Consider the following 46,842-nt stretch of genomic DNA (forward strand, 5'->3'; position numbering starts at 1 on the left):
AACTCATCCTCGACTGCGACATGTGGGCCAGCCCCGACGGTAGCGAGCAACGCCTCATGGTTTTGACCGCCGAACCGGGCACGAGCTCCCACCACGGCCTGCGCATCCTCGGCTCCTGGACGGCAGAACCAACCGCTGAGCCCACGACCACGACCACGACGACCTCATCGGCCGGCACAAGCAGCGAGAGCTGATCACATCTGGTCGCACGGACACGGGTGGAGAACCCTTGACCGCGGTCCCCGCCTCGTGGGGGGTCGGCTATCGGGTGACCCCGGCGAAGTGGCGCACAACATTGTGTACTACTGCTGCCTGTACCTGGTTCTGCCCTTCTACTTGTACGCCGACAATCGTGGCGGGGACAGTTCCGACTGCACCGCGATGACATTCGGGAGGCACGCACGCGCGGTGGCCGCGGCCGGTACGGAACCGGACGTCGAACTCGTCCATCGCCCGTACCAGCTGCTTTGCCGACCCCCGCCGAACTCGTCGTCGCTGTGCCCTCTCACCAGCGGCGGCGCAGGCGCTTGTCGGTGATGGGAGGGGGGAGGTCAATATAGAAGTCCCCTGGGTTGACGTCGACGCCAGGCGGCACGATGTCGTCGATCCGGTCGAGGAGGTCGTCACTGAGTTCCACATCGGCGCTGGCGAGGAGATCGTCGAGGTGCTCGGGGCGGCGGGGGCCGATCAGCACCGCGGTGACCGCGGGGTGGGCGCGGACGAAGGCGGTTGCCATGTGAGCGAGCGGCAGGCCGGCCTCGGCAGTCAGGGCGTTGAGTTTCCGCACGGCGTCGGCCTTGGCGCGTACGCCGGGCTGCGAGAGGTCGAACATCTTCGCGCCCAGCCCGGCGTTGCGGTGCCCCGCGGTGGGGTCGGCGAGGCCGGACAGCCAGCCGGAGTTGAGGGGGCCGAACGTCAACACGCCCATGCCGTACCGCTGGGCGGTGGGCAGCACGCGGTTCTCCACCCCGCGGGTGAGGAGCGAGTACGGCGGCTGCTCGGTGCGGAAGCGGTGGTGTACGCGGCGCTCGGCCGTCCACTGCGCCTCCACGATCTCCTCAGGCGAGAAGAAAGAGCCACCGATGGCGCGGATCATCCCGGCGCGGATCAGGTCGGACAGGGCGCCGAGGGTCTCGTCGACGTCGGTGCGCGGGTCCGGCCGGTGCATCTGGTACAGATCGATGTGGTCGGTGTCCAGGCGGCGGAGGCTGTCCTCGACCGCCCGGCGGATCCAGCGTGCCGAGCCTCCGCGGCGGTTGGGGTCCTCGCCCATCGGCAGCCCGAACTTGGTCGCCAGCACGACGTCGTCCCGGCGGCCCTTAAGGGCCTTGCCCACGATCACCTCCGACTCGCCGCCGGAGTACACGTCAGCGGTGTCGATGAGGTTGACACCGGCGTCCAGCGCCGTATGGATCATGCGAATCGACTCATCGTGGTCGGTGTTGCCCATCGCGCCGAACATCATCGCGCCGAGCCCGTATTCGCTCACCGACAGGCCGGTCCCGCCGAGAATTCTGTGCTTCATCCGTCGCTTCCTTGTGTTTGATGACTGTGAAAGGACCCAAGCACCGCTCGTGGCCAGGACGGGAGGCCCAGCGGGACCGGGGGTCCGGCAGGCCCCCTCTGGCAGGCCCGTGCCGCGGAGGTGCTGGTCTACCGTGGTGCCATGGGCAAGGAACCGAACACGGAGCTACGGGATTTCCTGCGCACCCGCCGCGCGAAGATCACCCCGGAGGAGGCGGGCCTGACGCCGCACCCCGGGGCCCGGCGCGTTCCTGGCCTGCGGCGCGAGGAGGTCGCCCAGCTCGCCGGCGTCAGCGTCGACTACTACGTCCGGCTGGAGCGCGGCCGCCACGCGAACGTCTCCGAATCGGTCCTGGACGCGATCGCGCGTGCCCTGCGGCTCAACGAGCTGGAGCGGGCGCACCTGTTCCGGCTTGCCCGGCCGACCCGCAGCCGGCCGCGCACGCTGCCGCCCCAACGCGTCCGCCCGGGCCTGCGACTGCTGCTGGACAGCCTGACCGAGGTCCCGGCCATCGTGCTGGGCCGGCGCATGGACGTACTGGCCAGCAACCGCCTGGGCCGGGCCCTCTACACGGACTTCGAGGCCCTGCCCGCCCGCGACCGCAACATCGCCCGCCTGATCTTCCTCGACGACTACTTCCGGTCGCTCTACGCCGACTGGGAGGACGCCGCCCGCGGCATCGTCTCCTCCCTGCGCCTGAACGCCGGACGCCACCCGCACGATCCCGCCCTGGCCGAACTGGTCGGCGAACTTTCCATCCGCGACGCCGACTTCCGCAGCTGGTGGGCCGACCACGACGTCTTCCAGCGCACGCACGGCACCAAGCGCTACCACCACCCCGTCGTCGGCGAACTCGTCCTGGGTTACGAGGCGTTCACCGCGGCCGACGACCCGGAGCAGACCCTGGGCGTCTCCACGGTCGAACCCGGCTCGCCCTCCGCAGAACGCCTGAAACTGCTGGCCAGCTGGGCCGGACCCACGGAGCAGGAGTCGCTACCCGGAACTGGCACCCTGCGGGCCTGAGCCCTCCGCTCGTCAAGGGCTCCGATACCGGCACGAGCTGCCCTACCCCCACGCTCGGAACGACTGCATCTTGTGCCGTGAGATGGACGCCGACTTCGAGATCGTGGAGGAGGCGCTGGAACCACCGTCGTGGGCGCCGGGCCGCCCACCTCGCCGGTTCGGGGGTCAGAGAGGTTTGGAACGGAAGACGTGCTGCTGCCCGGGATCAGCACGCTGACCCGGCTGGTCGCTCGCGAGCGGGAACGCGCCACGCGGGAACTGCACGACACCCTCGCCGTGCTGCTCAGCGCGCAGCAGCGGGCGGTGCTGGACCTGCTGCTGGAGGTGCCGCCGGGGAAGAAGGTCTCGGATCTGGAGCGCTGGCGGACCGGCCCGTCGAAGGCATCGGGGCCGCAGATCGCGCGGGCGGCTGGATCAGCTCGATGAGGTTGTCCTCCGGGTCCTTGACGTAGGCGAATCGAGCGCCCGGCTGCACGGCGTCGGCCGGCGGCCACACCTCGCGGCCGCCGGCCGCCACAATGGCCGCGAACGCGGTGTCCAGGTCGCGGACCGAGACCGCCCAGTGGCCGAACCCGAGCGTGCTCGCGGCGTCCAACGGGTCGGTGTGGGCGCGGCTACGAGTCGCGCCAGCCCGTTCGATCAGCTCCAGCCGCACGCCGGAACGCGATTGCAGCACCACGGTGCGCACGGCAGGCTCGTCGAGCCGGTACTCCTCGACGATCTCGTGCAGGCCGAGCGCGTGCTGGTACCAGGTGCTCTGCGCGTCGAGATCCGCCACGGACAGGCTGGTGTGATGCACGTCCAGCCCCAGATCGACATCGGACATGATGACCTCCATCTCGAAGGTTAATGACACTAACCAGGTAAGTGGCACTAACCTTAGCTCCATGTCAGCGGACGTCAAGCGGCCGAGCGGCCACCACCACGGCGATCTGCGCCACGCGCTGGAGAAGGCCGCCCTGGAACTCCTGAACACCAAGGGGATCGGCGGATTCACCATGGCCGAGGCCAGTCGCCGCGCCGGGGTCAGCGTGGCCGCGCCCTACAAGCACTACCCTGACCGCGACGCGCTGCTGGCCGCGCTGGCCGTGCGCGCATACAGCCAGCAGCGCGAGCGCTACCGCATCGCCATGGCCGAGCACACCGATCCCGGCGCCCAGCTGGCGGCGTTCGCCGCCGCCTACGTCGAGTTCGCCGCCGACCAACCAGCTCTGTTCGAACTCATGTTCGCCGCCGGATTGGACAAGGCCCGCTTCCCCGAACTCGCCGCGGCCGGCCGGGCGCTGTTCACCGAACTGTCTGCGCCCGCCCGAGCCCTGTGCGGCGATGAACACCGGGCGCGTCGACTGATTCTGGCCATCGCGGCCAGCGCCCACGGCCACGCGGTGTTCCTCGCCCAAGGCGTGCTGGACGACCTGCCGAACCCGCTCGATGCAGCCAGACGAGAGGCCGCCATCACCGCCTCGGCGCTGATCGCGCGGCATACCGACTGATCAAACGCTCAGGACACAGCCGACCCGATCGTCACGCTCCACAACGCCGCCTCGAGGACGGCCCGTTCGACTTCGAATCCGATCCGATCCTCTTCACAGGTCGGGCGGGCTGTGCGGGACAGGTCGTTGCGGAGCGGTCCCCGGGCTCGGCCCGGATGTTTCATAAGCGAGCAACTTGATGATCATCGGGATCGGTTCCGGTTCGGGCGAAACACCGTGTTCCGGTGGCTGGTCCGCTATAACACCCACCGCAGGCATTCGGCCAACGGCTATCTCAGCCCGATCGCCTGCGAACACCGATATCCGCGGCAATCCGACACGATCACGCTAGCCGCGTGACAACCCCCGATGCGTGTCCACTTCCGCGGGGGAAGGCCCAAGTGTCCATCCCCTGAAAGCGTGGAGACTCGGTTATGCGGCCTTTCCGTGCCCCTGGTCGGCCTCGGCGGCGCCGACACCGCCGTCCCTCTCGGTCTCGTCACGATCGGGTCCGCCGGCCTCGCGATAACCGCCTACGCCATCACCATCAAGCCCCGGCGTCGCGATCCGCAACCCAGCGGGATTCACTCATGAGCCCCACGCCGAACGCCGGGCTCTGAGCGGCGGTGCACTGCCGACGCGGCACGCTCCCGACCGGGGCTGCCGTCACATGAGTTTGTCGAGGGTGATGGGTAGTTCGCGGATGCGTTTGCCGGTGGCGTTGTAGATGGCGTTCGCGATGGCGGCGGCGGTGCCGGTCACGCTGAGCTCGCCGATGCCGCGGGCGCCCATGGGTGCGTGTGGATCGGGGATGCCGGTCCAGATGACGTCGATCTCCGGCACGTCCAGGTGTACGGGTATGTGGTACTCGGCGAGGCTGGGGTTCATGATGCGGCCGGTGCGCTCGTCGTAGTGGGTGTGCTCGGTCAGCGCCAATCCCATGGCCATGATCATGCCGCCGCGGAACTGGCTGGCCGCGGTCTTGGGGTTGATGACCCGCCCGCAGTCCATCGAGCCGAGCATGCGGCTGACCCGGGTCTCGCCGGTGACGGCGTTGACGCGGACCTCGCAGAACATCGCCCCGTAGGAGTGCATTGACCGCTCGTTCATTTCCGTTGGTTCGTCAGGGCTCGCCTCGACGGTGACCTTGTCGCGCTTGGCGCGGGTGAGGATGGCGGTGTAGGTCTCGTGCCGGGTGGGGTCGTCGAGTTTGGCGAGGCCGGCGTTGCGGGGACCGACCTGTTGTGCGGTGAGCCCCGCGAGCGGTGAGTCGGCACGGATCAGCGTGAGTAGTTCGGCGACCAGCATCTTCTTGGCCTCGACCACAGTCCCCGCGACGGTGGTGGTTTGACTGGACCCGCGGCCCGCGACCAGGCCGGGCATAGCGGAATCGGCGAGCCGGAACTCGACCTGGTCCGGGTGGAGTGCCAGGTTCTCGGCGATGATCTGGGTCTGTGCGGTCTCGGTGCCCATGCCCGCGTCATGTGTGGCGATGTCGACCGTGACGGTGCCGTCGCTGGTCAGCGTGAGCCGCGCCGCCCCACCGTTCTCCCGGTTGTAGATGTGCGAAGCGGTCCCGCAGCCCATGCCGACCAGCCATTCGCCCTTGCGGACCGCGCCGGGGATCGGGTTGCGTTTCGCCCAGCCGAACCGTTCCGCGCCGTCGCGCCAGGCCTTGACGACGTTGCGGGAGGAGAACTCGGCGCCGTTGAGTGGATCGGTCTTGGGCTCGTTGCGGATCCGCAGCTCGATCGGGTCCATGCCAAGGGCGACCGCCACCTCGTCCACTGCGCTCTCGAGGGCGAAGCTGCCGACTGCTTCTCCCGGGGCGCGCATGGCGGCGTTGGCGACCTGGTCCAGAAACGCCCACTGGAGATCGGTCTTCAAGCTGCCCGTTGCATAGGCGCTGAGGCTCACGAACGGGAACGCCTCGGGATGCGGGCTGTCCCTGGTGTGCGTGGCGGTCCCGGTGTGGATGATCGCGTCGAAGCGACCGTCCCGGCGGGCGCCGATGGCCATCCGCTGTTCGGTGAACGCGCGGCCACCGACCATCTGGTACACCCCCTCGCGGGAGAGCGTGAGCCGCACCGGGCGGCCGGCGAGCCTGGCCGCCGCCGCGGCCAGCACCTGATGGCTCCCCATGAATTTCCCGCCGAAGGCGCCACCAACGTAGGGCGAGGTGACGTGGACCTGTCGTTCCTCGATACCGAGGATGTGGGCGAGCGACCAGGCATTGTGCACAACCGACTGCGACGCGTCGTGCACCACCAGTTCGTCGCCATGCCATGCCACGGTGACCGCGTGCGGCTCGATGGCGTTGTGGTTCTGATACTGCGTGCGGTAGGTGGCATCCACCGACACCGCCGCAGCCGCCAACTCGGCCTCCGCATCACCGATCTCATGGTGGAAATACACGGCGCTTTCGGTGCCGTTCGCCTTCGCCTGCGCGAAAGACGTGGTCGCGGGCTCCGCTTCGTAGGTGACCCGGATCAGCGAGGCGGCGTGGTCGGCCTGCTCCTGGGTCTCGGCAAGCACGACCGCGATCGGCTGGCCGTTCCAGCGGACCCGGTCGTCCTGCATGATCGGAAGGTTGTCGTTGCCTGCCGCCTTCTCGTTCGGCCCGAACGGCACCATCGGCTGCATCCGGGGAGCGTTGCGGTGAGTCATCACGAGCACGAACCCGGGCGCCGCCTCCGCAGCGCCGGTGTCGAGCGTGGCGATCCGTCCCTTGGCGATCGTGCTGAAGACGAGCGCGGCATAGACCATGTCGTCGAGCGCGAACTCGGCCGCGAACCGCGCCATGCCCCGCACCTTGAGCGGACCGTCGATACGCGACAGCGCGGCACCGACCCACCCGCTGCCGCGCTGGACCGACACCTCGGGCGCGGCTTCGGACACCAAGCTCACCGGGCCCACTCCGGGCGGGCCGGTGAACGTCGACACCAACGCACCCGCACCGGCGGCACCGAAAATGCCGAGCACGCCCCGCCGGGTCAACGACGTATCTTGCTGTGCCGCGCCCTCGTGCTGGGTGGGCCGGCCGGAACCTTCCACGTTACTCATGCGTCACTTCCTCCCTGCCAGCTCGGCGAGTACGGCGGTGATCGTACGGTTCGCGAGCTCGATCTTGAACCCGTTGTCGTGCAGGGCAGTGGCCGCGTCGAGCTCGGCCTCCGCCGCCGCGCGGAAGGCCCGTGCTGTGGCGGGCCCACCCTTGAGCGCGTTCTCCGCCTCTCGGGCGCGCCAGGGCTTGTGCGCGACCCCGCCCAGTGCCAGCCGCACGTCCTTGACCCTGCCGTTCTTCACCTCCAGGACGGCGGCGACCGACACCAGCGCGAAGGCGTAACTGGCCCGGTCGCGTACCTTGCGATAGGCCGAGCGTGCTCCAGAGGCCGGCGGCGGCAGTTCGACCGCTGTGATCAGTTCGCCGGGTTCGAGCAGCGTCTCGACCTCAGGGTGATCGCCCGGCAGCCGGTGCAGCTCCGTCAGTGGCAGCGTGCGCGCGCCTGCGGCCCCTTCGAGGTGGACGACCGCGTCGAGTGCGGCGAGCGCCACGCACATGTCCGACGGATGGGTGGCCACGCACGCGGAGGACGCGCCGAGGATCGCGTGCGTGCGGTTGAACCCGCCGATCGCGTCGCAGCCTTGGCCGGGGGTGCGCTTGTTGCAGCGCGATCCGTCGATGTAGTAGAAGTAGGCGCACCGCGTCCGCTGCAGGATGTTGCCGCCGACGGTCGCCATGTTGCGGATCTGCGCCGACGCACCCGCCAGGATCGCGCGGGCCAGCACCGGGTAGCGGGTGCGGACATCGCGATCCTCGGCCAGCGCGGTGTTCCGGACTGCCGCGCCGATCAGCAGGCCGCCGTTCCGGCGCTTGGTGATGGTCGCGGGCAGGCCCGTCACATCGACCAGCGCGGCCGGTCGCTCGACCCCCTCGCGCAGCAGATCGACCAGGTTCGTGCCACCGCCGAGATACGTGGCGTCCCTCGCCCCGGCGAACCGGATGGCTTCGGCCGCGTCGCGGGCCCGGGCGTAGGTGAGGGGGGATCATTCCGCCGCCCCCGCATAGGTTTCGGCGATCGCGGCGATGATGCCGTTGTGCGCTCCGCATCGGCACAGGTTGCCGCTCATCCGTTCACGCAGTTCGTCACGGGTGAGTGCGATCCGCCTGGCCGACAGGTCGTCCGTCACGTGGCTCGGCAGCCCACGCCTCGCCTCCGCCGCCATGCCCACCGCCGAACAGATCTGACCGGGCGTGCAGTAACCGCACTGGAAGCCGTCGTGCTCGATGAACGCCTGCTGCAGCCGATGCGGCCCGTCCTGGCCCGCCAGCCCCTCGATCGTGACGATGTCGCGGCCCACGTACTGCACCGCGAGCGCGAGGCACGACACTATGCGCTCGCCGTCGACCAGCACCGTGCAGGCGCCGCACGCGCCCTGATTACAGCCCTTCTTCGTACCATGCAGATGCAGCGTCTCCCGCAGAAAATCCAACAGGGACACACGCGGGTCGGCCGGCGGCGCAACCGCGGCACCATTGATCCGAATTGCTACGTTTTTCATTTCTATCGTCGCTTCCTTGAAATCCTTTGTCCGGATAGGCGATGGGATACCGACGGTCAGGCGACGCGCCCGCCGTGCGGGAGCGGTGAGGGGATGCGGCCAGGCGGCGGCTCGCTCGCTGACGGGTCGACGGCGGAGGGCCCCGCGCTGGAGGGCCGGAGGAAGGTAGGCGGACTTGTCGGGCGTGCCGATATCGGTGCCGGGCGGGACGATCTCGTCGATCCGGTCGAGGATCTCGTCGGTGAGCGTGACGTCGACGCCGGCGAGCAGGTCGTCGAGGTGCTCCATCGTGCGCGGCCCGATGAGCGCGCTGGTCACACCAGGATGAGCGATCGCGAACGCCATCGCGAGGTGTGTCATCGGCAGGCCCGCCTCTTCGGCGAGCGGAATGAGCTGCTCGACGGCGTCGAGCCGGCGCTCATCACTGAAGCTCGTGAGGATGGCAGCGCGGCGGAGGTCGGTCTGCCGGCCCTTAGGGATGCGCCCGGTGAGCATCCCCTTCGCGAGCGGGCTCCACACCATCGTGCCCATCCCGTAGCGCTGGGCGACGGGCAGCACCTCGGCCTCGATGCCACGGCCGAGGATCGAGTACGTCGGTTGCTCGGTGTGGAACCGTTCCAGGCCGCGCCGCTCGGCCACGCACTGGGCTTCGACGATGTCGGAGGCGGGCATCGTAGACGACCCGATCGCACGGACCTTTCCGCTGCGGATCAGATCCGAGAGCGCGGACAGCGTCTCCTCGATGTCGGGTCGGGGTCCGGCCGATGGATCTGGTAGAGGTCGATGTGGTCGGTCTGCAGGCGACGCAGCGAGTTCTCGACCTCGGCCATGATCCAGCGCCGCGAGGCGCCCTGCTGATTGGGATCATCCCCCATCGGGAGATGCACCTTGGTCGCAATGACGACGTCGTCGCGACGCCCCTTGAGCGCCTTTCCCACGATCTCTTCGGACTCGCCGCGGGAATACGCGTCGGCGGTGTCGACGAAGTTGATCCCCGCATCCAGCGCTCTGTGGATGATGCGGACCGAGTCGTCGTGGTCGGGGTTGCCGATGGACGCGCCGAACATCATCGCGCCCAGCGCGTAGGGGCTGACCTTGATGCCGGTCCGGCCCAGTGTGCGGTACTGCATGGTTGTCCTCCTGCGTGCGCTGCTGGTCGCGCGTCCGCTAAACTAAAAGTGGAACATCGTTCAGTCCATAGAATATGGAACACTGTTCAGCAGCGCACGGGGTTACCCGCCATGATTGATCGCACCACCGAAGCACCGGCCGCCCGCCGCGTGCGGCCCGACGTTCAGCGCAACGTGGACGCCCTGCTGACCGCGGCCGCCGAGGTCTTCGCCTCCGACGGGGTGGACGCCCCCGTGCGACGGATCACAGCCAGGGCAGGCGTGGGGGCGGGCACCCTCTACCGTCACTTCCCGCAGCGCTCCGACCTCATCGCCGCCGTCTTCCGCCACGAGGTCGACGCGTGCGCTGAGGCCGCCCCCGCCCTGGCGGACCGGCACGAGCCGGTCGAGGCCCTCACCCGCTGGCTGCGGCACCTGGCACGGTTCGTCGCCGCCAAGCGCGGGTTCAAATCCGCCCTGCACTCCGGCGATCCCGCCTATCAAGGCCTGCTCCCGTACTACATGGAGCGCTTCGTCCCCGCCGTGAAGCAGTTGCTGGACGCCGCAGCCGCAGCCGGGGACATCCGATCCGACGTCATCCCCTACGACCTGCTGCGCGCCATCAGCGGCATCGTCGAACCGGACGACGACGCCTACACCCAGCGCATGGTCGCGCTCCTCGTCGACGGACTACGCTACGGCGCCGACCTTCAGCGGTCGTGATTACGTCCTCCTCGACACCAGCCATCAGGTGGCCGAGCGACGTCACAACTTGTGCGGCGTCAAATCTCACCGCGATGTCGCATACGACATCCGTACGACATCGCTCATGCGATTACGATGTCGACCGTGAGACCCTGAATCACCATGCGGGATCTACGGGCTACGGATGACCTTACCGTTTGAGATCCCTACCAGATGGTGTCAACACCTCTGGGCGCACCGTCTGCGCAGGTCGAAGGCGGCGGCGGGCCAGACGCTGCATGACGGTGCGGCGGGCGTCGAGCGCGTCGCTCTTACCGCTCCCACGCCGTCTGACGCGTTTGGGCCGATCGGACTCGATGACCTGATGGCCAGTGGCGCGCGGGATACGGGCCAGGCCGGCACCGTGGCTGCGGGTGCCCTCGATCACCCAGACGACCTTCGGCCCTGGGGTGTGCTCGGTGGCCCGGCGGACCAGATGCGCATACCCGTCGGCGTCGGCGGCGACGGTGATGGCGGCCAGCTCGCCGCCGAGCGGGTTGACCAGGCAGGCGCTGTGGCTATCGCGGTGGGTGTCGACCCCGATGACGGCATCGACCGATTCCGACAGCATCGCCATGTGCGCGACTCCCTTCGATGTTGGGGGCCTGGGCGAAGTCGTCGCACATGACATCACCCCGGAGATCATGCATCTCCCTTACGAACCTGACGATCTGTGGCACGGCTGCTTGGCCGATGCTGTCATGTCTCGGGAGATCACGCTCGACCAACTCCTGGAGTACCTCGTAGGGCTGGTACGGGCCGGACGGATTCCCCCGGCGGCCCCACCCGCGCAGACCGCTCCCGAGCCCGCCGGCAACGGCCACCCGATCATGACGAAGCGACGGTCATCTCGATCGAAGGCCGAATCCACCGCCGCACGGTGCTCGACGGGCTGATCAACGAGTATTACAGAGCCGCATAGCCGCGCAGGAGAGAACCCCAGCTCAAGCCCCGAATGACGGGTTTTGAAGCGGTACAGGGCGGGCCGGAGGTCACGGTCACCAGCATCCGGTCCGACGGTGGCACGATTGTGTGGCGGTCTGAGGTCAATAGGGGTAGTGGACCGGCTGGTCGGTCGTGGTCAGCCAGCGCCGGTAGGTGAACTCCTCCAGGTTGGAGTCACCTCCCGACCGGCCGCCCAGCCCGGACTGCCCGATGCCCCCGAACGGGGCGAGCGCCTCGTCCTGCGGGGTCGCGTCGTTGACGTGCACCATGCCGCCGCGCAGCCGCCGCGCGACGGCCAGCCCGCGGCGCAGGTCGGCGGTGACCACCGAATTGACCAGCCCGTATTCGGTGTCGTTGACCACCCGCACGGCCTCCTCGTCGCTCTCGACGATGAGCACCGGAGCGATCGGTGCGAAGATCTCCTCCCGCCACAGCCGCGTGTCCTCGGTGACGGACGTGACGACGGTCGGCCGGAAGAACGGCGCTTCGGCCGGGCCGCCGGTCACGATCGCCGCTCCCCCGGCCACGGCCTCGGCCAGCATCGCGTCCGCGCGGGACCACTGGCGGTCGTTGATCATCGGGCCCAGCCCGACCGGTTCGGTGTGCGGGTCGCCGACCTGGATCGCGGCGGCCCGGCGGCCGAGTTCGGCGATGTATGCCTTAGCGATGCCGGCATGCACGACGTGCCGTCCGGCGGTGATGCAGGTCTGGCCTTGGTAGTGGAAGCTCGACCAGGCCCCGATCATCGCGGCCTGCTCCAGGTCGGCGTCCTCCAGGACGACGAGCGCGTTGTTGCCGCCCAGCTCCAGGGAGACCTTCTTGAGCAGGCCGCCCGCCGTGGCGGCGATCGCGCGGCCGACGGTGGTCGAGCCGGTGAAGTGCACCATCGCGGTCGACGGGTGGGCGACCAGGCGCTCACCGACCTCGGCGCCGCCCTGCACCACCTGGAACACCCCGTCGGGCAGGCCCGCGTCCGCGAACAGGGAGGCCAGCTCGGCGCCGCCGCACAGCGGCGTCTCCGGGGACGGCTTCAGCACGACCGTGTTGCCGAGCGCGAGCGCGGGCGCGATGACGCGCATGGCCAGGATCAGCGGGAAGTTCCACGGGGTGATGGCCGCCACGACGCCCAGGGGCAGGCGCTCGGCGAGGCTGAACCGGCCGGCGTGGTTGGAGGGCAGCAGCTCGCCGATGGGGCGGGCGGCGAGCGCGGCGGCCTCGAACAGCTCACCGGTGGCGGCCCCGATCTCGTAGTCGGCCTTGCCGGGGATGCACCCGGTCTCCCGTACGATCAGCTCCCGCAGCGTCGCGGCCCGAGCGGTGAGCCGCTCGGCCGCGCGGCGCAGGACCGCCGCCCGTTCGGTGTAGGGCAGCGCGGCCCAGCCGGGCTGGACCGCTGCGGCGCGATCCACCGCGTGGTCGACGTCGGAGGTCGTCGATCCGGGCACCGTGCCCAGGTGCTCGCCAGTCGCCTTGTCCCTCGCCACCAACGTGGCGGTGTCGTAGTTCACGGACATGTCCGCTCCTCAGCTCAGGGTTGGGGAAACTCCATGGAGACGCCGGGCGAGCGCGACCGCGCCCGCCACCGGCGCTTCGCTCAGCAGGCGCACGGTCAGCCCGGGACGGTCGCGGGTGACGGCGTCGCAAAAGGCATCGAACAGGTCGGGCTGGCTCGTCATGACCCCGCCGGCCGCAACGACGTCGGACGTCCCCGCCCCTCGCGCGACCAAAACGCCGACCAGGTACGCGAGGCTCTCGGCACCGGCGGTGATGGTGGCGCGCGCGGCCGCCGACCCGCGCGCGGCCGCCGCGAACACGGTGGGTGCTCGCGGCGCCCAGTGCTCGGCCGTGGGGATGTCGTTGACGGTACGGGCGAGGCCCACGGCGTTCTCCACTCCGAACGCCTCGATCAGCAGGGGCAGCAGCACGTCGGAGGTGTCCCCGGCGTCGTTCCGGGTGAGCGCGGCCCGGACCGCCTCCCGGACCAGCGCCGGGGCGCTGCCTTCGTCGCCGATGACCCAGCCCCAGCCGCCGGTGAAGGCGAGCCCGCCGCCGGGGCGTACCGCCACGGCGATCGAGCCGGTGCCGGAGATCACCCCGATGCCCGACTCCAGCCCGGCGGCCGGGACGAGCAGCGCGGCGTCGTTGGTGACCACGGCCGGGACCCCGGCGGCGGCTGTCAGCGCGTGGCCGAGTTCGGCGCAGTGTTCCTCGTCGTCACACCCCTGCGCGCCCGCGGCGACCGCCGCGACGGTGGCACCCTCGGGGCGGTGGCGCTCGACGACGGCCGCGATCCACCGGGCCGCGTCGTCCGCGGGCGTGGCGGACCAGGTCTCGCTGGGCTCCACCACGTCGGCCAACAGACGGCCGTCGAGGGTCTCCACCCGCACGTGGGTCTTCGTCCCCCCGATGTCCAGGCCGACCAGGACGATCACAACGCCGCCTCGACCTTGGTGTCGGCGTTGTCGAACACGAACTCCTCGATGTCGATGCCGGCGCGCTCGGCCGTACGGGCGACCAGTGACTGGAGGACCACGGCCTCCAGCAGGGCACGCTGGCTGGGCGGCACGGCGGGCAGGCCCACCACTTGGAGGGCGGGTCCGGGCGTGACGTCCTCCGAGGTCACCAGGATCACCGGATGGTCGGCGGCGGCCAGGGTGCGGGCCAGCGTGATCTCCCGCTCGTCGCCGAAGAGCACGTGCATGGTGTTCCCGGCGGACTCCATCGCGCCGTGCAGATACTGCCGGGTGCTCATCGCGGCGGCCGGCAGCCGTACCGCCTCCCGGAAGAGCAGCGCCCCGGCCTCCGCCGAACCGGCCGACGGGCCGCCACCCACGAAGTCACCGGCGCGGGCATTGGCGAACGGGGCGGCCAGCGCGTCCGCGTGCGCGCCGAGGGTCTCCCCCAGGTCGTGCAGATGGTCCGGCAGCCGCGTCCACGACGGGTCCACCGTGCCGCCGCCCCACGCCTCCGCGATCATCCCCAGGGCGACGATGGTCGCGGTGTAGCCGATCGTCGAGGCGTAGCTGTCGGGGATGCCGCCCAGCGACAGCGCGCGCTCGGCCACGGTGGCGATCGGCGACGGTGCGGCGTTGGTCACCGCGTACCGCAGGTGCGGGTCCACCGACTCCAGCACGGCCAGCGTCTCGGAGCTGCGGCCGCTCTGCGAGACCGCGATCAGCGGGTGGCTGCTCGCCGGGAACGGCAGTGGATGGTCACCGGCGCTCAGCCGCCAGGCGTGGACTCCGCGTCGCCGCAGGATCCACGTCGGCGCGCAGGCTGCGGCATGGCTCGCCCCGATGGCGACGAAGATCGGCCCGCTGCCGCGGAACCATCCATCGGCTTGCCGGGCCGTGACCTCATGGCCCAGCCGCTCGATCGCCTCCCGCAGCGCGGCGAGTTGCCCCGCCCGGGCGGAGACGAAGGAGATGTGACCTTCTTTCGGCGTTGACATTCTTTCCCCAGAATCAGTTAGTCACGAGTTGCAGCAGTGCTGTGCGGTGGACGCGGGAATGTCCAGCGTCGGGTTGCGGCCGAAGAAGCCCGCGGGCTTGAGTTTGAAGCCGGTGGTGTCCACCGGCATGACCGGCCAGTCCTCCAGACGCGGGAAGTGCGTCAGCCCGAACGTGTGCCACACCACGATGTCGGTGCCGTCGATGTCGCGGTCGGCGGCGACCCAGGCCGGCATCCCCGCGCCGCCCGGATGCTGGTTCACGAAGTCCCCGGCGGGATACAGCTCCTCGTGGTCATACGCGGTGACCCACAGGTGGCCGCTGGCGAATCTGGCCCGGCCGTACAGGTCGGACTCGGTGTCGGCCAGGAGCACCGGCTGGCCCTCCGGATGCAGCACGTAGGCGACGTCGTGGCCGAGCCGGTTGCGCACCTCCGGGTTGCCGATGCGCCACACCCGCCCGCGTCCGCCATCGGCCAGGCGTGGCGTGTCGCTCTCCTTGCGCAACCGGGTCACCCGCTGGGTGATGCCGGTGCCGGTCGGGTTCTCCGGGCCGCGCGGCACGGCCACCGCGTCGATCTCCTCGGCGTAGTTGGCGGGCCCGTCGACGGCCATCTCCAGGCGGGCGGCGAACAGGTGCTGGTGGTGCGGCGCGCCGAGCCCGGGAGCGACCTCGGTCGCGTACGGGTAGTCGCCGCCGGGGTTGGGGTGGCCGGAGGTGAAGACCACGCCGGTGGCCTTGACCTCCAGCTCGATCGTGCCGTCGAGGTAGAGGTACCAGTAGAAGCCGTAGTCGTAGTTGCCGACCGTGACGAAGAAGGAGATCACCAGCCGGCGGTTGCGGCGCACGTCGCTCGATCCAGTGAAGTGGCTGGTGTGCTTCCACAGGACGCCGTAGTCCTCTTCGTGGATGCAGATCGCCTGCGGGATCACCCGTGGCTGGCCGGCGTTGTCAGCGACCACCGCGTCCAGGTAGGTGATCTCGCCGAGGCAGTCGCAGCCCAGTTCCAGGGAGTTGGCGAAGTTGCCGAGCAGGTACTCGCCGCCGTCGAAGAAGGTCTGGAACCAGCGTTGCGGGCTCGGATCGGCGTACGGGACGACCATCTCGGCGATCGACGCGCGGTCGACCACCGGACGCTGCCACCCGCCGTCGTTGACGGAGACGTCGCGCAGCACCACGCCCTCGCGCGAGTCGAAGCACACCTGGACCCGCCAGCCGAGCCACTCCAGCACATTGTCGGCGTCGATGGTGAAGCTCGGGCCCTCCGGCTGGGTGATCTCGATCGGCTTGAGGCCCTGGCGGACCGGACCGTTGAACGCGGGGAGGTGGAAGTTGCCGTCCTCCTGCGGCACGGCCAGTAGCGCCGTGTCGAGCACCTCGACGACCTTCTTCTCGATCACGTCGACGTAGGCGACCACGCCGTCGACCGGGTGGGCCCACGGCAGGTCGCTCGCGTCCTTCTGGAGGAAGGTGAGGGTGCGCTGAAGGCGACGGCCTCGTTCGTTCTCCGTCATCGCGGGGCCGGCCGACAGCGGCTGCACCCGCAGGACCGACAGGTCGGTCAGGCCGCGGCGGCGCATCGCCTCGAGCCAGCGTTCGTCCGCGTGCACGATCGCCTCGACCATCGCGAACTCGAGCATGATGACCGGGACCTGGCCGTCGCGGGCCAGGTCCAGCTCGGTGACCGACAACAGCCGGTCCTCCTCGGGGCAGACCAGTACGTCGTGGGACCTGCCGTCGCCCATGTCGACGAGCATCGCGCGCAACTGGCGCGGCGCCGGCCCGGCCTCCCGCGTCCGCCGCTTGTCCGGCTCCTTCAGGCCCACGTACGCGACGTGGGTCGTGGGGGTCAGCAGGTCGTGGCGGGCGAGGATCTCCCGCGCCGCCGAGATCTCGTCGGCGCGGAGCGTGCTGAGCGCCCGGCTGGCGGGCTGTACTTCGGTCACGATGACTCCTCTCAGGACCAGATTAATACCAAAATGCGTACCACACAATACCAATATTGCGATGGCGGTACGGGATGACGCAACCTGGACTGCCATTCGGCGTCAACAAGCTGCCTGTTTATGCCCGTAAGTGGGAAACTGTCGCGAAATCGCCCACACGGAAGACCGGACTCATCTGGTCTTCTGTGGTTTGCATATGCGACAGGGCTTCCGCGATAATGCGATCGTGAACGCCTCGACGCCCGCGTCGATCCACGCCGATCATCCTGAGCCGTTGTGGATCCAGGCGGTGAATCTCATCAAGGACCAGCTCGGCACCGGAGTGCTGAAGCCGGGCGGCCGCCTGCCCCCCGAGCGCGAGTTGTGCGAGCGCCTGGGCATCAGCCGGGTCACCTTGCGCAAGGCGCTGCGCACCCTCGTCGACGAGGGAATGCTCAGCGCCTCGCACGGCCGCGGGTGGTATGTCGCGTCGAGCGCGGGCGCGACTACCCGGGAGTGGCCCAACAGCCTGGAGTCCTTCACCGAGACCGCCCGCCAGATGGGCCTGACCCCGAGCTCGACGGTGCTGCGCCACGAGGTGGTCCCGGCCAACCTCGACGAGGCCGAGCAGCTCGCGATCGCCCCGGGCACCCCGCTGTTCGTGCTCGAACGGGTCCGGCTGCTCAACGACGTGCCGACCGCGCTGGACCTCACCCAGGTCCCGGCCGAGTTCGTGCCCGGTTTCGCGGACCTCGACTTCAGCACCGGCTCCCTCTACGAGCACATCGCCGCCGTCGGCCTCGACCCGGTCAAAGCCAACGCCACGATCGAGGCCCGGGAGGCCGACGACTACCTCGCCGGCCACCTGCAACTCGAGGTGGGCAAGCCAGTGCTGATGATGCGCCAGCTCGTCCTCAGCGGCGCCGACACGCCGCTGTTCTCCTCGATGGTCTGCTACCGAGGCGACCGTTACCGGCTGCGCACGTTCTTCCTGCGGATGGGCGGAGCGGTCCCGCCGCCCCGTGTCCAGCGCTGATCCGTTCACTTGCCGATGCCCGCGCTCAGACCCTGGACGAACTGCCGGGAGAAGACGACGAACAGCACGATGAGGGGCACCGCGCCGAGCGTCAGGGCGCCGAGCAGCGCCGGATAGTCGTTGAGGAACTGCCCCACGAACTGCTGCACGCCGAGCGTCACCGTCTGGTTCTCCCGGCTGGGCGCCAGGATGAGCGGGAACCACAGGTCGTTCCAGATCGGCAACATGGTGACCGAGGCCACGGCCGCCAGGCCGGGGCGCACCATCGGCAACACGATGCTCAGCGTGCGCAGCTCACCGGCGCCGTCGATGCGGGCGGCCTCCTTCACCCCCACCGGCACCGCCCGAAAGTAGGTCATCAGCAGCGCGATCGCGAGCGGCAGGCTCATCGCGGTGTAGACCAGGACCAGCGCGACCAGGGTGTCCATGAGCTGCCAGGAGATCATCGTCTTGATGATCGGCACGGTGCCGAGCCGGATCGGCAACATGATGCCCAGCACGAAGAAGCCGCCGACGAGCGGCGCGAAGCGCACCTTGTACTCGGTGAGGGCGAAGGCCGCCAGCGTCGCGAGCACCAGGGTCAGCACTGTGCTGGCCACGGTGACGATCAGGCTGTTGCCGTAGTTGGTGACGAACTGCCCGCGGCCGAACACACGCTCGTACCCGGCGAGGCTGAAGGTGTCGGAGCCCGGGAGCGCGAACGGCTGCTCGAAGATCGCCGGGGTGGTCTTGAACGAGTTCACCACGATCACGAGGATCGGCGCGATCGCCAGCAGCGCGAACACGATAAGCAGGCCGTGCACCACCAGCGTTCCGGCGCGGTCGGAAACCCGCGTCTTGGTCATAGCAGTCATGCCACCACTCACAGTTCATAGGACTTCAGCCGGCGGTGCAGCAACCCGAAATACGCGCCGGTGACGACGAGAATGATCAGGAAGATCACGCTGGCCACGGTCGCGCCGAGATCGAGGTCCGACAACTGGCCGCTGGACCCGAAGAAGGTCCGGTAGAACAGGGTGCCGAGGATGTCAGTGCTGTAGTTGGGCCCCGGCGCCGACCCGTTGAGGGCGAAGACCAGGTCGAAACCGTTGAAGGTCCAGATGTAGGTCAGGATCGCGATCAGCCCGAACTGCGGCGCGATCAGCGGGAACTTGATCCGCCAGAACGCCGACCAGGAACCCGCGCCCTCCACCCGGGCCGCCTCCAGGACGTCCACGGGAACGGCGAGCAGTGCGGCGTATAGGAAGATCATCGGGATGCCGACGTACTGCCACACCGACATCAGCGAGATCGTCGGCAGCGCCGTGCGCTCGTCGCCGAGCAGCGGGAACTCGACCAGGCCCCACAACGGGTTGATGATCAGCCGCCAGACGAACCCAACGATCACCACCGACAACGTGGTGGGGATGAACAACAACGTCCGGTACAGCCCCGTCGACCTGCGCAGTCGCCCTGAGGTCAGCAGCGCGGCCAGCAGCAGCCCGAGCGGTACCTCCACGACCAGGTGGATCAGGAAGAACTCGACATTGTTGGTGAGCGCGTTCCAGAACCGTTCGCTCGTCGTCGGGTTGGTGAACAGGTAGACGTAATTGTCCAGCCCGACGAACCTGGCGACGCCCGAGTCGGTGTCGTACAGGCTGTACCAGATGGAGTTCACCAGCGGGAGCGCCGCGAACACCACGTAGACCGCCAGCGCGGGCAGGGTGAACACGAGGAAGTAGCGGTAGTGGGCCCGGTTCAACGTATGCCTTTCGATCGCGGGGGGATGTGCCGGGCACGGGTGCCCGGCACATCCCCGTCCCGCGGTGTCGCTGTCGGTGTCACTGCTGCGGCGTGTACCAGCTGGCCAGGCCCTTCTGCAGTTCCTCAGTGGCCTTCTGCGGGCTGAGGTCCTCGTTGAGCATCAGTTGCAGGACCCGCCACACCTCGTCGTCGAACGGCGGCGTGCCGGCGCTCAGCCGGTCCAGGCCGAGGCGCGGGGTGAGCTTCGCGCCCTGCTTGAGGTTTGCGAAGTCCTGCGCGAGCGTGTTGGTGTACGTGACCGGCTGCCTGCCCATCGAGAAGAAGCCGGGCAGCTTGTTGACGTACGACTCCTGGAACTCAGGGCTCGCGGTCCAGGTGAGGAACGTCTCGGCCGCCTCCTTGTTCTTACTGGCGGCGTTGATGCCGATCGCCATGTCTGGCATCTCCTGGAGGTACCGCTCACCGCCGGTGACGTCGCTCGGCGGGCCGAAGACGCCGACGTTGAGGCCGTCCACGGCGACCTGGTTGATGTTCCAGGACCCGTCGGGCAGGATCGCGGCCTTGCCGAGGGTGAACAACTGCGTCATGTCGGGGTACTTGAGGCTCTGAAAGCCCTTCGGCAGGTACGGCTTCCACGCCTCGAACGCGCTGAAGGCGGCTACAAACTCCGGGTCGGTCACCTTCGTGGTGCCCTTGATGAGCCCCTGCCGGCCCTCCTCGCCCTTCCAGTACACCGGGCCGATGCTGTAGAGCCCGTTGTACGCGAGCTGCCACGACTCGGACGAGCCGACGGCCAGCGGGGTGTACTTGCCGTTGTCCTTGATCGCCTTGAGCACGCCCACGAACTCGGCCTGCGTGGTCGGGACCTGAAGGTTCAGCTCGGCGAAGATGTCCTTGTTGTAGTAGAAGCCCGCCAGCACCGCGGCGGTGGGCAGGCAGTAGCGGCTGCCGGCGTCGTCGGACCACGGGTCGAGGGCGAGGGCGTCGAACGTGTCGAGCATGGGCTTGCCGTCGAGCTTCTCGAAGTAGCCCTTCTTGATCCAGGAGCGGTTCACGTCGTACGGCCGGCAGGTGATCAGGTCGGGGCCGGTGCCACCGTCGACCTGGGACTGGATCGCCGCGTTGTACTCGTTGGTGTTGGTCGGGCTGAACTTGACGTCAATATTCGGATGCGAATTCTCGAACGCAGGCAGGATCTCGTCCTCCCACATCGCGAGGTCCTCGGTGCGCCAGCTTCCCAGGGTCAGCACGACCTTGGTGGCGCCTCCGCTCGCGGTGCCCGGGGAGTCGCTTGTGGTGGCGGTCGGAGTCGCGGACGGCGCGCACGCCGAGGTCAGGACGGCAGCCGCTGCCGCGACCAACGCAACGGATGCACGTATTGCATGCATGGGGTTGCCTCTCGTCATCGTTGTCATCGCGTGGCTCCCCCGATGGCCATCGCCTGATGGGGCAGCGTACACACGTGGCGATGGTGGTAACAAGAGGTATTGCTTTGGTTTACTGTGATGCTACCTTTCAAGCCACGGCGTGCCCGCGTCTCCACGTACCGCCCCAGGAGGATCAGATGATCGGTGTCGGCCTGCTCGGAGCGGGTTTTATCAGCGAGTGCTATGCCGAGGCACTCGACGATGTCCGGGACGCGCGACTGGTCGCGCACTACTCCCGCTCGCCCGAACGGGCAGCCGCGTTCGCCGCGAAACCGGGACGCAACACGAGACCACACGAGACCATGGCGGCGCTCTGCAAGGACCCGGAAGTGGACCTCGTCGTCATCGCCCTCCCCAATGAAGTCCATCTGGAGGCCGTGAAGCTGGCCGCCGCCGCCGGCAAGGGCGTCATCTGCACCAAGCCCCTGGCCCGTACCGGACCGGAGGCCGCCGAGATCGTGCGCGTGGCCACCGAGGCCGGCATCTGGCACGGCTACGCCGAGAGCTCGGTGTTCTCGCCCAACATCGCCAAGGCCCACGAGATCGTCCAGGCCGGTGGCATCGGCGACGTGCTCTGGATGCGGGCCCGCGAGGGACACTCCGGCCCGCACGCCCCGCACTTCTGGGACGCCGAGACGGCCGGCGGCGGCGCGCTGCTCGACATGGGCTGCCACACCGTCGAGTCGGCCCGCCACTTCTTCGGCAAGGACAACCCGATCGTCGAGGTGTTCGCCTGGGGCGCGACCCTCGCCCACGCCGACAAGACCACCGGTGAGGACACCGCGATCGCCCTGCTCAAGTTCGCCGGTGGCCAGGTCGCCTCGATCGAGTCGTCCTGGGTCGAGAAGGGCGGCATGCAACTGCGCCACGAGTTCGTCGGCAGTGGCGGCCGACTGGTCACCGACACCGCCTCGACCCCGGTGTGGGGCTTCATCACCCAGCCGGTCGGCTACCTCGTGGAGAAGGCCGACGCCGACACCGGGTGGGTCTACCCGGTGCCCGAGGAGACCAGGGCCTACGGCTTCTCCCAGCAGATGCGGCACTTCGTGGACTGCTTCACGGCCGGTGAGACGCCGCTGGAGACCTTCCACGACGGCCTGGTCGTCAACCAGATCATCGACGCCTGCTACCGGTCGATGAAGTCCAGGACGTGGGAGCCGGTATGACCTTCATCATCTTGGTTCTTGGCGGACGCCAGCGGTGTCCCCGGAGTCGGTGGGCCGTTAGCGAGCGGCGAGCCGGGTGCCAAGTAGCCCGGGAGTAGCTCAGTGCGAGGATTCGCTCCGCGTCAGGAGGTTCTTGCGTTGATGTCGGTGTAGCGGATGTGCGAAGAGCATTCCCGGCCGTTTCTGTAATGTTTCGGGCGTCGCTGCCCGCCCTCGCGGTGATGATGTCCGCTGCGAGGGCGGGCAGCGGGACTTGCCCGCCGTTGACAGCCTGGGCCAGCAGCCGCTCAGGCGAGGGTCAACCTCACGCAATCAGTGCCAGAGCCAGTCTTCAGGCGGAAACGTAAATATTCAGGCTTGGCACGCAGTGTGATGACGGTGCCCTCCCGTCCTGTTTGATGTGACGGTCTGTGAAGTTGATCAGTGCGGGCGGATCTGGTGGGATCATCGAGTGTCCGCCCTGGAGGAGATGTCCCGCGATGAGCTGATCGTGCTCGCGCGCGCTCAGCAGGGGCAGATCACGCGGCTGGCCGAGCAGGTGTCGCGGGTCGCGGAACTGGAAGAACAGAGCGCCGAGCTGGCGGCCGTGAACACCGAGCTGGCCGAGCGCCTGGCGCGGTTGGAGCGGCTGATCTCGCGTAACAGCGGGAACTCGGGGATGCCGCCCTCCAGCGATGATCAGCCGGGTAAGCCGCAGCCGAAGGACAAACGGGCAGGCCAGCGGACGGGCGGTAAGCGCAAGCCCGGGAAGCAGCCCGGTGCCGAGGGCCGGCAGCTGGCCTGGCGCGCCGATCCCGGCGAGGTCGTGCCGCACTTCCCGTACGGGACGTGCGTATGTGGCGATGACCTGGCAGAGGGCCGGGACCTGGGCGTTCAGGCCTGGCACCAGGTGCACGACATCCCGCCGGTGAGCGCGGGTGTGGTTCAGCACGACCTGCACGCGGTCCAGTGCCGGTGCGGCAAAGTGCACCTGGCCGAGCGCCCGGAGGGCGTGGCGTCCGCGCGGGTGAGCTTCGGTGTGCATCTTCAGGCGTTGTGCGTGTATCTGATGGTGATGCACGCGATCCCGGTGCATCGCTGCTGTGCGCTGGTGGAGGCATTGACCGGGGCGGCGCCGTCGCCGGGGTTCGTGCACGGCATGATCGCCCGCGCCGCCGCCGCGGTCGCGGCGGCGAACGCCCGGATCCGGATGCTGCTCACGCTGGCCTACGTGGTGAACTGTGATGAGACGCCGCTGCGGGTCGGCGCGGCGAAGGTCACGAAGGTCAAGAAGTACCTGCTGGTCGCCTGCACGAAACTGCTGACCTGGTACATGCTCGGCGACCGGAGCCTGGAGACGTTCAAGGCGTCGGTGCTGGCGGAGCTTTCCGGGGTGATGGTGCACGATCGGTATCAGAACTACGACTCGGCCGAACTCGGTGAGCACCGCCATCAGCTGTGTGCGAGTCATCTACTCCGAGATCTTGAAGACTGCGTCGAGGAGTACCCCGGCGCGGTCTGGCCCGTTCAGATCCAGCGGACTCTGCGCGGGCTGATCCACGCCGCCGGCACCGCCCGCGAGCAGGGCGAGGACGCCATCGAGGCGGGCGTCAAAGATGAGCTGATCCGGCTGTTCGAGCACGGGGTCCGCGTCGGCCTGTCCGAGGTTCCCCGCATCCCCGGACCGGCCAAGACCGTCACCCAGCCCGTCGGCCGGGTGCTGCTGGAAGTGCTGCGCGACCGTGAGGACGACGTCCTGCGGTTCGCCCATGACCTGCGGGTTCCTCCGACGAACAATCAGGCCGAACGCGATGTCCGACCAGCCAAAACCCAGCAGAAGATCTCTGGGCGGCTTCGATCGGAGACGGCGACCGGCGACCGGTATGCCATCCGCGGCTACCTGTCCACCGCCGCCAAACACGGCGCCGACGTCATCTCCGCGATCCGCGACGCCCTGCTCGGCAGACCCTGGATGCCGCCCGACCCAGCCACCGCCTAACCCACGGGCACGTTCGGTAACCACTCACGCCCGACGACCATCACCCACCGTGATCACATCACGCTGGAATGCGTCGGGCCTGAATGAATACGCGGAACCGACATCGAGTTTGGCGGGCGCGTTTTGACGCAACCAGCTCGCCGCGTTCGCACCCCTAAGGCACGCGGCACTCGCACCTGCATCAGAATCATGCGCAGTCAAATCGCAGTGAACTGAGATGTCGCCGCCTTGTCGGGTCCGAAAATCCGATTCGGGGCTGTGGCCTGCGATGTTGTCACACGATCAGGATGGATCGTCTGGCAGGATCGCGACTCATGTTCGCGTCGCTGCTCTATCTCTCACTGGTTCGGCTCGGCCAGTTCCTGCTGCTGCGGCTACGCACCGACACCAGTAAGAACGTCGACATCATCGTCCTGCGCCATCAGCTTGCCGTCCTGCGCCGCCAGACCGGTCCGACGCGCCCCTCACCGGCGGTCCGGGCGCTGCTGGCAGTACTGTCCCGGCCGCTGCCCCGGATTCGGTGGCCGGCCTTCATCGTGACCCCGGCCACGCCGTTGCGCTGGCACCGGAACATGGTCCGTCAAACCGGATCAAGCCCACAGACCGCTTATACAGCGGCGGCGACTCGAGTCAGCGATCTCAGCTGAGCCAGTACGGCGGCGCTGGGCAACGAGCCATCAGTAACGTCATGGGAGGGCTCATCGAGGAAAGGCCGTCCCCCTTTGCAGGAGAGGAATGATCGGCCTCAACGACTCCCGCGCCTGGGCGACTTCCCTGATCACCCCAGCGGCAACCGCCGATCGCGGACTCATGACCACGATGAGGGCGGCGCATCTGCTGACTACCGGGCCCACCGTCTCCCACCAGCCGGGGCTGTGACATGTTCCGCCGAAGATCTGGACGGGAATACCAGCGTGTAGGGCTCAAGAATAGGATGTGATGTCTGACCTGCCGGTTCTCGTGGTGTCAGCTGGCCGGACCAGCCGCTCGGCACCCCTCAACCCTTCCGTCCCACCAGACGAAGGGCACTGCGCTGGAAGTGTGATCGAGTTCTTGAGCCCCACAGGTTCTGATGCCGTTTCACTCTCTCGACGCTTCAGCGGTGGTTCACTCGCGTTCGCCTTCCCGGTCCCCGCCTGACGGCTCACCCGCCGCCTTTTCCGCATCGCTCACCACGACAGTCTTCAGCTAACGCAGCATGCGGTGGCTTGACGCCTCCCCCCGCAGGGCGGCGCCGAGGGGCCACGAAACCCTCATCTCATGCGCAGCATGCACATCAAGCAAGTCGTCTCCTACACGACGACTCCTCTCCGCGTCTCGTGACGCAAAATGCCGTTAAGTTTGGGTATTCGGGCAGGCCAGTAGGGGCGTGGCCGGACCTGGGTGGCGGATGATCTGATCGGCGGTGCGTTTGACACGGTAGGAGCCGCGGTCGTCCCAACGCGGCAGCCACACCCGCGTTGCTACTGCCCGGCACCGCGCACGCCAAGACCAGGCGGGCCCGCCACGCCGAAGCAGAGGTCCATTTCGCCCATAACGCGAGCGTCTCCCGCTCATCATCGGACAAAACAATCTCAACCGCCGCAGGACCCGAACGCGCCACCACAAACATCATGTCAACTAATGACTCGAATTAAGGCGCGGGACACTAAGTAGGCACTCATGGGCTGCTAGGCCATCGTACGGAGGCGCTAGACCGCGCTGCTGCTCGATACTTCTTCTGTGATCAAACCGATGTCACAAATCGTTGCGGCGACAGTGTTAGCCGCCGGCCTCTCGGCGTGCGCACCGGATCTCGAGGCGTCACGTACGCGTGGCCCGATCCCGGACACCTGGGACCAGGCCGCCCGCGAGGTCACCATCCCGGGCGTCGACTTCGCTCTGGACAAAAGGGTGATACTCATCGATGCGAACCATGCGTGGGCGTACGTCGACGCGTGCCCGAAGACCTATCCGCTGAAGGAGTCTTGCCAGTCCGCTCTGGGTGTCACGGCGGACGGAGGCAAGACCTGGGAGCGGGTGGCCATGCCCGGGCGAACAGGCGAAATGGAGTACAGCACCGGGCTCGACGATGCCCCTCGATGGTTACCGCTCAACGCCTCCACCGTCTCCCTCGTCACCCGCGATGAGATCTACCTGACCCGCGATCAGGGAGACACCTGGTTCACGTACCCCTTGAGCGACCCTCCACTGGAGACCCAGCTCGCAGCGAATCTGGGTGACAACTTCGGAACCCGGCTGGGCAACTATGCCTATGCGTGTCCGGGCACCGGCATGCTCAAGCGTCCGGAGGAGAACTGCGAGTTCACGCTGATTCAGCTGGGCACCGGCCCGGTTTCGCCGCGAGCACCGTTTCCCGGGCGGCCTGCCGTCGTCCAGCAGGGTGGCGATGAACGGATCTGGCTATCCCGCGTCACCGGCGAAAACGAGATGCGCACATCGGTGAGCTCAGACGGGGGTAAGTCCTGGAAGGATCTGCCACCGACGACCATCGGCGGTCTCCAGTTGTCGCCTGACGGTTCGAGGGCCATCATCAGCCATCACATAACGCAGTGGCGGCTCGACGGTGAGCGATGGGTGAAGTTTCCCGGGATGTATGGTAATCGTCAGATGGGTTCTGCGGTCGTGCGCGACGATGGGCAGATCGTCGGCGTGCTTGAGAACAAGGCGGTCTATTTGTCCGCCGACAACCACATCACCGAGATTGCCGGCATGCCCGCAGTGGACATCGTCACGCAGCTGGCCGATGGCGCAGTTGTCTTCCATACCTGGGTGGATTCCAACATCATGTACGTCGGTACCGGCCAGGGCTGGTACTCCTTGGTTGTCACGCCGCGATAGCCGGGGATGCCGGAATCGGTGCTGATGCCCGCGTCGGTACGTCCGGTCACGTTCACGACGCAAACGGTGTCACGCTTGACCCAGGTATGCGACACACCCTCGTCGTCAACGGGATCAAGGTCCGCAGGCCGGTCTTCCTCCTGGGGAGCCCCGGCGCGGACCTGGCGCGTTGGACTCAGAGAGCCGGACTGCTATCTACCCATCCATCCACCCCTCGACCCCATCACCTGGCAGAAAGTTCAAGACGTGCTGGCTGGCCACCCGGTGTGCACACGCTTTGACGCCAGGCCACAGTTCGGGCATGCGGCGTGGTCGAGGTGGGCGCTCGCCTCGATGCGAACCGACCGCCCGCCGGGTGACACGCGATCGTGTCGGGTCCGAAACCCGGATTCGGGGTTGTGACCTGCGATGTGGTCGCACGATCAGGATGGTTCGTCTGGCAGGATCGCGGCTCGTGTTCGTCTCGCTGCTCTACCTCTCGCTGGTTCGGCTCGGCCAGTTCTTGCTGCTGCGGTTGCGTACCGACACCAGTAAGGACGTCGAGATCATCGTCCTGCGCCATCAGCTTGGCGTGCTGCGCCGCCAGACCGGTCCGATGCGCCCCTCACCGGCGGACCGGGCGCTGCTGGCGGTGCTGTCCCGGCTCCTGCCCCGGATCCGGTGGCCAGCGTTTGTCGTGACCCCGGCCACGCTGTTGCGCTGGCATCGGGACATGGTCCGGCGAAAGTGGACCTATCCGCGGCGCCGCCCGGGCCGTCCACCGATCTCACCCGAGATTCGCGCGCTCGTCCTGCGTCTGGCAGCCGAGAAACCGACGTGGGGGCACAGGCGAATTCACGGGGAGCTGATCGGTCTGGGCTACAAGCTGGCTCCCAGCACCGTGTGGCTGATCTTGAAGCGGGCCGGTGTCGATCCGGCGCCGCGTCGATCCGGGCCGAGTTGGAGGCAGTTCCTGGCCGCGCAGGCCAAGACGATGCTGGCCTGCGACTTCTTCACAGTCGATACGGTATTCCTGAAGCGGATCTATGTGCTGTTCGTGATCGAGGTGGCCACCCGTCGGGTACACCTCGTCGGGGTAACGGCGCACCCGAGCGGGGCGTGGGTGGCCCAGCAAGCCCGCAACCTGCTCCTGGACGCCGACGACTGGATCGGGCAGATGACGTTCCTGCTCCGCGACCGGGACAGCAAGTTCGTCGCCGGCTTCGATGCGGTGTTCGCCTCGATCGGGGTCAAGGTTGTGCGGACTCCTGCTCGGGCGCCGGTCGCCAACTGCTATGCCGAACGCTGGGTGGGCACGGTCCGCCGCGAGTGCACCGACCGCATGCTGATCTTCAACGAACGGCACCTGCGGACGGTCCTGACCGAATATGCCCGGCACTACAACCGGCACCGGCCGCACCGATCCCTACACCAACGCCCACCAGAGCCGCGCCCTGAAGCGATCAGTTTGGAGCAGGCACGCGTCACCCGGCGCACGGTCCTCGGCGGGCTGATCAACGAATACTCGCAGGTCGCCTGACTGAACACGGATTCTCGGACCCCACACGTCACCGGCGCGGCGAATCCCGACAAGGCCTACGGCGGCATGCGCCACTGGGGCGGCGAGATCACCGCCCTTGACGTGACCGGGCAATGGGATCTGAAACTGCGGATCCAGGGGGCGGCGGATTACCGATCCCTCCAACCCGAGGATCTGCGGAACGTCTATCTCGTCGTCCGGTTCAAGCTCTCCTGATGCGGACGGAACGGGTCGTCCAGGCGGCGCTCAGCCGGGTGCTCCGCTGCGTCGACGCGCAGGCGGTCATCCTGTTCGGCTGCGCCGCGCACGACCGGACGCGCCCCGACAGCGACATCGACCTGCTCGTCGTGACCGGCCCCGGCACCCGCCGCCGCGAGCTGACCCGGGAGCTCCACGACCAGTTCAGCACGTTCGCCATACCCGTGGACGTGCACCTGGTCACCACGGAGGACCTGGAGGGGAACCACGCCGAGGCGGCCTTCCTGCGTTCGATCCTGCTCGACGGGAAGGTCGTCCACGCGCACCCGAAATGGAAAGAGCGTCGCGGGCACTAGCCGGCAACGCTCTCTCGAATAAGCTCAGAAGTCTTTTTACGACGCGACCATTTCCATCCCTGGACTGTTCACCCGAAATACCACGCCCTTAAGTACTGCCGAGTGATTCAATCCTACCCGGAATTCCCGCCTTTACAAAGTAGATCTTTTATAGGCGGCGGACCAAGGTGGAGATCATTCGTTCCGCCATCGTGCGCAGATGCGGCGGCAGGCCGGGATGTCGGGCCTCCAGAGCCCTGGCCAGGAGGGAGGCGGCCGCGTCGGCGTCCTCCTGAAGCTGGCGGACGCGGGCCAGGCGCAGCAGGGCAGGGTGTGCGTGCCGGAAATAGTGTCACCGGGCCTGACCTGCGGTATCGGCAGCCGTTTCGTTCGTGATTCGGCTGCGAGATGAAAGACTGCCTGGCACCGTGAGTAGTTGTGGCCCTACGATTGGTCTACCTGGTTCTGCTTCGCGTGTTCGGCTGGCTGGCCCTTGTCGGTGCCGAATATTCGGCCACCCTATGCGACCTGGGCGTATTCATGGATGAGCCCGCCGAGCCGGTCTCGTCGGATGACCTTGATGTCGGCGTCGAAGGGGTCAGATAGCGTATCGGGTCCGAAAACCCGGATTCGGGGTTGTGACCTGCAATGTTGTCGCACGATCAGGATGTTCGTCTGGCAGGATCGCGACTCGTGTTCGTCTCGCTGCTCTACCTCTCGCTGGTTCAGCTCGGCCAGTTCTTGCTGCTGCGGCTACGTACCGGCACCAGTAAGGACGTCGAGATACTCGTCCTTCGCCATCAGCTTGCCGTCCTGCGCCGCCAGACCGGTCCGATGCGCCCCTCGCCGGCGGACCGGGCGCTGCTGGCGGTGCTGTCGCGGCTGCTGCCCCGGATCCGGTGGCCGGGCGTTCGTGGTCACTCCGGCGACGCTGTTGCGCTGGCACCGCGACATGGTCCGGCGAAAGTGGACCTATCCGCAGCGCCGGCCGGGCCGTCCACCGATCTCCAACGAGATTCGCGCGCTCATCCTGCGTCTGGCGGCCGAGAATCCGACGTGGGGGCATCGGCGTGTTCATGGGGAGTTGGTCGGCCTGGGCTACAAACTGGCTCCCAGCACCGTATGGCTCATCTTGAAGAAGGCCGGTGTCGATCCGGCACCGCGCCGATCCGGGCCGACGTGGAAGCAGTTCCTCACCGCGCAGGCCAAGACCATGCTGGCCTGCGACTTCTTCACCGTCGACACCATATTCCTGAAACGCATCTACGTGCTCTTCGTGATCGAGGTCGCCACCCGACGGGTACACCTCGTCGGGGTAACGGCGCACCCGACCGGGACATGGATGGTCCAGCGGGCCCGCAACCTGCTGCTGGACGCCGACGGCTGGATCGGCCAGATGACGTTCCTGCTCCGCGACAGGGACAGCAAATTCGTCGCCGACTTCGATACGGTGTTCGCCTCGATCGGGATAAGAGTCCTGCAGACTCCTCCACGGGCGCCGGTCGCGAATTGTTATGCCGAGCGCTGGGTAGGCACGGTACGCCGCGAGTGCACCGACCGCATGCTCATCTTCAACGAACGACACCTGCGGACAGTCCTCACCGAGTACATCCAGCACTACAACCGGCACCGGCCGCACCGATCCCTGCACCAACGCCCGCCGGACCCGAACCCTGAGGTGATCAGCTTCGAGCGGGCACGCATCACCCGGCACACGATCCTCGACGGACTGATCAACGAATACTCCCAGGTCGCATAGCCAAATCCGGGTATTCGAGCCCCACAAGGTCCAGTGGCGTTTGACCAGGTGGGCGTGCCAGCGTAGCAGCGTTCGCGGGGTGATGATCAGGCGCAGCCGGCGGCGCTGGGCGTTGCGCAGTATCCGGATCAGCCCGGACAGCAGGGCACGGTCAGCCCAGGACAGCCGCGGTGTCTTCACCTGCCGTTGCAGGACAGCGAGCTGGTGGCGGAGGACGAGGATTTCGACGGTCTTGGCCACGTCGGAACGAGGGAGCAGGGCCAACCAGCCGAACACGCGAAGCAGAACCAGATAGACCAGACGTAAGGCCATGACTACTTACAGTGCCAGACAGGCTTCCACCTCACAGCCGATTCACGAACCTACAGTCAGGCGATACTGCAGGCCAGAGGCGGTGACACATTTTCGGCACCGACAGGCGACGTCATCAAACCCGCGCCCGACGATGTCACTACCAGCAACGACAACTCAGAGATCACTAAATGCGGCTGCCCTACTAGTCCTGACCTGAAAGCCTGATTGATCAGGCCGACTGCGATCCCCGACTCCGTTTGGTGTTTATTCGACCATTTCATGCCGGGACAGCGGGCCAATAACATTCTCTTTTCGCCTGCTGCCGCGTCTGGCGCCGGAACCGCTCAGCGCCCGGGCGCCGCGACGTCGACCTCGGCCTTGAGCCGATCGGGAAGCATGTCCAATATCTCAGACTTATAAAAGGCAAGCGTTTCCAGAATGCTGTCGTCCACCCATTCCCTGACATCTTCGAGATTCGAGTCCAACAATTCTAGAACAAGTCCAGAGAACTGTTCGACCCGTACCATGTCCCGCTCTCTGAGCGCACTCAAGAACTGGGTGGCGATAATTCTCATGTACGCGGAGTACGGAACCGGAAACCCGGTTCCTTCCTCCCGGTTGGCAGCCTCTATACGCCTGATGACAAGATCGAATTCCGGAACCCATTTCACCATGACAGACGCGATGAAAGGCCGATAATCGTCGACGTCATCAAGGGAACCACTTGCCAACCACTCACGTGCCAGGTCCATCAAGGTCCTCCCGCGACCGATCTCCGGACGGACGACCCAGTCCCGCACGGTGCCCAGCAAAGTGTGGAGGTTGTCCTCGTCGCTGACCTCGCACCGCTCGACGTGGGATCGGCCATTCTCGGCCTCAACCAACTCCACCTCCGCATGTCCGTCGCTCGTGAACAGGACTTGCCCGAGGAACCCGACACTCTCCAGCGTCCAGGCGAAAGACGTCGCTCCCGATCCCGGCTCCGCCACCTGCAAGTTGGACTCGACCGCTCCCCACGAGCGCTGGACGCTTTCCCGGTCGATCCAGTCCTGAACGGCTTTCAGGAGATTGTCCCCCTTGAGCATGCCGCCCGGCCTCCATTCAAATCGACCGCCCGCCTGTTTCGCAAATCTCCGGCACCCCTCTTCTGGAATGATTCGGAATGCTCACGGCCAGTGTACCCCTGCCGTCGGTGGTACGCGGTACTCTGTGCTGCAGCACGGGAGCCGATTGCTTAGGTGTACCCATCGGCAATCTTATGCGATCAGTTGCCCTTCATTACATGACCAACTGCTCTGGATCTTTGTAGCCCGGCATCGGGCAGATATTGTTGGCCAGGCACTGGTGTGCATCGTAGAAGAGGCTGGCCAAGCCGACGTAGCCGAGCGCGTTTCCCAGCTTCCCGATAGAGCGCAGGAATTGCCCGACATTCGACCCGTTTCCGCGTATATGAATATCTCTTCTGCCGCCGCGGTCAGTTGTGAATTTCTCACCGGTGATGTGCGAAACCGCCCGACGTTGCATTGATGCTCCGACTGCCGATCCGAACGCCTGGAGCCGAGTCGGTTTCGCGTTTAGCCATGCTGTTACCTTCCCGGTCCGATCCACGGTAGTGGTTAAGCTTTTCCAGATCTTGGAAAACTCTGCCTCCGCCACTTTCCGATCTGCTGCGGAGAGCAACGTTCCCCCCGCCGCTCGATCTTTCTGAAGCAAATCGCTCAACCCGGAAGCCAGCTCCGCCGCCTTGACTGCGTGGTACTTGCCGTTGAGCGCCTGACCTGTGCGCATCTCATGTTCGTAGGCAGCGCTCACTGATCCGTCTCCTACCACACCGGCAGCCGTACCGGGCCGGGCATAGATTCCCCCATCACCGCTCTGCAGAATCGACTTGAGGGTCGGATTCGTGACGAAAGGTGGCGTTGCCGGTCTATTGGCCACCCATGACTTCCCGTCCCACTTATGTCGGGCTTTGAAGTCATCACATTGGGCCCTGGTCATCTGCGCGCAGGGATCCGGAATGAGACCCGTCGGGTCGGACAATCCGATCGGGTTGTTGGCCGCGTAAGAGTAGGGGTTGGGCCATTGTGGCTTATCATCTGCGATGATCGGGTCAGGGGAGATGAACCTGCCGATTGACGGGTCGTAGTACCGTGCCGACAGGAGCACCAGCGCGGTTCCCGTATCTTCGGTTTTCTCTAGGAAACCGCGGTCGGTGAAGGGGAAGGCATCGCTTCCGCGTCGACGGCCGAAGGGTTGGAAGCGTTCGCGGTTGACCTGTCCGGTCGCATCACTAATGGCCATCTGAGCGGTACCGTGCAGACCTGAGGCCAGCCATATGATTCCGCCGCTTTGTCCGTCGTGTGTGGAGCGCATGGCGACGGTGGCCCCATCGAAGCCGGTGTAGTAGCGGCTGGCACTGACCGCCCCGCCCTTGACCTGGACTTCCATGCTGCCGAGGTAGAGAGTGGCGGTCCCGTCGGGTCCCCGTCGGATCAGGCGTTCGCCGTCGGCGTCGTAGACCATCGTGGTGTCGCCGCCATCGATAGTCGCCTTCTCCAGCTGGCCGAGTTCGTTCCAGGTAAAGGCGCCTTCTTTGCCTGCGATGGTGCGGGTGGCGAGCTGACCGGCGTCGTCGTAGGTGTAGGTGTCTGTTCCGTCCGGTGTCGGAGGTGGCGTTGGGGTGGGCGATGGACTCGGGGACGGGGACGGGGACGGGCTGGGTGAGGGGGAAGGTGAGGGGCTGGGTGAGGGGGAAGGTGATGAGGCGGGGGTGATGGGGGTGTTCATGTCGGCGCTGATCTGCTGTTGGGTCAGCGCGTAGTTGTAGATGCGGAGTTCGTCGATCAGGCCGTCGTAGAACTCGCCCCACTCGGAGCTGCCGCCGATCCGCAACGGATTGTTGCTTGATTCGACGATCAGGGACACGGCTCTGCTTGCTGCCAGGGTGCCGTTGACATAGAGGGTGGCGGTGGTGCCGTTGTAGGTGAAGGCCAGGTGGCTCCACTGGCCGATCGGCAGCGTGGTGGTGCTCCAGACGCCGTCGGCTTCGTCGGAGTTCTCTTCCAGCATGAAGGCGTTGGGGCCGTTGCCGCCCAGGGCGGTCCAGAGGCTGTAGGCGAAGATGCCGTCGAGTTCTTTCTGGACCAGCGTGCGGGAGCCTGTGTTGGTGTCGGGTTTGACCCAGGCTTCGATGGTCATGCCACTGGTGAGGTCCAGGGAGGCGGAGTCGGGGACGGTGACCCAGCTGGTGGTGCCGTTGAAGTTGAGGGCTTGGCCGTACTTGCCCGCAACCCAGGTGGTGCTGCGGGTGGTGCCGTTGTTGTTCTTGCCGGAGGTGTCGGCGACGGCGGTGCCGGTGCCGGCGTCCATGGCGTAGGCGGCGACCAGTTCGGGCGCGGCTTGTAGAGTCAGCCGTCCAGGCCGTTTAGGCAAGGCGGCGGGAGCGGGAAGAGCGGGGACGGGGGCGGTGGTCTTGGGCTCCAGGAGGGCTTCTGGGACGGCCTTGTGGGCGGTCCCGGAGCGTGTATCACCCTGGGTCGTTTGGCCTGCGTTGGCCTGGGGTTGGTCTCCACCGGAAAGGCCGGAGGGGGTGGTGCGGGTGATGGAGGTAACCGCGTTCGGCCGCTCCGCTGCGGGTCCGGCGGGGTAGCCGTAGGTCGCTGTCTGGCCGTTGTCGGTCAGGGCGGTGATGTTTCCGACCCCGTCGTAGGCAAAGCTCTGGTTGTATGGGGCGATGCCGAGATGGTCCGGGCCTGCTGCGCAGGACTCGCCGGTGGTGGTGAAGGCGGCCGCCAGTCGGTGCACGCTGTCATAGCTGAAGCATTCGGACTGGCCGGGGCTTCCACTGGTAGCAGTGGTCGTGTCCAGAATGCGACTGATCTCGCCGGAGATGTCGTAGCTGAAGCGGTCGTCATGGACGATGGTGGGGCTGGAGGTGTCGGCGGCGGTTTGCAGGACCGAGCGGTTGAGCCAGCCGGTACCGGTGTCCCACTCCAGCATGCGCTTGATCTTGCCGCTCGCGCCGTAGCCACGCTGGGATGGACGGCCGATGGATGTGTAGCTCGTGGAGTCCACGTAGGTGGCAAGCGGCGATGTCAGCCGGTCGGGCTGACCAAGCGGGGTATAACTCTGGGTCACCGTCTCAGCTACGAGACCCCCTACGGCAGGCATCGTGAGATCAGACAGCTGCCCAGCCGCGTTGTAGGTGCTGGCGAAGCTGTAGGAACCGGCCAGCAGCCCTTCGCTGGCGGGGATCGTGAGGGTAGACCCTGTCGGCCGGCCCATCACGTCGTAGCCAGTGACGGCGTCGACGTAGGCATGGCCGCCGATAAAGCGAGTGGCGGAGGTCAACCGGCCCTTTGACAGAGTGTCGTAGACCCATTCGGCCAGCTTGGTGCCAGTCCCCGGCTCACCCGCCCACATCGCGGTCTTGCGACCTAGATCGTCATAAACGTGGGAGATCGTCTCCGCGTTCTCGTCGGTCGAGGTCAGCACACGTCCGGCCGCGTCGAAGGTCTGGCTGGAGTCTCCCGCGTCGGGGTCGGTGGCGGCGATGCGGCGGCCGAGCAGGTCGTAAGTGAACGTGCGCACGTTGCCGTTGGCATCGGTCTGCTTAGTCTGCGTGCCCTTCAGGTCGTACTCGTAGAGAGTGTCGTAGTGGCTGGTGGCGTCCTTCCATTCCTCGACCTTGGTCACGCGGCCATCGGCATCGGCGTAGGAGACGGTCTTCCCGCCGCTGGGCGGAGCTACCTCGGTGCGGTCGCCGAAGTAGGCGGTGCTCGTACGGCGCAGCTCGGTGGCGCCGCTCATTTCAACGGTCGCCGTGGTGCGGCCCAGGCCGTCGGTCAGGTTCTTGGTCCACTGCGGGAAACTGGTCATGGCAGCATTCAGCAAACCCGTGCCCGGCGCAGCTATGTTGTGAGCGGGAGCGCTGGTCGATGTCGTCAGGCCGCGCGGATCGTAGGTGATGACATTGACGACCCGGCCGCCGGCCGGGGATGCGATTTGAGTTTCACGCGGGCGGCCCAAACCGTCGTCATAGGAATACTTCATTACGTATGTGGAGCCGGATTGCAGGGTTGACTCGGTGATCCGCGTCGGACCGGTCACCGTGCCGCTCACATCGACCGGGATGGTGTACGCGACCGTGGTGGCGGGTACACCGCCCGACTTCGGTTGAGCCGGAGTCCACAACGCGATCGTGCGGCCCAACGCGTCATAGTCGATATTGGTGTCCCGATTGTCGGGGTCGCGGATACCGACGACGCCACCCCAAGCCGCACGCCAGGTGGTTGTCACATGCCCGAGAGGGTTGGTCACGCTGGTGCCGTTGACCGGTAGACCAGATACAGGTGTGTAGGTGGTGGTGGTGATTTTGCCCAGCGGGTCGGTGGAGGAGACCGTACGTCCGTAGCCGTCGTAGTCCGTCCTCACAGAAGTGAAGTCGCTAGTGGTCGTGTAGCTGCGAATCTCGGTCGCATGCCCAGCTGTAGGCGCGTTGGTGGCTTCGGTGGTCGCGCCGTCGTAGAGAGTGAGGGTGCGGCCCACAAGCTGGCCTGATGTACAGTCGTCCCCCGCCCGGCGTTCCTCTGCCGCCTTATAGGAGATCATCCACGCGCCGCCTGTGGTGTTACGCGCGTACGTGATCGCGGTGCAGGTGTTGTCGGAGGCGACACCACGCTCGCCGTAGTCGTTGACGTCGCTGGGCAGGCCATCGGCGTTGTAGATGGTGGCGGTCTCGGTGTACCGCCAGCCCGAGCTCACCTTCTCCCGGCTGACCTGCCGGGTCTGATTGACCTGGTGAGGATCGGCAATCCCAGGACCGTTACCGGTGGTCACGTTCGTGTACTCGTATCGGGTACCCGCCTGCTCCTGGAAGATCATGGTGGCGGGAATGGTCGGGCAGGCGCCGCGGTCCTCCCAGTAGGTAGAGGAACTGGACGGCATCTGGCCGGTGTTGTTGTTACGGATGGAAATCCAGTGGTGATTGTTGCGAGAGACCCGGTCGCCGAAGGAATAGGTGACCGAAGACGACCACGGGCTGTACTGGCATTGCTGCGTGGGTGTGGTCCAGCCGGTCACCACATGGGTCTGCTCCTGCAGCGTGCGGCCGGACAGCATGCGCAGGTCGTTGACGGTGTTGTTCTCGAAGTCGGTGATGGTGGTGTTCTTCGGGGTGCCGTTGGCCAGCTTGTCCTCATACAGGCCGCGGAAGAACGTGCTGGTGGTGACGCTGTAGCCGGAGGCGTCGGTGCCGCTGCCCTTGATCGTGCGGACAGTGGGATAGCCGCGGAACTCGCTCCACTCCCCGAACCAGTTCACACACGGCGGCTGCGGCGGACGCACCGGCGGATCGAAACACGAGGGAGTGGGAATCGCGTAGACGCCGGGCAACGCCCAGGCGGGACTGCCCAGATACTCGTAGGCGGTGACCATGTCCGGCGACCCGCCCACCAGGTCACGTTCGACGACCCGGGTGACCATGAACTTGTTCCACACCGAGCCGACGAGGTGGAACACATTGTTGGCGTCCATATAGTTGTCCGCGTACAGCCAATAGCAGTCGCTGCCCTCGTTGTCCCGGTCGACCGCGCGCGTCTCTCCGCTGATGTGGCAGCCGGAGGGCTGGCCGTAGGTGACCTCCATACGGCCGCCCATCTCGTTGGTAACCGCGGCGATGCGCGGGAAGAAGACTTCGGGCCGATCGCTGCCGTTGGAGTCGTTGCGGTTGTTCAGCATGGTCGCATCGAACCCGACCGGGGGCAGGGCGATGTCGGGGCCGTTGCCGGCCAGGCCGACTTGGCGGATGGAGTCCAGCCACAGCAGCATGCCCTGGGTCTCGCCGCCGGAGACCAGGCCGCCCAGCCAGTCCTGGCCCAGTTCCAGACGGGTGACGTCGTCCCAGCCGCTGGTGGCGGGGTTGTGGGTCTGGATGGTGACCGAGGCCAGCCGTTTGGAGATGAAGAAGGCCGGGCCGTTGAGGAAGCATTGGCTGCTGGGGACCTCGCAGCGAAGGTCCAGCGGCACGTCGCTGAGACCGTCCAGGGTGCGGTCGACCATGTTGAACAGGACCCGGGCGGTGGGGGCGGAGCCGGTCACGTTCTGGTTGGAGCCGTAGGAGACCTGGGTCAGGTAGCCGCCGCGGTCGTAGGTCTGCCAGCAGGCGCTGAAGCTCATCCGCTGCGAGCAGTAGCCGTTGGTGTCTCGCTGGTAGGTGTAGTCGATGACGTTGCCCTTGGGGTCGACCTCTTGGTCCAGCAGCCACCGGTAGGGTGCCTTGCACATCGAGGTCGCCCCGCCGGTGGCCAGGGGCACCCACAGGTTGTGGCACGGCTCGCCGGTGTCATCGCCCTGGAAGGGGATCTGCAGGCTGGCATCCCGCTGATATCCGAGGCGGTAGCGGGTGCCGTCCTGGGTGGTGATCTGCCAGTACGGCTGCCCGGAGGACGGGCTGGAATCCACTAGTTCGATCTTCCAGCCGAAGTCCTCCACCGTCTTCCAGTCGCCGCTGGTGGCGTCCTTGACGATGTTTGAGGACCGCCCGCCGACCGACAAGGTCAGGTCCCGGAAGGTGGGATCACCGCTTCGGGAGGCCCAGCACCGGTCGACACCGTCGTCACAGGGGCGGAAACTCTGTTCGATGAAGCCCTGGTTGAGGTCCCAGCCCGTGCCGATCACCGACGCCTGGTTGTTGGTGGCGTCCATCAGGCTGTCCACCGAGGAGGAGGAGTAGTCGAACGATAGTTTCGGGCCGTCACCGGCTGGGGGCGGCGGTACCGGGATGGGGTAGGAGTAGGTGAATCCGCCGCCGGACAGGCCGACCTGCCAGGTCCCCGCCGGCTTCAGATCCGTGACCTCGAACGACCCGGTCGTGCCGCTGGCGGTGGCGCTGGCCGAACTGGCCACCGCGTACACCCACGCCTGAGAATCTGCCGTGGAGGCAGCCGGAGCAGCCTCCACGAGCGCGGTGAGCGTTCCCGCCGCGACATCGTTGACCACTGGAATCAGCTTGGACTGCATGGCCGCCTTCGCCCGGCACGCCGCTGAAGGCACGCTGTCCAGGACGCACGCGGGCAGCCGGACTATCGACAAACGGGACGCGAAACCCCCGCTGTAGGCATCGCGGAAACCCGAATAGTCCACCGACAGCGACACCTGCCCGGCGGCACTCCCGGCGTCGGCACGTACCACCCGTAATGCGATGCCGAGCCCGCCGATCCGGCGTGCGGTCGCATCGTCGAAGGTCTCGACCTTCACCCGCGCCGGAGCGACTCGAGCGACCTGATCGACACGCAGCGCCGCCGCCACGTCAGAGGAAGCCAACGCTTTCCCAGCCCGGCCAGCCACGGGCACCAACGGCTCGGGATAGCCGACCTTCACCGGCAGCGACCCCACCGCCACCGGTATGGCTCCCACCGCCACCTCACTGGACCCCGCCTTCGGCCACACCACCGCTCGCCGTACCGGGGGTTTGTAACGATCCTCCGCACCCGGCGCCACCGCTGGCACGGCAAGGGGACGGCCGACGACCGAGTTCTCCTTCATCGGCTCCGGCAGTTCCGCCGCCGACGCGGCGCTGACCAGGCTATCCGGTACGCCGATCGTGGCGACGAACACGGACACCACGACCGCAAGCGCAGTCGCGACCAGCCTGCCACGCACTCTGACCACGCGACACCCCCATGCATCACAAGCCCCGTCAGAACTACAGCCAGATCATGCAATGGGATAAGGAGAAGATAAAGGGTGACATATGGCGACATGTGTGAGGGCGAAGCCACCATGTGTAGTTGACGGTCGTCTCAGAGACTTAGCCGATCCAGAATGTGACGAGAGTCACACATTGCCTACCGCTATATTACGAAGCCTCTCGACACCCTGACGGCTGTCAATGGCCACTTGGCGCCGCCGTAAATTGATCGGCCCGGACCACCACGATCGAGGCCAGATGCCCGGCCTGCGGGACCGGACGCGGCATCGGCATGGCCGGTACCGCCGCCGGCTGGATGACATGGCGCTGACCGGACGCCGCATGGTGATCGACCTCCGGTTGCCGGGTCCGCCATCTCATCCGGGACCGGGACGGAAAGTTCCCAGCCTGATGGATGAGATTTTCGCCAAGGCGGGCATCGAGACGGTGCTCACCGGTATCCGGATGCCGCGCATGAACGCGATCATGGAGCGGTGGGTGCAATCCTGCCGCCACGAACTCCTGGACCGCTGCCTGATCTGAAACGAACGCCACCTGCGTCATGCCCTGCGCGAGTACGAACGCTTCTATAACCAGCACCGGGCCCACCAGGGCCTCGGGCAAACGGCTCCGTTACACGCCGTTCCAGCTCCGATCACTGACCCGGAGCGAATCGCCAGCCTGAACATATGTCGACGAGACCGGCTCGGCGGTGTCATTCACGAGTACCTGCATGCCGCCTGAGCTGCATGGACGAGAATTTCGGCAGGCGCACAGTCCCGAAGCGGGTGTTTCATTGGTGACCTGTCGGGCTCGAAAATCCGGATTCGGTTTATGACCTGCGGTGTTGTCGCATGATCAGGAGGTGTGTGGTGCGAAAAACTCGACCTGGGGCTGCTACCTGCGATTATGCGGTGATCGAAGATGGCGGTCTGTCATGGTTGCAGACCATGATGTGGTCTCTGCTCTACCTGATCGTCCGGCGCCTCGCCGCCGGACTGGTTCTCCTTGCGCGTGGGAACGACGCCAAAGAGGTCGAGATCATGGTGCTGCGCCGACAGATCGCCCGGCCACTGCTGCAACCCGCCGATCGGATGTGGCTGGCCGCGCTGTCGCGCCTGCTGCCCCGAGACCGCTGGACCGCGTTCTTCGTCACCCCGGCCACACTGCTGGGCTGGCATCGCGACCTGACGCGGCGACGCTGGAGATATCCGCACCGTACACCTGGCCGGCCCGGCACCGCCGCCACGGTACGCGGTGGTGTAGTCGCCGCTGGCGTCCAGGTAGATGATGACCTGTGCCATGGCCGGGGAGTTGGGTGGCAGGGCGGTGCGAGTGTGGGCCAGCAGCCGACCGTACCCGGCCCAGTTCTCGATTGTCCTAGAGCCATCAGGGAGTGCGGTGGCCAGCAATGTGGCCCGCCTCTTCGCGGATAGCGATCTGCTGGTCGGGGGCGAGGTCGGCAAGGGTGACGGCTTGGACCAGACGATGCATGCTGACCGTCTCCCCGGCACCGTCGGAAGTCAGGGTGATCATGCTGTAGGAGGCCAGCTCCGCCAACATTTCCGCCACCTAACACTCATCGGCATCCCCCACCCCATACAGGACCTCAATGGGCAGATGATCAGGCGCATAGTAAGCCAGCAACGCCAGCAGACGCGGCGCCAGCGCATCCCGTTCGGTGATGCGCTCCCGGGTCAGCGCCCACACCTGCGCGATGACTCTCTGCGGGTCATGGCCCGGTGCCGCCGCCCTGTACGCCCGGACGGGGGTGGCCCGCAGCAGGTGCCGGTAGCGGGGCACGCTCATGCCGGGGGTGCAGGCGATGAACGCCCCCGGCTTGGGTCAAGGCCAGCGGCAGGCAGCCCAGCTCCTCGGCTAGGGCACCCAGCTCTCGCGCCGTCTCCGCTTCTGACTCTGTGCCAGCCGTTGCGGCGCCCCGCGCGGCGCCGCTGATCAGGCTGGCCAGCAGCGCGGGGGCCGCCTGCAGGGTCAGCACGTCCAGGTTGATCGACGCGCAACCCAGGGCCTGCCAGCCGATGTCGCGGCGGGTGGTGATCAGGACATGTCCGCCCGACAACCGCCCTAGATACGCCTCCACATCGGCGACCCGCTCCACATTGTCCAGCACTAGCAACCAATCAGGGTGGGCGCTCAGCCAAGCCATTGCCCACGCCGCGGCTTCTTCCACGGTGGCCTGGCCAGCTGCGATCGAGTGCGGGCTGGCGCAGATCGCCCGCGCCAGGTTGGCCAGCGAGGTCTGGATGTTGATGGGAGTGTCGGCCTCCGCCCACCACACCAACCGGTACCGGCCCCGATGGCGAGTGGCGTCTTGCAGGGCGAGTTCGCTTTTGCCGATGCCGCCCAGCCCGTACACCGCCGCCTGCGTGATCACCCCGCCCCCGCGCCAGCCGTTAGCGCTTGCGCCACACGCTCCAGAGCGTGGTCACGACCGACGAACACCGCCGCCGACGGTCGCGGCAACCCGGCCAGCCCTGGCGGCGCGCCAGTGACGGCCGCATCCGGCAACGGAGCCCGGGCGGCACCGATCACCACATCACGTGCCGAACCGATCTGATAGGAATCACCGCTGACCAGGGAATTGGTCAGATGCTGCCCGCCGGGCGGAGCCCCGCTATACGCCGACACCGTCGGCGCGGTGGACTCAGCCCCGCCGGATGTCGACATCGTGAGCGTTGCCGATCTGGATCGCGCCCCCGCCTATGTGGCTGCCGGAGATGACCTGACTGCCCATTCCGGCGATGACCGGCCCCGCTTTCAGCAGGTCCGCCACCTCGGCCGCCAAGCTCGGGTCGGCGGCCAGCGCCTTGCGCACCTCAAGCCGTAACACCGCTCGCCTCTCCCTTCGTTTCGCCTCCCGAAGGTCACCGCGATCGTATTCCCCGCCACCCGCCCACACCACCGCCAAACAACGCGATACATCCGCGCACGAGCGTAAGCCGTCACCACTACCGCCATCATGCCGCTCACCTACACCCTCTGACTGCCCGAGGCCCTGCATCGTCACGCGATCGACGGCAGGACGCTCGACGGCGAGCTGGTGGCGCCTGTCAGCGTGAACCTGACCGATGCCCTGTCCTTCTGCCTTGGCATTTTTTCGGCAGGCGCAGGCTTCGTGGACGACGTGTGCGTGCCGGAAATAGTGTCACTGGGTCTGACCTGCGGTATCGACAGCCGTTTCGTTCGTGATTCGGCTGCGAGATAGGGATCGGCCTGGCACCGTGAGTAGTCGTGGCCCTACATCTGGTCTACCTGGTTCTGCTTCGCGTGTTCGGCTGGCTGGCCCTACTCCCCCGTTCCGACGCGGCCAAGAACGCCAAAATCCTTGCCTGCGCCATCAGGTCGCCGTCCTGCAACGGCAGGTGAAGAAGCCGCGGCTCTCCTGGGCCGATCGCGCCCTGCTCTCGAGGCTGACCCGGCTGCTCCCCACGGCTCAGCGCCGCCGGCAGCGCCTGATCGTCTCGCCCCGGACGCTATTGCGCTGGCACGCTCATCTGGTCAAACGGCACTGGATCTTCCCGCATCGGCGTCCCGGCCGGCCGCGCACCGCCGCCACGATCCGCGCCCTGGCGGTGAAGATGGCCCACGATAATCCGTTGTGAGGGTATCGCCGCATCACCGGAGAATTGGCCGGGCTGGGCTACACGGTCGGGCCGTCAACGGTGTGGGCGATCCTCAAAGCCGCGGGCATCGACCCCGCCCCGCAAAGGTCGGGGCCAAGCTGGGCGCAATTCTTGACGGCCCAGGCCAAGACCATCATGGCGGTCGACTTCTTCCACGTCGACACCGCGTTCCTGCGCCGCCTGTATGTGCTGTTCGTGATCGAGCACGGCACCCAGCGGATCCACCTGGCCGGCATCACCGACCACCCCACCGCCGCCTGGGCCGTGCAACAGGCCCGCAACCTGCTCACGGACCTGCAGGAACATATCAGTGCGCAGGCGTGGAGGTTCCTGATCCGCGATCGCGATGCGAAATACACGGCCGCCTTCGATGCGGTGCTCACCGCGATCGGCATGCGCACGATCCTCACCCCGGTTCAGGCACCGAGAGCGAACGCGATCGCCGAACGGTGGATCTTGAGCGTCCGGCGCGAGTGCCTGGACCGGATGCTGATCGTCGGGCCGCGGCATCTGCATGCCGTCCTGACCGAATATATCGATCATTACGATGGCCATCGGCCGCATCGGTCGCTGAATCAAACACCGCCGAACGGGCCAGCAGCCCGCCTACCGGTGACCGATCTGGGCTGCGCGAGTGCTCCGCCGCGACCGCCTCGGCGGACTGATCCACGAGTATTCCCAGGTCGCATAAGGTGACACAGTTCTCGGCACCGACAAGGCCGACGAGATCGGCTCGGCGGTGTCATTCACGAGTACCTGCATGCCGCCTGAGCTGCATGGATGAGGTTTTCGGCACGCGCAGAGGTGACAGCGCCCTTTAGGGCACCGTCCACCGGTCGATGTCATAGGGGGCCCAGGCGCCCTTATCTGCATCGGTAAAGGCGGACTGTAAGGAGAACCGCTGCATCCGCACCGGGGAAATCGTACGGAAGGGTTTATCGCCGTTTCTGATCAGAGTTTCTCCTGCTTCTCCGTCCGAGGTCCAGTTCATCTTCAATGACCACTCGCAGTCGCAGGTGGATGTCGTAACTAGCAGCGCGAAGGTGTCGGCTTTCTCCGCCGTGACCTGGTACGGGAATTTCATGGCCGCGTACTCCTGGGCGGGCACGATACCGAATTCCATTTCCTGGGCGGTGGGTAACGAGCTGTCGACAGCGACCGGATCTTTATCGAGATTTATTCGGGCGAACTGTGTTTGGAATGGATCGCCGCAGGGGAGCTTAAGGATCACCCCTGTGGGGGCGGGTCTTCTTTTCACCTCCACGACTTCGAAATTGTTGATCACCACGGCGGTGGTTGAATTTCCTTGCACGGTCAGGTGTAGAACGGAGGTCGACGCGGCAGAACCTCGCTTGGCGATCCAGTCGCCGAAGGACGCATCGGAGCTGTATTCCGGTGGCGGAATGCCGATGTCCGTGATCGTTTTGTCTGGAACAATGACGCCGCCGCATGGGGAGCCGGTGTAGTTCCAGACGGTCACTTTTGGTGCGGAGGGTTCCTTACCTACGAAAGGGAGACGCTCGGCGGATTTGGTGATGATGATTGTGCCTACCGTGGTGACCGCCGCGACGGTCAATGCGCCGACGTAGATACCGGCCTTCTCCCGCACGGAGGAGGCCAAGCGTTTCATTGGCGGCTGTCGTTGTCTTTGCTGTTTGATCGCTCTGCGGGACTGAGTGCGACGCCAGAAATCAGCTCTGGCCCGCTCGTTGCCTCTCACGAAGGCTGCCTCACTACTTCAGGGACGGTTTGGTGGCACAAGTGGTGAGGGTAGCCTTCGCGATCGGGCCTTGTCGGCATTTATCCCATTATGGCACTTCACATCGCCGACATCGGGAGGTTAACTGAGTGAGCTATTTCAACCTGAAGGCGCTGGTCACAGCCCTGTTGCGGATCTCATGTCTTGATCACAAATAGTGAAGCTCCTGGTAGATGGGTTGTCGACCAAGAGCAACACCATTCCAGGAGCTTCGCGTGCTGTTCTACCGTGCCTGTAAGTGCCGAGAATCGTGTCACCTTATGCGACCGCCCACGGCACCGACGCCGAGATCCTCACCTGGCTGGACGACCACTCCCGCTACGCCCTGCACCTGACCGCATGGCCCCGCGTCACCGGCCCCATCGTCCGCGACACCTTCCGCCAGGCCGTCACCACCCACGGCGTGCCCGCCTCCGCAGCTCACACCCCCAAGTTCGAGTTCGAGCGGCTCACCACCGCTACATCACAGCAATCCTCCGTTCTGCTGGGCACGAAAGGCTCAGTTGCTGCCCTCCACGTAGAGTGGCGGGATATCAATTTCTGGACTTGCCCCCACAGCATGATCCAAATGAATTAGACTCCGGCATCGCATAAGCTAAATAACATCTGCCGTGCTTGGCTTGCGATCGATCTTGGAACGTGCTACTTACATATCGTGGCAACCAGCCGATCTATTATGAGGGTGCATGCCTGCTGGCCGAGCATCAAGAATACGACAGCATGATCCACGACCCACACGGCTGCGGTGGTTTAAGAAGTCGGCCATCATTGTCGGCGGCGCTGTATTAACGATACTTACGGGAACGGTCGTCGCTGTCACCTCCGAAGTGGCCAAAGAAATCGCCAAGCCAGGGTCATCTCCAACTCCGAGCCCTTTCCCCTCCTCTCCGTCACCGAGCTCGTCACCATCCCCGACTTCGACAGCCAGGTCCACTCCTGTGCCTAGCCCAGCAAGTCTGGTTTCATCTCTGATTCTTAAAGACGTAAAACCAGTAGATAATACTTATGTCTTTGCTGGAAAATATCGCGCAGACAAGGATACTCTCAAGAAGATAAATTCGCTTGCGAAAAGTGATGATCCTGATGCGCTAGCAGAATATATGCGATCACTTGGGGCGGTTGACGTCGACGCTCTTGGCACACAAATAGTCCTGGAGAATGCTGGAAAGACTAAGGTCCGCATCATGGGAATGCGAGTGGTCAAGGAGTGCGGACCACCCCTTTCCGGGACTATCTTTTTCTCGATCCCACAAGGCGATCAGCTCAGTACCACAATCGGGTACAATTTGGACGAAACGGCACCCGTGGCACGCAGCATTGACGAGAACGACCGATGGGGAAAGGCGTACTTTGCTACCCATACAGTCCTTCTAGAGCCTGGCGAGCAGAAGGTATTCGAGATCAAGGCTAAGACCGAAGAGTACTATTGCGAATACCGTTTCGTGATGAAGACCCTAAGGGATAGGATCACCCATGAAGAGCTTGTAGACAATAACGGAAAACCATTTCGCATCAGTGCCTTAAGTTGGCATATCGAGGATTATCCACATACCTTGCGGGACTACAGCCTTACAGGGCTGACAGCATTCTCGGATGCTGAGACGGTGGGTGCCGGTTCTGCGGATCACGGATGGATCGCGTACGGCGTGGCGTAGCCCTGACATGCAACAAGACCCCATAGAACGGCGGTTACCACACC

At 66.3% G+C, this 46,842-nt stretch carries 42 protein-coding genes and 2 pseudogenes (1 of these 44 cut by a window edge); 21 read left to right on the top strand and 23 right to left on the bottom strand.

What is annotated here, in order from left to right; all coding sequences use genetic code 11:
• Positions 1-194, top strand: the 3' portion of a protein-coding gene (locus tag ABGB08_RS31930; protein ID WP_347597711.1) for a helix-turn-helix domain-containing protein. The gene continues 712 nt to the left of window position 1, outside the view; only the last 194 of its 906 coding nucleotides appear in the window; its start codon lies off the left edge, out of view; its stop codon occupies positions 192-194.
• 311 nt (positions 195-505) lie between these two features.
• Here the strand turns inward: ABGB08_RS31930 and ABGB08_RS31935 are convergent, their stop codons facing one another.
• A complete protein-coding gene (locus ABGB08_RS31935) occupies positions 506-1,525 on the bottom strand; it encodes an aldo/keto reductase (protein ID WP_347597714.1) in 1,020 nt (339 codons plus the stop codon).
• A gap of 141 nt (positions 1,526-1,666) precedes the next feature.
• Between ABGB08_RS31935 and ABGB08_RS31940 the strand changes: the two genes are divergently transcribed.
• Positions 1,667-2,548, top strand: a complete 882-nt coding sequence (locus ABGB08_RS31940) for a helix-turn-helix transcriptional regulator (protein ID WP_347597717.1) — start codon at positions 1,667-1,669, stop codon at positions 2,546-2,548.
• Between the two features lie 283 nt (positions 2,549-2,831).
• On the opposite strand, the gene ABGB08_RS31945 is transcribed toward ABGB08_RS31940, so the two are convergent.
• Entirely contained in the window at positions 2,832-3,374 is a 543-nt protein-coding gene (locus ABGB08_RS31945) for a VOC family protein (RefSeq protein WP_347597720.1), read from the bottom strand.
• A 61-nt stretch (positions 3,375-3,435) separates the two neighbouring features.
• Here ABGB08_RS31945 and ABGB08_RS31950 point away from each other — a divergent pair, with 61 nt between their 5' ends.
• Positions 3,436-4,041: a TetR/AcrR family transcriptional regulator gene (locus tag ABGB08_RS31950; RefSeq protein WP_347597723.1), complete on the top strand. Its 606-nt coding sequence runs from the start codon at positions 3,436-3,438 to the stop codon at positions 4,039-4,041.
• 399 nt (positions 4,042-4,440) lie between these two features.
• Entirely contained in the window at positions 4,441-4,614 is a 174-nt protein-coding gene (locus tag ABGB08_RS31955; RefSeq protein WP_347597726.1) for a hypothetical protein, read from the top strand.
• A gap of 72 nt (positions 4,615-4,686) precedes the next feature.
• On the opposite strand, the gene ABGB08_RS31960 is transcribed toward ABGB08_RS31955, so the two are convergent.
• The 5 genes and pseudogenes from ABGB08_RS31960 to ABGB08_RS31980 form a co-directional block, all read right to left on the bottom strand.
• On the bottom strand, positions 4,687-7,083 hold the full coding sequence (locus tag ABGB08_RS31960) for a xanthine dehydrogenase family protein molybdopterin-binding subunit (protein WP_347597729.1): 2,397 nt from the start codon (positions 7,081-7,083) through the stop codon (positions 4,687-4,689).
• A gap of 3 nt (positions 7,084-7,086) precedes the next feature.
• Positions 7,087-8,055 (bottom strand): annotated as a pseudogene (locus ABGB08_RS31965) (xanthine dehydrogenase family protein subunit M); the annotation flags it as partial.
• Between the two features lie 12 nt (positions 8,056-8,067).
• Positions 8,068-8,583, bottom strand: coding sequence for a 2Fe-2S iron-sulfur cluster-binding protein (locus tag ABGB08_RS31970; protein WP_347597834.1), 516 nt, complete (start codon positions 8,581-8,583; stop codon positions 8,068-8,070).
• 267 nt (positions 8,584-8,850) lie between these two features.
• Positions 8,851-9,327: pseudogene (locus tag ABGB08_RS31975) on the bottom strand (aldo/keto reductase); the annotation flags it as partial.
• Complete coding sequence (locus tag ABGB08_RS31980; protein WP_347597732.1) at positions 9,294-9,713, bottom strand: aldo/keto reductase; 420 nt, start codon at positions 9,711-9,713, stop codon at positions 9,294-9,296. The gene ABGB08_RS31980 and the pseudogene ABGB08_RS31975, both read right to left, overlap by 34 nt.
• A gap of 111 nt (positions 9,714-9,824) precedes the next feature.
• On the opposite strand from ABGB08_RS31980, the gene ABGB08_RS31985 reads away from it, so the two are divergent.
• Positions 9,825-10,415 (top strand): helix-turn-helix domain-containing protein, encoded by a 591-nt coding sequence (locus tag ABGB08_RS31985; protein ID WP_347597734.1) that lies wholly within the window; start codon positions 9,825-9,827, stop codon positions 10,413-10,415.
• 172 nt (positions 10,416-10,587) lie between these two features.
• Here ABGB08_RS31985 and ABGB08_RS31990 read toward each other — a convergent pair whose 3' ends face one another.
• The 5 genes from ABGB08_RS31990 to ABGB08_RS32010 all read right to left on the bottom strand — a co-directional run bounded on the left by ABGB08_RS31990 (position 10,588) and on the right by ABGB08_RS32010 (position 16,776).
• The gene (locus ABGB08_RS31990) at positions 10,588-11,013 is read right to left on the bottom strand and encodes a transposase (RefSeq protein ID WP_347597736.1); all 426 of its coding nucleotides are present in this window, start codon (positions 11,011-11,013) and stop codon (positions 10,588-10,590) included.
• Between the two features lie 469 nt (positions 11,014-11,482).
• The gene (locus tag ABGB08_RS31995) at positions 11,483-12,895 is read right to left on the bottom strand and encodes an aldehyde dehydrogenase family protein (RefSeq protein WP_347597739.1); all 1,413 of its coding nucleotides are present in this window, start codon (positions 12,893-12,895) and stop codon (positions 11,483-11,485) included.
• 9 nt (positions 12,896-12,904) lie between these two features.
• Entirely contained in the window at positions 12,905-13,813 is a 909-nt protein-coding gene (locus ABGB08_RS32000; RefSeq protein ID WP_347597742.1) for a BadF/BadG/BcrA/BcrD ATPase family protein, read from the bottom strand.
• Complete coding sequence (locus ABGB08_RS32005; RefSeq protein WP_347597745.1) at positions 13,810-14,832, bottom strand: hypothetical protein; 1,023 nt, start codon at positions 14,830-14,832, stop codon at positions 13,810-13,812. The genes ABGB08_RS32000 and ABGB08_RS32005 overlap by 4 nt, the downstream gene beginning before the upstream one ends.
• Positions 14,833-14,853: 21 nt before the next feature.
• Complete coding sequence (locus ABGB08_RS32010) at positions 14,854-16,776, bottom strand: primary-amine oxidase (protein WP_347597748.1); 1,923 nt, start codon at positions 16,774-16,776, stop codon at positions 14,854-14,856.
• A 226-nt stretch (positions 16,777-17,002) separates the two neighbouring features.
• Here ABGB08_RS32010 and ABGB08_RS32015 point away from each other — a divergent pair, with 226 nt between their 5' ends.
• Positions 17,003-17,791, top strand: a complete 789-nt coding sequence (locus ABGB08_RS32015; protein WP_347597751.1) for a GntR family transcriptional regulator — start codon at positions 17,003-17,005, stop codon at positions 17,789-17,791.
• Positions 17,792-17,796: 5 nt separating this feature from the next.
• Here ABGB08_RS32015 and ABGB08_RS32020 read toward each other — a convergent pair whose 3' ends face one another.
• From ABGB08_RS32020 to ABGB08_RS32030, 3 genes are all read right to left on the bottom strand, one after another.
• Positions 17,797-18,636 carry a carbohydrate ABC transporter permease gene (locus tag ABGB08_RS32020; protein WP_347597754.1) on the bottom strand — a complete coding sequence of 280 codons (840 nt, stop codon included), beginning with the start codon at positions 18,634-18,636 and terminating at the stop codon, positions 17,797-17,799.
• A 17-nt stretch (positions 18,637-18,653) separates the two neighbouring features.
• Positions 18,654-19,532: a sugar ABC transporter permease gene (locus tag ABGB08_RS32025; RefSeq protein WP_347597757.1), complete on the bottom strand. Its 879-nt coding sequence runs from the start codon at positions 19,530-19,532 to the stop codon at positions 18,654-18,656.
• Between the two features lie 79 nt (positions 19,533-19,611).
• Entirely contained in the window at positions 19,612-20,895 is a 1,284-nt protein-coding gene (locus ABGB08_RS32030; protein ID WP_347597760.1) for an extracellular solute-binding protein, read from the bottom strand.
• Between the two features lie 203 nt (positions 20,896-21,098).
• Here ABGB08_RS32030 and ABGB08_RS32035 point away from each other — a divergent pair, with 203 nt between their 5' ends.
• The 8 genes from ABGB08_RS32035 (at position 21,099) to ABGB08_RS32070 (ending at position 29,019) form a co-directional block, all read left to right on the top strand.
• Positions 21,099-22,127 carry a Gfo/Idh/MocA family oxidoreductase gene (locus ABGB08_RS32035; RefSeq protein WP_347597763.1) on the top strand — a complete coding sequence of 343 codons (1,029 nt, stop codon included), beginning with the start codon at positions 21,099-21,101 and terminating at the stop codon, positions 22,125-22,127.
• A gap of 451 nt (positions 22,128-22,578) precedes the next feature.
• A complete protein-coding gene (locus ABGB08_RS32040) occupies positions 22,579-24,105 on the top strand; it encodes an IS66 family transposase (protein ID WP_347597766.1) in 1,527 nt (508 codons plus the stop codon).
• Between the two features lie 314 nt (positions 24,106-24,419).
• Entirely contained in the window at positions 24,420-24,752 is a 333-nt protein-coding gene (locus ABGB08_RS32045; protein ID WP_347597769.1) for a hypothetical protein, read from the top strand.
• 88 nt (positions 24,753-24,840) lie between these two features.
• On the top strand, positions 24,841-24,984 hold the full coding sequence (locus tag ABGB08_RS32050) for a hypothetical protein (RefSeq protein ID WP_347597772.1): 144 nt from the start codon (positions 24,841-24,843) through the stop codon (positions 24,982-24,984).
• An 843-nt stretch (positions 24,985-25,827) separates the two neighbouring features.
• Positions 25,828-26,946 carry a hypothetical protein gene (locus tag ABGB08_RS32055; protein ID WP_347597775.1) on the top strand — a complete coding sequence of 373 codons (1,119 nt, stop codon included), beginning with the start codon at positions 25,828-25,830 and terminating at the stop codon, positions 26,944-26,946.
• Between the two features lie 427 nt (positions 26,947-27,373).
• Positions 27,374-28,465, top strand: a complete 1,092-nt coding sequence (locus ABGB08_RS32060) for an integrase core domain-containing protein (RefSeq protein ID WP_347597778.1) — start codon at positions 27,374-27,376, stop codon at positions 28,463-28,465.
• A 66-nt stretch (positions 28,466-28,531) separates the two neighbouring features.
• A complete protein-coding gene (locus tag ABGB08_RS32065; protein WP_347597780.1) occupies positions 28,532-28,681 on the top strand; it encodes a hypothetical protein in 150 nt (49 codons plus the stop codon).
• Positions 28,681-29,019, top strand: a complete 339-nt coding sequence (locus tag ABGB08_RS32070; RefSeq protein ID WP_347597783.1) for a nucleotidyltransferase domain-containing protein — start codon at positions 28,681-28,683, stop codon at positions 29,017-29,019. The genes ABGB08_RS32065 and ABGB08_RS32070 overlap by 1 nt, the downstream gene beginning before the upstream one ends.
• 732 nt (positions 29,020-29,751) lie before the next feature.
• Here the strand turns inward: ABGB08_RS32070 and ABGB08_RS32075 are convergent.
• A complete protein-coding gene (locus ABGB08_RS32075; RefSeq protein WP_347597786.1) occupies positions 29,752-29,919 on the bottom strand; it encodes a hypothetical protein in 168 nt (55 codons plus the stop codon).
• Here ABGB08_RS32075 and ABGB08_RS32080 point away from each other — a divergent pair.
• Positions 29,912-30,757: an integrase core domain-containing protein gene (locus ABGB08_RS32080; RefSeq protein ID WP_347597789.1), complete on the top strand. Its 846-nt coding sequence runs from the start codon at positions 29,912-29,914 to the stop codon at positions 30,755-30,757. The genes ABGB08_RS32075 and ABGB08_RS32080 overlap by 8 nt on opposite strands.
• Positions 30,758-31,395: 638 nt before the next feature.
• Here the strand turns inward: ABGB08_RS32080 and ABGB08_RS32085 are convergent.
• Positions 31,396-32,136, bottom strand: a complete 741-nt coding sequence (locus ABGB08_RS32085) for a hypothetical protein (RefSeq protein WP_347597792.1) — start codon at positions 32,134-32,136, stop codon at positions 31,396-31,398.
• A gap of 193 nt (positions 32,137-32,329) precedes the next feature.
• Entirely contained in the window at positions 32,330-39,721 is a 7,392-nt protein-coding gene (locus tag ABGB08_RS32090) for a LamG-like jellyroll fold domain-containing protein (protein WP_347597795.1), read from the bottom strand.
• A 430-nt stretch (positions 39,722-40,151) separates the two neighbouring features.
• Between ABGB08_RS32090 and ABGB08_RS32095 the strand changes: the two genes are divergently transcribed.
• Positions 40,152-40,283, top strand: a complete 132-nt coding sequence (locus tag ABGB08_RS32095) for a hypothetical protein (protein ID WP_347597798.1) — start codon at positions 40,152-40,154, stop codon at positions 40,281-40,283.
• A gap of 392 nt (positions 40,284-40,675) precedes the next feature.
• Here the strand turns inward: ABGB08_RS32095 and ABGB08_RS32100 are convergent, their stop codons facing one another.
• The 4 genes from ABGB08_RS32100 to ABGB08_RS32115 all read right to left on the bottom strand — a co-directional run bounded on the left by ABGB08_RS32100 (position 40,676) and on the right by ABGB08_RS32115 (position 42,591).
• Positions 40,676-41,044 (bottom strand): hypothetical protein, encoded by a 369-nt coding sequence (locus ABGB08_RS32100; protein ID WP_347597801.1) that lies wholly within the window; start codon positions 41,042-41,044, stop codon positions 40,676-40,678.
• Between the two features lie 85 nt (positions 41,045-41,129).
• Complete coding sequence (locus tag ABGB08_RS32105) at positions 41,130-41,312, bottom strand: hypothetical protein (protein WP_347597804.1); 183 nt, start codon at positions 41,310-41,312, stop codon at positions 41,130-41,132.
• A 160-nt stretch (positions 41,313-41,472) separates the two neighbouring features.
• Positions 41,473-42,135 carry a hypothetical protein gene (locus tag ABGB08_RS32110; protein WP_347597807.1) on the bottom strand — a complete coding sequence of 221 codons (663 nt, stop codon included), beginning with the start codon at positions 42,133-42,135 and terminating at the stop codon, positions 41,473-41,475.
• Between the two features lie 270 nt (positions 42,136-42,405).
• On the bottom strand, positions 42,406-42,591 hold the full coding sequence (locus ABGB08_RS32115; RefSeq protein ID WP_347597810.1) for a hypothetical protein: 186 nt from the start codon (positions 42,589-42,591) through the stop codon (positions 42,406-42,408).
• A gap of 401 nt (positions 42,592-42,992) precedes the next feature.
• Here ABGB08_RS32115 and ABGB08_RS32120 point away from each other — a divergent pair, with 401 nt between their 5' ends.
• From ABGB08_RS32120 to ABGB08_RS32130, 3 genes are read left to right on the top strand one after another with little or no spacing between them, the layout of a single operon-like run.
• Positions 42,993-43,127 (top strand): hypothetical protein, encoded by a 135-nt coding sequence (locus ABGB08_RS32120; protein WP_347597813.1) that lies wholly within the window; start codon positions 42,993-42,995, stop codon positions 43,125-43,127.
• Positions 43,124-43,363 (top strand): hypothetical protein, encoded by a 240-nt coding sequence (locus tag ABGB08_RS32125; protein ID WP_347597816.1) that lies wholly within the window; start codon positions 43,124-43,126, stop codon positions 43,361-43,363. Before ABGB08_RS32120 ends, ABGB08_RS32125 begins: the two co-directional genes overlap by 4 nt.
• Before the next feature lie 24 nt (positions 43,364-43,387).
• Positions 43,388-44,080, top strand: coding sequence for an integrase core domain-containing protein (locus ABGB08_RS32130; protein ID WP_347597819.1), 693 nt, complete (start codon positions 43,388-43,390; stop codon positions 44,078-44,080).
• 121 nt (positions 44,081-44,201) lie between these two features.
• Here ABGB08_RS32130 and ABGB08_RS32135 read toward each other — a convergent pair whose 3' ends face one another.
• Entirely contained in the window at positions 44,202-45,014 is an 813-nt protein-coding gene (locus ABGB08_RS32135; protein ID WP_347597822.1) for a hypothetical protein, read from the bottom strand.
• A 367-nt stretch (positions 45,015-45,381) separates the two neighbouring features.
• On the opposite strand from ABGB08_RS32135, the gene ABGB08_RS32140 reads away from it, so the two are divergent.
• Both ABGB08_RS32140 and ABGB08_RS32145 read left to right on the top strand, forming a co-directional pair.
• Positions 45,382-45,720 carry a hypothetical protein gene (locus ABGB08_RS32140; protein ID WP_347597825.1) on the top strand — a complete coding sequence of 113 codons (339 nt, stop codon included), beginning with the start codon at positions 45,382-45,384 and terminating at the stop codon, positions 45,718-45,720.
• 361 nt (positions 45,721-46,081) lie between these two features.
• On the top strand, positions 46,082-46,798 hold the full coding sequence (locus ABGB08_RS32145) for a hypothetical protein (RefSeq protein ID WP_347597828.1): 717 nt from the start codon (positions 46,082-46,084) through the stop codon (positions 46,796-46,798).
• The last annotated feature ends 44 nt before the right edge of the window (positions 46,799-46,842 follow it).

Source organism: Acrocarpospora sp. B8E8 (genome assembly GCF_039871605.1).
GTDB lineage: Bacteria > Actinomycetota > Actinomycetes > Streptosporangiales > Streptosporangiaceae > Acrocarpospora > Acrocarpospora macrocephala.

Coding starts and splice junctions, on each gene's coding strand:
- ABGB08_RS31935 (WP_347597714.1), bottom strand. CDS start 1,525: ATGAAGCACAGAATTCTCGGCGGGACCGGCCTGTCGGTGAGCGAATAC.
- ABGB08_RS31940 (WP_347597717.1), top strand. CDS start 1,667: ATGGGCAAGGAACCGAACACGGAGCTACGGGATTTCCTGCGCACCCGC.
- ABGB08_RS31945 (WP_347597720.1), bottom strand. CDS start 3,374: ATGTCCGATGTCGATCTGGGGCTGGACGTGCATCACACCAGCCTGTCC.
- ABGB08_RS31950 (WP_347597723.1), top strand. CDS start 3,436: ATGTCAGCGGACGTCAAGCGGCCGAGCGGCCACCACCACGGCGATCTG.
- ABGB08_RS31960 (WP_347597729.1), bottom strand. CDS start 7,083: ATGAGTAACGTGGAAGGTTCCGGCCGGCCCACCCAGCACGAGGGCGCG.
- ABGB08_RS31970 (WP_347597834.1), bottom strand. CDS start 8,583: ATGAAAAACGTAGCAATTCGGATCAATGGTGCCGCGGTTGCGCCGCCG.
- ABGB08_RS31980 (WP_347597732.1), bottom strand. CDS start 9,713: ATGCAGTACCGCACACTGGGCCGGACCGGCATCAAGGTCAGCCCCTAC.
- ABGB08_RS31985 (WP_347597734.1), top strand. CDS start 9,825: ATGATTGATCGCACCACCGAAGCACCGGCCGCCCGCCGCGTGCGGCCC.
- ABGB08_RS31990 (WP_347597736.1), bottom strand. CDS start 11,013: ATGGCGATGCTGTCGGAATCGGTCGATGCCGTCATCGGGGTCGACACC.
- ABGB08_RS31995 (WP_347597739.1), bottom strand. CDS start 12,895: ATGTCCGTGAACTACGACACCGCCACGTTGGTGGCGAGGGACAAGGCG.
- ABGB08_RS32005 (WP_347597745.1), bottom strand. CDS start 14,832: ATGTCAACGCCGAAAGAAGGTCACATCTCCTTCGTCTCCGCCCGGGCG.
- ABGB08_RS32020 (WP_347597754.1), bottom strand. CDS start 18,636: ATGACCAAGACGCGGGTTTCCGACCGCGCCGGAACGCTGGTGGTGCAC.
- ABGB08_RS32035 (WP_347597763.1), top strand. CDS start 21,099: ATGATCGGTGTCGGCCTGCTCGGAGCGGGTTTTATCAGCGAGTGCTAT.
- ABGB08_RS32045 (WP_347597769.1), top strand. CDS start 24,420: ATGTTCGCGTCGCTGCTCTATCTCTCACTGGTTCGGCTCGGCCAGTTC.
- ABGB08_RS32050 (WP_347597772.1), top strand. CDS start 24,841: ATGATCGGCCTCAACGACTCCCGCGCCTGGGCGACTTCCCTGATCACC.
- ABGB08_RS32060 (WP_347597778.1), top strand. CDS start 27,374: ATGGTTCGTCTGGCAGGATCGCGGCTCGTGTTCGTCTCGCTGCTCTAC.
- ABGB08_RS32065 (WP_347597780.1), top strand. CDS start 28,532: ATGCGCCACTGGGGCGGCGAGATCACCGCCCTTGACGTGACCGGGCAA.
- ABGB08_RS32070 (WP_347597783.1), top strand. CDS start 28,681: ATGCGGACGGAACGGGTCGTCCAGGCGGCGCTCAGCCGGGTGCTCCGC.
- ABGB08_RS32085 (WP_347597792.1), bottom strand. CDS start 32,136: ATGCTCAAGGGGGACAATCTCCTGAAAGCCGTTCAGGACTGGATCGAC.
- ABGB08_RS32095 (WP_347597798.1), top strand. CDS start 40,152: ATGGATGAGATTTTCGCCAAGGCGGGCATCGAGACGGTGCTCACCGGT.
- ABGB08_RS32100 (WP_347597801.1), bottom strand. CDS start 41,044: ATGGCACAGGTCATCATCTACCTGGACGCCAGCGGCGACTACACCACC.
- ABGB08_RS32135 (WP_347597822.1), bottom strand. CDS start 45,014: ATGAAACGCTTGGCCTCCTCCGTGCGGGAGAAGGCCGGTATCTACGTC.